We start from the raw sequence: 56203 nt of genomic DNA, 5'->3' as shown, positions 1-56203 counted from the left end.
CCAGGCGTTCCTCGGGCTTGATCTCGTAGAAGATCTGCTCGATGCGGCTGGCGTCGTGCTGGGCCTCGACCTTGACCTCGGCCGGATTGCGCAGGAAGCGGGCGGCCAGCTTGCGGATGTTGTCGGGGTAGGTGGCCGAGAACAGCAGGGTCTGGCGCTTGGTCGGGCAGTGCGAGGCGATGGCGACGATATCGTCGTAGAAGCCCATGTCGACCATGCGGTCGGCCTCGTCCAGCACCAGGGTGTTCAGGCCGGCCAGGTCCAGGCTGCCGCGCGCCAGGTGGTCCTGGATGCGGCCCGGCGTGCCGACCACGACGTGGGCGCCGTGGGCCAGCGACTCGGCCTGGGGGCGCACCGCGGCGCCGCCGCACAGGGTCAGCACCTTGATGTTGGAGATCTGGCGCGCCAGCCGGCGCAGTTCCTGCGCCACCTGGTCGGCCAGCTCGCGCGTGGGGCACAGCACCAGGCATTGCGGCGCCAGCCAGGGCGGGTTGATCTTCTGCAGCAGGCCCAGGCCGAAGGCGGCGGTCTTGCCGCTGCCGGTCTTGGCCTGGGCGATGAGGTCGCGGCCCTCGAGGATCAGGGGCAGGCTCTGTGCCTGGATGGGCGTCATCTGCGTGAAGCCCAGGCTTTCCAGGTTCTGGAGCAGGGCGGGGGCCAGGGGCAGGGAGGAGAAGGCGGTGTCGGTCACGATATTGGTCCGGTCACGGATGGAGGCTAGGACGCGTCCCAGGGATTGATGACGGCAATGCCCGCTGCCTGGAAGGGCGCGGCGTCGCGGGTGGCGACGGCGTATCCCCGGGCGGCGGCGATGGCGGCAATATAACCGTCCGCCATTGGCAGGCCCTTGCCGGCGGCGCGCGCCTTGATGGCCAGCGCCGCGTAGTGATGGGCGGCGTCGGCGTCGAAGGCCAGCACGCGCTCGCCGAACAGCGCGACGATGCCGTCGAAGACCATGCCCAGGCCGCGCTTGCGCCGGCCTTCGGGCAGGGCGCCGATGCCGTACATCATCTCGGCGAGCGTGACGCTGGACAGGTACAGGGTCTCGGCCACCTGGTCGTTCAACCAGGTCTTGACCGCCGGATGCGGCTCGGGCTTCATCGCTTCGGAGACGACGTTGGTGTCCAGGACGATCATGCGATTTTCATCGGCTTGGCGGGCTTGCGGTCGCGCGTGTCTTCCAGGACGGCGAAGTCCTCGTTGCGCAGGCCGGCCTTGCGGCCGAGTTCCGCCAGCAGGTCGCCCAGGCGCGGGCGCTGCTCGGCCTTCACCGCGTGTTCCAGGATCTCGCGCACTTCGGCCTCGGTGCTGCGGCCGTGGTTGGCCGCGCGCAGGCGCAGGGCGCGGTGGACTTCGTCGGGCACGTTTCGGACGGTCAGGATCGCCATTGTCAATCCCTTGAGATTGCAGTCAATGCTGTCAATTTTATGTTGATGCAGTCATCCAGGGCAAATCAGTTTCTGACAGGGCCGGGTTCAAGACAGGGGCGCGTTCAATCGCCCGGCAGCTGCGCATCCGCCTCATAGGTCCGCGCCAGCGCCGCCGCCGCCTGCTGCATGCGCGGCAGCCAGGCGCGGGCCGCGTCGATGGACAGGCGCGCCAGCGGCGCGTGCAGCGCCACGGCGGCCACGGCGCGATTGCCGTGCAGGATCGGCACGGCCATGCAGACGATGCCCAGCAGGTATTCCTCGCGGTCGAAGCTGGCGCCTTCCTTGCGGATGCTGCGGAATTCGGGATCCAGCGCCTGCATGTCGCACAGGGTGTTGGGCGTGTAGCGTGGCAGCGGCGCGGCGGCCAGCAGGCGTTCGCGCGCCTCGCGCCGCATGTGGGCCAGGAACAGCTTGCCGCTGGCGCTGCAGTGCAGCGGCACGCGCGAGCCGGGCTGCAGGTTGACGCGCAGCGGCCAGGCGGTCTCGACGCGGTCCAGGTAGACGACCTCATCGCCGTCCAGCATGGTGCAGTTGCAGGTCTCGCCGATCTCGTCGACCAGGCTGTCCAGGATGCGGTGGCGCTCGCCGCGCAGCGGCGAGTTGATCATGGCGTCGCGCGCCAGCGCGGCCAGCCGGGGGCCGCTGACGTAGCTCTTGCTGGCGGGCTCGCGCAGCAGCATGCCGGCGTCGGCCAGCCGCGACAGGATGCGCAGCACGGACGGCTTGGGCAGGCCGGAGGCCTCGGTCAGGGCGGCCAGCGACACCGGACGTTCGGATTGCGCCACCAATTCCAGCAGGGTGAGCGCGCGCAGCGCGGCGGAGGATTCGTCTTTCATCTTTCAAAAAATGAAGATCTGGCTTGTGGCGGTCCGCCCCGTGACGGATTTTGCGGAAAGTGGAACGAGGCGGGATGGGAATGACGGCGCTTCGGGTGCAGTATCGGCGTAGCCCGGCCGATATGCAATCCAGAATCCACCCGTCCAGCGCCGGCCCGCCAGGAGATAGACATGAGCAGCAAGCAACACATGACCCCCAGCGAAGCGTTTGTGGAAACCCTGGTCGCCCAGGGCGTGAAGGACGTCTTCGGCATCGTCGGCTCGGCCTTCATGGACGCGCTCGACCTGTTTCCGGCGGCGGGCATCCGCTTCGTGCCGACGGTGCACGAGCAGGGCGCGGCGCACATGGCCGACGGCTATTCGCGGGTGACGGGCCGGCACGGCGTCTGCATCGCGCAGAACGGTCCGGGCATCACCAATTTCGTGACGGGCGTGGCGGCGGCCTACTGGGCGCACAGCCCGGTGGTGGCGATCACGCCCGAGACCGGCACGTCCGGCATGGGCCTGGGCGGCTTCCAGGAAACCGAGCAGCTGCCGATCTTCTCGCGCATCACCAAGTACCAGGCGCACGTCAACCGCGCCGACCGCATGGCCGAGTTCACGGCCAAGGCCTTCGACAACGCCATGGCCGAGCGTGGCCCGGCGCAGCTGAACATTCCGCGCGACTATTTCTACGGCGAGATCGACGTGGCGATTCCCGAGCCGCGCCGCGTGCGTCGCGGTCCGGGCGCCGAGGAAGACCTGGAAGCGGCGGCCAGGCTGCTGGCCGAGGCGCGCTTTCCTGTGATCGTGGCCGGCGGCGGCGTGCTGTTCTCGGACGGGCAGGCCGAGTGCGTGGCGCTGGCCGAGCTGCTGGGCGCGCCGGTGGTGACCAGCTATCTGCACAACGACGCCTTCCCGTCGCGCCATCCGCTGTGGTGCGGCCCGCTGGGCTACCAGGGCGCCAAGGCCGGCATGAAGCTCCTGTCCGAGGCCGACGTGGTGCTGGCGCTGGGCACGCGGCTCGGGCCCTTCGGCACCTTGCCGCAGCACGGGCTGGATTACTGGCCCAAGAACGCCCGCATCATCCAGGTGGATGCCGACCATCGCATGCTGGGGCTGGTGCGTCCGGTATCGGTGGGCATCTGCGGCGACGCCAAGCCGGCGGCGGCCGCGCTGGCGGCCAAGCTGGCCGCGCGCGAACTGGCCTGCTCGGCCACGCTGAGCGCGCGCGCCGACCGCATCATTTCCGAGAAGAGCGCCTGGGAAAAGGAACTGGATGGCTGGTCGCACGAACGCGACGACTGGAGCCTGGACATCATCAGCCGGGGCGGCGGCCGCATGCATCCGCGCCGCATGCTGCGCGAGCTGGAACTGGCCATGCCCGAGCATGTGATGGTGTCCACCGACATCGGCAATATCTGCTCGGTGTCCAACAGCTATCTGCGCTTCGACGAACCGAATTCCATGCTGGCGGCCATGAGCTTCGGCAACTGCGGCTACGCGCTGCCGGCGCTGATCGGCGCCAAGCTGGGCCGGCCCGATCGTCCGGCCGTGGCCTATGTGGGCGATGGCGCCTGGTGCATGAGCTTCCAGGAACTGCTGACCTGCGTGCGCGAGCGCATTCCGGTGACGGCGGTGGTGTTCCACAACGGCCAGTGGGGCGCGGAAAAGAAGAACCAGGTGGACTTCTATGGTCGCCGTTTCGTCGGCAGCAATCTGCAGAACCCGAACTTCGCCGAGCTGGCGCGCGCGATGGGGGCGGAAGGCCTGCGGGTCGAGCACGCCGACCAGGTGGGCGACGCGCTGCGCGCGGCCTGCAAGGCGCAGTCCGAGGGCAAGACCACGGTGCTGGAGATGATGGTGAGCCAGGAACTGGGCGATCCATTCCGCCGCGACGCGCTCAAGCAGCCGGTGCGCTTCCTGCAGAAGTACCAGCCCTACGTCAACCAGCCTTTCGCGTCGGGGGAAACGCCGCTGTCGATCGAGCCGGCGGGACACTAGGCGCGAGGACGGGCGCGCGCCGGGGCCGGGTCCGGAAGTACGGATACGGTCTCGAGGATCCGGGAGCGGGGATCCGGCGCGGCCTGCCGATACGTCCGCGACAACGGGCCCGGCCGCGCGCCGGGCCGAGGCCAGCGCGCCGCGCGGGGCGGCGCCAGCAGGAGCGAGAAAGATGGCGAGCGATGGATTGTTCGCGCCACTGCGCGATGCCGCGCTGTCGGCGGGCCGGTTGCGCACGGCGGTGGCGTATCCCTTGTCCGCGTCCAGCCTGGGCGCGGCGGTCGAGGCGCGCGCCGCCGGCTATATCGAGCCGGTGCTGGTGGGGCCGCGCGCGCGCATCGCGCGGCTGCTGGAGGAATCGGGCCTGCCGGCCGGCGGGCTGGAGATCATCGACGCGCCTGACGACGAGCTGGAATCGGCGCGGGCCGCGGCGGCGCTGGCGCGCGATGGCGCCGTGGGCATGCTGATGAAGGGCAGCCTGCACAGCGACCATTTCATGGCGGCGGTGGTGGCGCGCGAGTCGGGCCTGCGCACGGCGCGGCGCATCAGCCATGCCTTCGTGATGTCGGTCGCGGCCTATCCCAAGCTGTTCATCCTGACGGACGCGGCGGTCAATATCGCGCCCACGCTGGCCGAGAAGGCCGACATCGCGCAGAATGCCATCGACCTGGCGCGCTCGCTGGGCGTGGACCGACCCAAGGTGGCGGTGCTGTGCGCGACGGAATCGGTGAACCCGTCCATGCCCGCCACGCTGGACGCGGCGGCCCTGTCCAAGATGGCCGACCGGATGCAGATACGCGGCGCGCTGGTGGACGGACCGCTGGCGCTGGACAACGCCATCTCGCGCGAGGCGGCGGAGCTGAAGGGCATCGCCTCGCCGGTGGCGGGGCAGGCCGACATCCTGCTGGCGCCCGATATCGAGGCCGGCAACATGCTCTACAAGGAATTGACCTGGCTGACCGGCGCCGGCGCGGCCGGGCTGGTGCTGGGCACGCGCGTGCCGGTCCTGCTGACCAGCCGCGCGGATTCAGTGCAGGCGCGGGTGGACAGCTGCGCGATCGCCGCCCTGCACGCGCGCGCCTCGGCGGCCTAGTGTGCGTCGGGGCTACTCGTCCCAGGCCAGCTTCTGCGGGGCCTCGAACATCGCCCGGTCGAAGTTCGCGGGCAGGCGGTGCAGCAGGTCCAGCAGGGCTTCGCGCGAGAATTCCTGGCCGTAGGAGGCCTTGTCGGCCTCGCAAGGCACTTCGGCCCAGTACAGGTTCTTGGCGGCGTCATGCAGGAGCTGGAAGCTCTGCCCCTGTTCGTTGACGATGCCCAGATAGTCGTCCAGATCGAGCAGGCACCAGAAGTAGTCGTCCAGCAGCCCGGCCAGCGTGACGCGGACGTTTTCCTCCGGCTCCACGTGGCGGGCGATGCCGGGATGCTGCTCGAAGCTGGCGTAGACGGTGTAGGCGGTCGGCGATGTGGCGGGGCGGCGCGCGGCGTCGCTGGCGGTGGACGCGGGCAGTTTGCCGGCGAACGGCGCCAGGCCTTCCTCCAGCGTCCAGACCGGGAAATCGTCCTCGTCGGCGCCGCTGGCCTGGCTCCAGGCCTCGCGCGCCACGTACAGCAACGATTCGCACCAGCTCGTGTCGGGATCGGCGTCCGCATCGTCGAACATCGCCGGCCAGCGCAGCGAGGCTTCGAACCACGCCTGTCCGCGCGCGACGGCATGGCAGGCGGCATAGAGCAGCGCGTCGTCGCCAAACGGTCCCGTCCTGGCGCGCGAGGCGGTCAGCAGGGCCGCGAGCCTGTCGGCCAGGCGCAGGGCAAAGGCAACGATGTCATCGGCGGGCAATTGGCTCAGCGCCACACGCAGCGGCTTCAGGCTCTCGTCGTCCTGCCCGGACAGCAGCAGCGGGCGGTCGACATGCGTCATCAGTTGCCAGAACCGGGCTTCGGGCATGGGGGCGGGCAGGGTGGTCATGGGGCGTGACATGAATGGCGATGCCGGATGATACCCAAAAGCCCCGCTGTCCTTGGCCTGGGCAGGACGGTCGGTCCGAGCCGCCTGGTGATGAGTGGCCGACCGCCCGGGTCAGCCTTCCAGCACACGCAGATCCGGCGGCCGGTTCTCGATGATCGCTTCCATGGCGAAGAACCCGGTCACCGTCGACAGCTCGAAATCCGTGATCAGCTTTTGATAGAAGCGGTCATAGCCCGCCATGCCCCGGCAGACCACCTTGATCAGGTAATCCCAGTCTCCGCCGATGCGATAGAACTCGGTGACTTCCGGCAGGCGCTCGACGTGCAGGCGGAACCCGTCGGCCCAGGCCTTGGCGTGGTGGCTGGTGCGGATCATGACGAACACCGTCAGGTCCAGGCCCAGCGCCACCAGGCTGACCTCGGCCCGCGTGCCGCGGATGATGCCGCAGGCATTCAAACGTTGCAGCCGGCGCCAGCAGGCGTTCTGCGACAGGCCCACCCGATCGGCCAGCTCGCGCTGGGACAAGGCGCCGTCTTTTTGCAGGCAGCTGATGATGCTGAGATCAAATTTATCTATTTTTTCCAATTTATCGTTCATTTGATCTGTATTTACTGGTTTTACTCAGAATATAGGTGATGTTTCATCATGATGTTCCATCGTATGATATTTCGCTATTTACCGGAACCCGCGCCACCATGTCTACCCCCATCGCGACCAGCCCCGCCAAGACCACCCCCTTGCAGCAGTTTCAAGAGAGCCTGAAAACCGGCGACGTCGCGGCGGCGCTCGCGGAAGGGCTCATCGGCAAGGATGCCGCCATCGACGGCCCGTTCGGCGCGAAGCCGCTGGTCTATGCCGATTACGTGGCGTCCGGCCGCGCCTTGATGCAGGTGGAACGCTTCATCCTTGAGCAAGTGCTGCCGTATTACGCCAACTCGCATACCGAAGCGTCCTATTGCGGCGGCTTCATCACCCGGCTGCGTCGCGAAGCGCGCGCCGCCATCGCCCGGTGCTGCGGCGCGGACGAAGCGCATGCGGTGATCTTCGCGGGTTCGGGCGCAACGGCCGGCATCAACCGGCTGGTCCATCTTCTTGGCGTGCGCGCGGCCCTCGCGGCGGGCCGGCAGGTCCGCGTGATCATCGGCCCGTATGAGCATCACTCGAACATCCTGCCCTGGCGCGAATGCGGCGCCGACGTCATCGAATTGGGGGAAAGCCCCGAAGGCGGACCGGACCTGGCCGAATTGGCCGCCGCATTGCAAGCGCCGGACGGCACGCTCGTCATCTGCGCGCTGTCGGCGGCCTCGAACGTGACGGGCATCGTCGCGGACGTCCCGGCCATCACGCGGCAGGTCAAGCGGTCAGGCGCGAAAATGCTGTGGGACTACGCCGGCGGCGCGCCGTACCTGTCCATCCAGATGTCGCCCGCCGCCGATGCGCAGATCGACGCCATCGTTTTCTCGCCGCACAAGTTCATCGGCGGTCCCGGCGCCTCGGGCGTGCTGATCGTCCGGCGCGACGCCGTGACCGAGACGACGCCGGCCTGGCCGGGCGGCGGCACCGTCAAGTTCGTGTCGCCGGCCGGCCACGATTACAGCGGCAGCCTGGAATCGCGCGAAGAGGCGGGCACCCCAAACGTCGTGGGCGATATCCGCGCCGCGCTGGTCCTGCTGGTGAAGGAAGCGCTGGGCGCCGACTTCATGCAACAACGCAACGCGCACTTCGTGCAGCGGGCGCTGGGCGCCTGGAAAGACGCCGGGCAACTGGAACTGCTGGGGTCGCTGACGGCCAACCGCCTGCCGGTATTTTCTTTCCGCGTGCGTGACGGCAAGGGCGGTTTCGTGCACCAGCAATTGGTCACGCGCATGCTGAGCGACCGATTCGGCATCCAGGCCCGGGGCGGCTGCGCATGCGCCGGGCCCTATGTCCATCGCCTGCTCGACATCGGCGAAGAGCAGTCCTTGCTCATGCGGCAGGCCATTCTTGACGGTCGCGAAATCGAAAAGCCCGGATTCGTCAGATTGAATTTCAGCGCGCTGCTGTCGGACGCCAAGGCCGATTTCATCCTGGCGTCGGTGCTGGAACTGGCCTCGGACGCGGCCGATTTCGAAGGCCTGTACGACTTCGATCCCAGCCGCGCCATCTTCTTTCCGAAAAACGCCGCGGTGGCCGCCGCGGCCTGATCCGTCTTTCTCTTGCGCGCCTCGGGCGCGGGTCCTGGGCGTCGCACTTGGCCGTGCACCGCGCCCGGAGAGCTTGCGCGCGCCCGCAAGTCATCGACCCGCTAGGGTTAACACGATCAGATGATTCCGGATTATCGAGACGAGTAATCGCTACGCACGCCCCGGTGCTAGCCTCGCATGCGCTGTTTCAAGGAAGTTCCATTTCGCATGCATGGCACCGACGGGAAGCGAGAGCGATGAAGAAAAAATCATGGGGAAGGACAGCACGTTCAGGGGTGCTGAAGGGAATATTCTGGACTGGCATGAGCGCGCAGTTGGCGGGCCCGTCCGTGATGGCGCAGAGTCCATCGATTCCGGGATCAGGGGTGTCGGGTTCTCCGTATGTAGAGCCGGGACAGCCCGGCAAGCCGGACAGCTGGAGAACGCCTGAATTCATGGAGGAATGGGGGCTGGGCGCGATGAATGCCGAGTACGCCTATGCCGCCGGCTATACGGGGAAGAACGCAGTCATCGGGGTGTTGGATTCCGGCTACTACGACAAGCATCCCGAGCTTGCGCCAAGCCGGTTTTCTCCCATCCTTGCGGCCGGCATACCGGGCGTGCTGAATGCCAGGAATGACACGCACGGCACCCGGGTGAGCGGAGTGATCGGGGCGTCTCGCGATGGCCTGGGCATGCATGGCGTGGCGCCGGATGCGAGGGTGCTTGTCGCCAATACCAATGCAAGCGATGGCTTCTTGTTTGGGGTGGCCGATCCCAAGTACCCGGCATCGGACGCCAAGTATCTCTCCGAGGTGTATGGCGCGCTGGCAAGAAGCGGCGTGCGCATCATCAGCAACAGCTGGGGCTCGCAGCCGCCGTCCGAAAAGTACGATACCTTGGCGAATGTGATCGATGCCTACCGCCAGCATGAAGAGGTGCGCGCCAAGTCGGGCGCGGGTTCATGGCTGGATGCCGCCGCCAAGGCGTCGCGTGGCGGCGTGGTGAATAATTTCAGTGCGGGTAACTCCGGTTATGGCAATGCCAGCATGCGCGGCGCCTATCCGTATTTTCACCCCGAGCTCGAAGGCAATTGGTTGACGACGACGGGCTATAGCCAGACGGTTGGGCAGGTCTACAACCAGTGTGGAATCGCGAAGTGGTGGTGCGTCATGGCGCCCACTGGGGTCGAATCCCCTTCATTCGACGGAAATGCCGCCAAGCCATCCCGTGCCAGCTACAAGAATTTCAATGGCACCTCGGCGGCCGCGCCGCATGCATCGGCCGCCCTGGGTCTGATCATGGAGCGGTTTCCGTACATGAGCAATGAGCAGGCCTTGATGGTGATGTTCACCACGGCGCGAAACATGGTGCCAGACCCAAGCCGTAGCGTTGCCTATGACAATACGCTGTATAGCGATGTCCGGCCGGCCATGGCTGGCTCCGCCAAGTATCCAAACGAATTCGGTGGTTGGGGGCTCGTGGACCTGCGCAAGGCCATGAACGGTCCCGCCCAGCTATTGGGCCGCACCGACTACAACCTGCCCAGCGGGCAGAAGGATACGTGGACCAACGATATTTCCCAGGATGCCATTGTCCAAAGGAAGAAAGAGGACCAGGCCGAGGTCAATGGCTGGCAGGCCAGGAAGGCGGGCATGCCGGGCGGGTATCCGGACGATAAGCAGCGCGCCTACTTCGACGGTTTGCGTCGTGACGCAATTACGACATTGCAAAAGCTCGCGACCGCCATCAAGACACAGAATTTCTCGTCCGAGTACCAGGCGGTTCAGGGCAATCCCGTCGCGGCTTCCGTGTTGTCTAAGCTCTTGGCGGGTACAGAATATGGCCAGTATCTGACAACCTACGCGGCGAATCCCTCGTACCCGTGGATTGCCGACAGCATCAGCCAGGAACTCCAGTCCGCGCTCAATGCCACGACGTTCGGCATTGCCGACGGCGATGTCGATGCGGCCAAGGCCGCCCTGCGATTCGAATACAAGATCACGGAAGCGCGCATCGCCCGGCTCACCAGCAAGCTGGCCGATCCCGCGGCCTACGAGGCGGGCCTGACCAAGAGCGGCGGCGGCACCTTGATCCTGGCCGGCAGGAATACCTACATGGGCGAGACGCGCGTCAACGGCGGCGAGCTGGTGATCGACGCGAATGGCTCCATCACTTCGCCTACGCTGGTCAACGCGACCGGCATGTTGACGGTGCAGGGTGTCAGCGCCGACATCACCCTGAATGGCGGAGCGGCGTCCGTCGACGGCGTCAGCGGCAAGGTAACGATCAATCAAGGCGGGATGCTGGGCGGCAATGGCAGGCTGCAAGCGCTGGCGGTCAATGCCGGCGGCACCGTATCGCCCGGCCATTCGGTGGGTGCCTTGCGGGTGGCCGGCGATGTCAGCTTCGCGCCGGGCTCGCGCTACGACGTCGAGATCAAGGCCGACGGCTCGGATTTCGACCGGATCATCGCCGGGGGCAAGGCCACGGTCACAGGCGGCGCGCTGGGCTTGCGGCTTGAATTCGCTCCCGGTCTGCTCGACCTGGCGCAGGCGCGGTCACTGAAGGGCCGCACTTTAGAGGTGCTGACGGCGGCAGGAGGGTTGACTGGCCGCTTTGACGTGGTCGAACCGAACTTCCTGTTCCTGGGGGCCGTGCCGAACTACGGCGCGCAAGGCCTGAGCTTGCGGCTGGATCGCAACGCGACTCCCTTCGCCAGCGTGGCCCGCACGCCGAACGAACGCCGGGTTGCCGCCGCGCTCGAGACGCTGGAGGCCGGCACGCCGCTCTATGAAAGCGTGCTGGGCCTGGCCAGCGCCGAACAGGCCAGCGGCGCGTTCCGGCAGCTTGCCGGCGAGATCTATCCGGCGACCCAGGCGGCGCTGATGCGCGACAGCCGCCTGCTGCGCGAGGCCGTCATCACGCAGCAACAGCGCGTCGGGATGGGGGACGGGCCGCGAGTCTGGGTCCAGCCGCTGGGGGCATGGAGCCGGGCCGGCAGCGGTGACGGGGTGGACGGCTACCGCAGCCGCGTCACCGGCTTTTGGGCGGGCGGCGACGCCAGCCTGACGCCGACGCTGCGCGCGGGGCTGGTGTCGGGTTATGGACGCAACCAGGTGCGCGTTCCGGGAATGAGCGCCTCGTCCGATGTGGACAGCTATCACCTGGGCGCCTATGCAAGCTGGCGGCCGGGCGCCTGGGGGCTGCTGCTGGGCACGGCGCATAGCTGGCACGATGGCAAGGTCAAGCGCAGCGTCGCCTATGAGGGCGCGTCGGATGAGCTGAAAGGCCGTTTCAGCGGCGATACCCAGCAGTTCTTCGCCGAAACGAGCTATCGCCGTTTCCTGGGCGAAACCACGGTGTTCGAACCCTATGCGGGCCTGGCCTATGTGAGCCAGCAGACGCATCGCAAGCGCGAGCGCGGCGGCGGCGCGGCGCTCGAGGACCGTGGCAGCAGGACGCATGCGGCGCTGTCCACGCTGGGATTGCGCGGCCAGACCGGCCTGGACATGGGCCGGGCCGGGCAGCTGAAGCTATCGGCGGGGCTGGGTTGGCAGCATTTGCTGACCGGCGCCACGCAGCAGGCGCGCCTGGGATTCGTGGCGGGCGGGGCGTCCTATCGCGTCGCGACCGCGGCGCTGGAGCGCAACAGCGCCTTGATCGACCTGGGGGCGGAGCTGGTGGTGAACGAGCGGTTCAGCGCCGGGCTGTCCTATGGCGGCCTGCTTGCCGGGAACGGCTCGGAACACGCGGTGCGCGGCAATCTGAACTGGAAGTTCTGACGGCTGACCCGGGGCGCTGTTGCATCAGCCAGCGCCCCGGGCGCGCCGTGCAATCTTTTACTGGCACCAACGACAGCGGCGTTTTGGTACTAAGCCCGGCTCCGGCCCGTGGCTACGCTTGACCCCAGGCCGTCGGCACGCACGAAGCGGCCGATGGACCACGATTCCAAGGGGGAAGCGACATGCGCAGCGCAAGACATATCCTGGCCGGCTTGCTTACCGCGTTCGCGCTCGGCTCGGCCGGCGCGGCGGAAACGCCCAAGACGGGCGGCACGCTGGTGATCGGCTCGACGCAGGTGCCGCGCCACCTGAACGGCGCGGTGCAGTCCGGCATCGCCACGGCGCTGCCCAGCGCGCAGCTCTTTGCCAGCCCGCTGCGCTTTGACGCCGACTGGAAGCCGCAGCCGTATCTGGCGGAATCCTGGGAGCTGTCGCCCGACGCGCGCACGCTGACGCTGCATCTGCGCAAGGACGCGCTGTTCCATGACGGCAAGCCGGTGACGTCCGGGGACGTGGCCTTCTCGGTCATGGCGGTCAAGCAGAACCATCCGTTCCAGACCATGCTGGCGCCGGTCGACAGCGTGGAGACGCCGGATCCCTACACGGCGGTGCTGCGCATGTCCCGGCCGCATCCGGCCATCCTGCTGGCCATGTCGCCGGCGCTGATGCCGGTGCTGCCCAAGCATGTCTACGGCGACGGCCAGGACCTGAAATCGCATCCGCGCAATTCGGCCGACATGGTTGGCTCGGGACCGTACCGGCTCAAGGAATTCAAGCCCGGCCAGGAAATCGTGCTGGAGCGCTTCGACAAGTTCTTCCTGCCCGGCAAGCCCTACCTGGACCGCGTGGTGGTCAAGATCAACCCCGACGCCACCAACCTGCTGATCGGCCTGGAGCGCGGCGATGTGCAGGTGCTGCCCTATATGAGCGAGCCGACGCTGCTGCGGCGCGCCAAGGACAATGCCGCGCTTTCGATGACCAGCCGTGGCTACGAAGGCATCGGCGCGCTGAGCTGGCTGGCCTTCAACACCGCGCGCAAGCCCTTCGACGACGCGCGGGTGCGCCAGGCCATCGCCTACGCCATCGACAAGAATTTCATCGCCAAGGCGCTGAACGGCGGTTTCGCCACGGTGGCCGACGGCCCCATCATCGCCACCAGCCCCTATGCCTCGGCCGACCTGAAGAAGTATCCGCTGGACTTGAAGCGCGCCGAGCAGCTGCTGGACGAGGCCGGCCTGAAGAAGGACGGCAAGGGCGAGCGCATGACGCTGACCGTGGACTACATGCCGGGCAGCGACGTGCAGGGCAAGAACGTGGCCGAATACCTGCGCAGCCAGCTCAAGAAGGTCGGCATCGCGGTGCAGGTGCGCGCCTCGCCGGATTTCCCGACCTGGGCCAAGCGCATCGCCAGCCATGATTTCGACCTGACCACGGACATCGTCTTCAACTGGGGCGACCCGGTGATCGGCGTGCACCGGACCTACCTGTCCAGCAACATCCGCGACATCGTCTGGACCAACACCCAGTCGTACAGGAACCCCAAGGTCGACGCGCTGCTGGAGCAGGCCGGCGTGGAAACCGACGAGGGCAAGCGCCGCGCGCTGTACGCCGAGTTCCAGAAACTGGTCACGGAAGACCTGCCGATCGACTTCCTGACCGTGATCCCGTACCACACCCTGGCTTCGCGCAAGGTCCACGGCCTGCCCGAAGGCATCTGGGGCGTGCTGTCGCCGCTGGACGAGACCTGGCTGCAATAAGGCCGAGGAGGGCGCCATGTTGAGATACCTGGGACGCAGGCTGGCCTATGCGCTGGCGCTGCTGCTGGCGGTGGTGACGCTGAATTTCCTGTTGATCCACATTTCGCCGGGCGATCCGGTCGAGACCATCGCTGGCTCGATGGGCGGCATCAGCGAGGAACTGCGCGCCCAGCTGCGCGCGCAATACGGGCTGGACAAGCCCTTCATCGCGCAGCTGGGGCTGTACCTGGGGCAGGTGCTGCGCGGCGACCTGGGCCATTCCTATTTCTTCAACCTGCCGGTGACGCAGCTGATCTGGGATCGCGTGCCGGCCACGCTGCTGCTGGTCGTGACCTCGGTGCTGGGCGCTTTCCTGGCCGGCACGCTGCTGGGCACGCTGGCCGCGCGCAAGCCCAACGGGCCGCTGTCGCAGGGCATCACGCTGCTGTCCATCGTCGGCTACTCGGCGCCGGTGTTCTGGACCGGCATCCTGCTCATCATCCTGTTCGCGTCAGTGTTGCCGATCTTCCCGGTGTCCGACATGCGCACGGCGGGCGCGTCCGAGCTGGGCTGGGCCGGCGCGCTGGACGTGCTGCATCACCTGGTGCTGCCGGCCTGCACGCTGGGCTTCGTCTACCTGGCGCAATACAGCCGGCTGGCGCGCGCCAGCGTGATCGAGGCGCTGTCCGCCGACTACATCCGCACCGCGCGCGCCAAGGGCCTGCCCGAGCGCACGGTGCTGTACAAGCACGCGCTGCGCAACGGCGTGCTGCCGGTGGTGACGATGCTGGGCCTGCAGTTCGGCAATGTGCTGGCGGGCGCCATCCTGGTCGAGACGGTCTTCAACTGGCCCGGCCTGGGCCGGCTGGCCTTCGACTCGGTGCTGCGGCGCGACTATCCGACGCTGCTGGGCATCCTGCTGTTCGCCTCCCTGCTGGTGGTGGTGATGAACCAGCTCACCGATCTGGCCTACCGGCTGGTCGACCCCCGGATCAAGACATCATGAGCCAGACTCCCGCCGCGCCGCCGGGCGCCGTATCCGCTGTATCCGTCCCGTCCGTTACATCCGTCGCCGCCGCCCCGGCCGCCGTGGCGACGGGCGCTGTCGCCGCGCCCGGCCGCGCGCCGGCCCGCCAGTCGCGCGAGGCGCTGCGCGCCTTCCTGCGCAATCCATCCGCCGTCGTCGGCCTGCTGCTGCTGGCGACCGTGCTGGCGGTGACGCTGTTCGGCCCGGCGCTGATGCCGGCCGATCCCTTCGAGATCGTCAGCGCGCCGATGGAGCCGCCCGGCGCCGAATTCCTGCTGGGCACGGACTACCTGGGGCGCGACGTGCTGACCGGCCTGGTCCACGGCGGCCGCGCCACGCTGCTGGTGGGCGTGGTGGCGGCGGTGCTGTCGGTGCTGATCGGGGTGACGGTGGGCGCGCTGGCCGGCTACTACGGCGGCTGGATCGACGAGGCGCTGATGCGCGTCACCGAGTTCTTCCAGGTGCTGCCCACGCTGCTGTTCGCGATGGTGCTGGTGACGCTGTTCTCGCCGTCGCTGGCGACGATCGCCATCGCCATCGGCGTGGTCAGCTGGACCGGCACGGCGCGGCTGGCGCGCGGCGAGTTCCTGCGGCTCAAGCGGCGCGAGTACGTGCTGGCCGAGCGCGTCATCGGCGCGGGCGACGCGCGCATCATCTGGCGGGTGATCCTGCCCAATGCGCTGGCGCCGCTGATCGTGTCGGCCACGCTGGCGGTGGGCACGGCGGTGCTGTTCGAGGCCGGGCTGTCGTTCCTGGGCCTGGGCGATCCCAACGTCATGAGCTGGGGGCTGATGATCGGCAGCAACCGCCCCTACATCCTGACCGCGTGGTGGGCCGTGACGCTGCCCGGCGCGGCCATCTTCCTGACGGTGCTGGCGGTGAGCCTGATCGGCGACGGCCTGAACGATGCGCTCAATCCGGCGTCCAGGGGACGGCTATGAACGCCGCCGTCCTGCCAGTGACGACGCCCGGCGATGCGCCGGCGGCCGGCGCGGCCGATCCGGTGCTGCGCGTGGAGAACCTGACGCTGGCCTTTCGCGCGCGCGGTCGCAGTGCCGACGTGCTCAATGCGGTCAGCTTCGAGCTGCGGCCGGGCGAGACGCTGTGTCTGGTGGGCGAGTCCGGCTGCGGCAAGAGCATGACGGCGCTGGCCATCATGCGGCTGGTGCCCGAGCCGGGACGCATCGGCGGCGGCCGCGTGCTGCTGCGCGGCGAGGACCTGGCCGCGCGCGACGAGGGCGCGATGCGGCAGGTGCGCGGCAACAGCATTTCCATGATCTTCCAGGAGCCGATGACCGCGCTGAATCCGGTCTACACGGTGGGCGAGCAGATCGCCGAGCCGCTGCGGCTGCACCAGGGCCTGGACAAGGCGCGGGCGCGGGCGCGTGCCATCGAGATGCTGCGTTCGGTGGGCATACCGGCGCCCGAGCGGCGCGTGGACGATTATCCGCACCAGATGTCCGGCGGCATGCGCCAGCGCGTGATGATCGCCATCGCGCTGGCCTGCGATCCGGCCGTGCTGATCGCCGACGAGCCGACCACCGCGCTGGACGTGACCGTGCAGGCGCAGATCTTCGACCTGCTGCGCGAGCAGCAGGCGCGGCGCGGCACGGCGGTGCTGATGATCACGCACGACATGGGCGCGGTGTCCGAGATGGCCGACCGCATCGTGGTGATGTATGGCGGGCGCATCGTCGAGCAGGGCGCCTGTCGCGACGTGCTGGCCGAGCCGCTGCATCCGTACACGCAGGGCCTGATCGCCTGCCTGCCGGAGCTGGACCGCGAGCCGGACGAGGCGCGGCCGGATCTGCCGGAGATCCCCGGCGTGGTGCCGTCGATCTGGGATCGCGGCCCAGGCTGTCCGTTCGAGGCGCGCTGCGAGCGGGCGATGCAGCGCTGCCGCGAGGCGTTTCCGCCGCTGGCGCGGCCGTCGCGGGCCGGCGCGATACGCATGGACGTCGATGCCGCGACGGCTTCCGACGCCGCTGCATCCGGCGCGGAGCATGGCGTGGCCTGCTGGCTTTATGTGGAGGCGCAAGCATGATCCAGACCCAGATTCCCATCCAGACTCCGGCCCCGGCCTCGGCCGTCTCCGCGCCGCTGCTGTCGGTGCGTGACCTGGCCGTGCATTTCCCCGTATCGGGCGGCGGCGGCCGGACCGCCACGGTCAAGGCCGTGGACGGCGTGTCCTTCGAGCTGGCGCGGGGCCGCACGCTGGCCATCGTGGGCGAGTCGGGCTCCGGCAAGACCACCACGGCGCTGTCGGTGCTGCGCCTGTCGGAGCCCACCGCCGGGGCCATCCATTTCGACGGGCAGGACCTGACCGCCTTGCGCGGCGAGCCATTGCGGCGCATGCGCCGCCGGCTGCAGCTGGTGTTCCAGGATCCGTATTCCTCGCTCAACCCGCGCCAGCGCGCCGGCGACATCGTGCGCGCGCCGCTGGATCTGATGGACATCGGCCCGGCGGCCGGGCGCGCGACGCGCGTGGCCGAGATGTTCGAGCTGGTGGGCCTGCGGCAGGACCAGCAGGCGCTGTATCCGCACCAGTTCTCCGGCGGCCAGCGGCAGAGGCTGAACGTGGCGCGGGCGCTGGCCAGCGGGCCGGACCTGATCGTCTGCGACGAGCCGGTGTCGGCGCTGGATATCGCCATCCGCGCGCAGATCCTGAACCTGCTGCGCCGCATCCAGCGCGAGCGCGGCCAGTCCTTCCTGTTCATCTCGCACGACATGGCGGTGGTCGAGCACATCTGCGACGACATCGCGGTGATGTACCTGGGCAAGATCATCGAGCGCGCCTCGCGTCGCGCCTTCTTCACGCGGCCGCTGCATCCCTATAGCGTGGCGCTGATGTCGGCGGTGCCCACCGTGCGCGGCGGGCGCGAGGCCGCCGCGCGCCGCGTGCGGCTGTCTGGCGATCCGCCCAGCCCCGTCGATCCGCCGCCGGGCTGCCGGTTCGCGGGGCGCTGTCCGGCCGCGCGGCCGGCCTGTTCCGCCAGCGAGCCGCCGCTGCGCGAGGTGGCGCCAGGCCATGGCGTGGCCTGCCATTTCGTCGAGCTGCGCGACGGCGCGCTGGTCGCGCCACTGTAGATGACGACAAGTTCAGCGGCCGGCAAGTTCATGGGCGCGCCGCGCCCGGCCTCGGCCTGGGCTGCCGGGCTGCGCGGCCGCCTCCCGCTATGCAGCCTGCTCACTATCCCGCCACAGGAGTCCGATCCATGTCCCAACCCGCCGTTCCGACCACGATCTACCAGGCCCGCAGCATCCTGACCATGAATCCGGCCCGGCCGCGTGCCACTCACGTGGCGGTGCGCGACGGCCGCATCCTGGGAGTGGGCGGGCTGGATGAGCTCAAGACCTGGGGACCGGCCGAGCTGGACCGCCGCTACGCCGACCGGGTGCTGATGCCCGGCCTGGTGGAAGGCCACTGCCATCTGCCCGAGGGCGGCATGTGGCAGTTCGTGTATGTGGGCTACTACGATCGTCGCGGTCCGGACGGCAGGACCTGGACCGGGCTCAAGAGCTTCGAGGCGGTGGCGGCGCGGCTGCGCGAGGCCGAGGCCGCGCTGCCGGCGGACCGGACGCTGATCGGCTGGGGCTTCGACCCGATCTACTTTGGCGGCCAGCGCATGGACCGCCGCCACCTGGACGCCGTGTCCAGTCAGCGGCCGGTGGTGGTGATGCACGCCAGCATGCACCTGATGAACGTGAACGGCGCCATGCTGGCGCGGGCCGGCATCGATGCCGATACCGATGTGGACGGCATTACCCGCCTGCCCGACGGCAGCCCCAGCGGCGAGCTGTGCGAATTCGCCGCCATGTTTCCCGTGATACGCCTGATCGGCAACCCCTTCCGCACCGTGGGCCTGTCGGAAGACGGGCTGCGGCTGTTCGGGCAGGTGGCGCGGCGCGCCGGCGTCACCACCGCGACCGATCTGGTGAACGAGCTGGAAGGGGAAGGGCTGGCGCGGCTGTCGCGCATCACGGCCGAGCCGGACTATCCGGTGCGCATCGTGCCGGCGGCCTCGGCGCTGGCCTTTCCGGGCGATCCGGCGCGCTGCCTGGAAACGCTGCGCGCCGCCACGGCGCTGAACCACGACAAGCTGCGCCTGGGCATGGTCAAGCTGGTGGTCGACGGCTCGATCCAGGGTTTCACGGCGCGCCTGCGCTGGCCCGGTTATCACAACGGCGCGCCCAACGGTATCTGGGTGACGGCGCCGGGCGAGCTGGACGGGCTGGTGCAGGCCTATCACGAGGCCGGCGCGCAGCTGCACATCCACACCAATGGCGACGAGGCCACGCAGGTGGCGATCGAGGCGGTGGCACGGGCGCTGGCGCGACACCCTCGGCCGGACCACCGGCACACGCTGCAGCACTGCCAGATGGCGGACGCGGCGCAGTTCCGGCGCATGGCCAGCCTGGGCCTGTGCGCCAACCTGTTCGCCAACCACATCTACTACTGGGGGGACGCGCACTACGCACAGACCATGGGGCCGGACCGGGCCGAGCGCATGGACCCCTGCGCCACGGCGGCGCGCGAGGGCGTGCGCTACGCCATCCATTCCGACGCGCCGATCACGCCGCTGGGGCCGCTGTTCACCGCCTGGTGCGCGGCCACGCGAACGACATCCTCGGGCCGGGTGCTGGGCGAGTCCGAGCGCATAGGCGTGGACGAGGCGCTGCGCGCCATCACGCTGGGCGCGGCCTACACGCTGCACATGGATCATCTGGTCGGCTCCATCGAGGTTGGCAAGCACGCCGATTTCTGCGTGCTGGAGGACGATCCCTCGGCCTTGCCGGCCGAGCGCCTGAAGGACGCGCGCGTGCTGGGCACGGTTGTCGGCGGACGGCCGATGGCCTCGGACGCCTGAGATGGACGGCGCAAGGGGCGGACGCATCCCGCTGACCGTGGTCGGCGGTTTCCTGGGCGCGGGCAAGACCACGCTGCTGAACCATGCGCTGGCGCAGGACCGGCGGCGCGCGGCGGTGCTGGTGAACGACTTCGGGCCGGTGGACGTGGACGCGGGCCTGCTGGCGGACAGCGCCGGGCAGGTGCTGCGGCTGGCCAACGGCTGCGTCTGCTGCTCGCTGGCCGGCGGCCTTGACGAAGCGCTGGCGCGGGTGCTGGCGCTGGATCCGCCGCCGGAATGGATCGTGATCGAGGCCAGCGGCGTGTCCGACCCCGCGCGCATCGCGCAGGTCGGGCTGGCCGATCCGCTGTTGCAGCTCGAAGGCGTGGCGGTGCTGGTGGACGCCGCCGCGATCCGCGACGTGGCGGCCGATCCCTTGCTGGCGGACACGGTGGCGCGGCAGTTGCGCGCCGCCGATCTGCTGGTGTTGAACAAGACCGATCTGGTGTCCGGGCAGGCGCTGGACGCGCTGCGGCATTGGTTGCATGGCCAGACCGGCGGCACGGCCATGGTCGAGGCGCGCGAGGGCCGCGTCGGGCTGGAATGCCTGGAGGGGGACTGGGACGCCCGTGCTTGCGGGTGCGGCGCGTGCGATACGAAGCACGGCCACGCGCACGCGCCGCAGGACGATCCCGCACATCCCTTCGATACCTGGGTCTGGCGCGCGCCGCCGCTGCTGGATGCGCGCCGTTTCGCGGATCAGATGAAGCTCCTGCCACGGCCGCTGATGCGCGCCAAGGGCTGGGTGCGCACCGACCGGCATGGCTGGGTGCTGGCGCAATGGGCGGGCCGGCGGCTGCGTTTCGACGCGCAGGCGCGGCGTCCGGACGATGTCGTCGAGCCTGGACTGGTGCTCATCGGCATGCGCGGGGCCGTTGGCGAGGATGAGATCGCTGCCTGCCTGGACGCGGCGGCCCTCGGCTGAACGCGGCTTGCCGCCCGCGCGTGGGGCGCTTCGGCCTTCCCGCCTGCCTTCTGGTGCAAGCGATTCCCCCCGTCTGGTTCTAGTCCATCCAACGGCGGCCGCGTACCTTGATCCTGACGATGGCGCATGCCGCGCGGGCCTGGGCGGCGCGCCGTTCCGCGACTACAGGCCCACAGAGGAGAGCAGGCAATGGGGACCACCATGGACAAGAGCGTCAGCGCGGAAATGCTGGCCGAATTCGCGGCCGCATGGAACCGGCATGACATCGATGCGCTGATGTCCTTCATGAGCGAGGACTGCGTGTTCCTGACCGTGGCCGGATCGGAGCAGTGGGGCGCGCGGCACGAGGGGCCCGACGCCGTGCGCCGCGCCTTCGCGGCGGCCTGGCAGAACTTTCCGGACGCCCAGTGGCGCAACGGCCGGCACTGGGTCTGCGGCGAGCATGGCGTGTCGGAATCGACCTTCACCGGCACGGCGGCGGACGGCTCGCGGGTCGAGGCCGATATGGTGGACGTGTTCACCTTCAAGAACGGCAAGATCCAGGTCAAGAACGCCTACCGCAAGCAGCGCCCGGCCTTGCCGGCGCGCGCCTGAGGCGGCCGCCGCCCCGACACCGCAGGGAGCCCAAGCATGGACGCTCGCATGGATGCGCAGAGGAATGCCCGCATGGACGCTTCGACGCCGGGCCGCGCCGGCCCCCGGCCTTACGACCCGGCCTACGATCCGCTGGTGTCGCCGCCGGGGCGGGGCCAGGACTACGCGCCCACCTACTGGGTCGCCACCGCCGGGCCGCCGCCGCAGGACGACGGCCCGGTCAATGGCGACATGGAGGTGGACGTGGCCGTGGTCGGCTCGGGCTTCACCGGGCTGTCGGCGGCGCTGACGCTGGCGCGCGACTACGGCGTGCGCGCCGTGGTGCTGGAGGCCAACCGCGCGGTCTGGGGCTGCACCAGCCGCAACGGCGGCCAGGGCCAGAACGCCTCGGGGCGGCTGTACCGATCGCAGTGGATCCAGCGCTGGGGGCTGGACACGGCCCGCCGGCTGGACGCCGAGATCCGCGAGGGCTTCGAATACTGGAAGAGCCTGGTGGCGCAGGTGGACTGCGACGCGCAGCCGGGCGGCCATCTGTATACGGCGCATCGGCGGAAGAAGATGGCCTTCCTGGAGAACGAGAGCCGCGTCATGCGCGAGGTCTTCGGCTACGACACGCGCATGCTGAGCAAAGACCAGCTGCGCGAGCGCTACGTGGACGATCACGAGGCCGTAGGCGCGCTGCTGGAGCCGGACGGCGTGGGCGTGCATCCGCTCAAGCTGGCCTACGGCTACCTGCGCCAGGCGCGCGCGCTGGGCGCGAGCATCCATCCGTCCAGCCCGGTGCTGGGCTGGCGCGCGCAGAACGGCGCCTATCTGTTGCAGACCCCCGGCGGCACGGTGCGCGCGCGGCGCGTGGCCTTCGCCACAGGCGGCTACACGGCGCAGGGCGTGAATCCGCTGCTGGACAACCGCATCATGCCGGTGCTGTCCAACTCGCTGGTGACGCGCGCGCTGTCGCCGGCGGAGCTGGAGGCGGCCGGCCTGAAGAGCACCGTCTTCATCACCGACACGCGCACGCTGCGCTTCTACTACCGGCTGCTGCCGGACGGCCGCGTGCAGATTGGCAGCCGCAGCGCGGTCCATGGCGCCGACGCGCAGAACCCGCGCCACCTGGCCTTGCTCAAGGCCGGGCTGGTGCGCAAGTTCCCGTCGCTGCGCGATGTGGACGTGGACTATTCCTGGTGGGGCTGGGTGGACGTCAGCCACGACATGATGCCGCGCGTGACCCAGCCGGATCCCGCGCAGCAGGTCTATTACGCGTTTGGCTATGGCGGCAACGGCGTGTCGTTCTCGGCGCATGCCGGCCGTCGGCTGGCGCAGCGGCTGATGGGCCAGGACGGCCTGAAATGGGACCTGCCGATCTACGACTCGCCCTTGCCGGGCCATCTGTTCGCGCCATTCCGCCGGCTCGGCCAGAGCCTGCTGTACCGCTGGTACTACCTGCGCGACGAGATGTTGTGAAGACGGGGGCCGGCGCGCCGGCCCCCTTCAGGCCGCCGCCCGCAAGCGGTAGCGGCGCACCACTTCCGCCAGCCGGGCGATGCCCGGATCGATCTGCTCCAGCCGGATCGAGGTGAAGCCGATCCGCAGGAAGTTGCGCGGCGCGCTGGCGCCGTCCATGAAGAACACATTGCCCGGCTCGATCACCACGCCGTCGGCCAGCGCGGCCTCGGCCAGCTCGGCGGCGTCCAGCCAGGGCGGACCCTCCAGCCAGCAGAACGAGGACCCGGTGATGGGCGCGGCGCGAAAGTCCGGCAGGTGGCGCGCCAGCGCGTGCGCCAGCTCGGCGCCGCGCTTCTGGTACTCCTGCGACTGGCGCCGCAGCAGCGAATGGTGGTGGCCCAGCGAGATGAACAGCGAGAAGGCGCGCTGGATGTAGGCGGACGGATGGCGCAGCATCAGCCGGCGCAGCGCGCGCAGCTCGACCGCCAGCTCGGGCGGGGCGACGATGTAGCCGATGCGCAGGCCCGGCGCGAAGGACTTGGCCAGGCTGCCCACGTAGATGACGCGGCCCTCGCGGTCCAGGCTCTTGAGCGCCGGCACCGGCTCGGCGCCCCAGCGGCTCTCGCTCTCGAAATCGTCCTCGATGATCATGCTGTCGGCCTGGCTGGCCAGGGCCAGCAGGCTGTCGCGGCGTTCGGGCGATAGCGTGACGGACGTGGGGCATTGATGGCCGGGCGTGACGAACAGGTAGTCGCAGCCCAGCAGCTGGGTGCCGGTGATCAGGCCTTGTTCGTCGACCGGCAGCGGCAGCAGGTGGCGGGTGTGGCTGGCGAAGATGTTGCGCGCGTCGGGATAGCCGGGGTCTTCCATGCCGACGACGGTGTCGTCGTTGACCAGCAGGTCGGCCAGCAGATAGAGCGCATGCTGCGCGCCCACGGTGATGACGATCTCGGACGCGTCGGCCCAGACGCCCCGGCGCGGCAGCACCTGGGTGCGGATCTGCTCGATCAGCGCTGGGTCGTCGTGGGTGATGAGGTCTGGCGCCCAGCTGCGGATGTCCAGCACCGACAGCGCCTTGATACAGCACTCGCGCCATTCGGCGGTGGGAAACAGATCCTGGTCGAACTGGCCGTAGACGAAGGGGTAGGGCTGCTTCTGCCAGTCGCGCGGCTTGACGATATTGCGTTGCAACGAGGGGCGGAAACGCAGCCGCTCGTCCCAGCGCGCGGGGCGCCGCGCGTCATCGGCCGCCGTTGTCGCGGCGGGCGCGCCATGGCCCGGCGCGGGGTTCTGCAGGTGCCCCTGCATGACCGTGTCGCTGACGAAATGGCCGCTGCGCTCGCGCGACACCAGATAGCCCTCGCTGACCAGTTGCTGGTACGCGAACACCACCGTGTTGCGCGCGATGCGCAGGTGATCGGCCAGGTGGCGGCTGGACGGCACCGGCGCGCCGGGCGGCAGGTGGCCGCTGAGGATGGCCGAGACCAGCATCTGGCGCACGCGGCCCTGCAGGCTGAGATTGGGGGCGCTTTCGCGTTCGAACAGACGTTCCCACAACACAGGCTTGAGCATCGCGGCCTGGCTGGACATGGCGGCTCCTTCTGAGGGCGGCGGGCGCGGCCGCCAGCGGCGGGGCGTCCGGTGCCGGCGCGCCGTGACGGGCGGCCGGTTCCGTTCTCCAGCATAGAGGAGCGGGTGGCGGCAAGGAATGGGGGATTGCCCTGCCGGTCGCCGTATCGCGGGTTCAGACGCAACGCCGGACGCAACTGCGGACGCAGCGTCAGATCCGGCCCTTCCAGGGTATCGCCAGCCGTTCCAGGTAGCGCACCAGCAGGTCGAAGGCAAAGGCGAAGGCGCCGATCACGATGATGCCCATGATGACGGTGTCGCTGGCCAGGAACTGCGCGGCGTTCAGGACCATGAAGCCCAGTCCCCGGTCGGCCGCCACCATCTCGGCCGCCACCAGCGTGGTCCAGCCCACGCCGATGCCGATGCGCATGCCGGTGAAGATTTCCGGCAGCGCGGCCTTCAGGATCACGTGCCGCACGATCTGCGCGCGCGAGCCGCCCATGGCGTAGGCGGCGTGGATCTGCTCGATCGACACGGAGCGCACGCCGGCGCGCGCGGCGATGGCCATGGGCGCGAAGATGGCCAGGTAGATCAGGAAGATCTTCGGGAACTCGCCGATGCCGAACCAGATGATGACCAGCGGCAGGTAGGCCAACGGCGGCAAGGGGCGGTAGAACTCGATCGGCGGGTCCAGCACGCCGCGCGCCCAGCGGTTCACGCCCATCAGGATGCCGGCCGGGATGGCGGTCAGGCAGGCCAGGAAGAACGCGCCGAACACGCGCGACAGGCTGGCCAGCGCGTGCTCGGCCAGCGTCGAGTTGGCCACGCCGTCGGTCATGGCGGACACGAACTTGCCGTACACCGCCAGCGGCGAGGGCAGGAACAGCGGCTTGACCCAGCCGGCCTCGGTCACCAGGAACCACAGGCCCAGCAGCGCGACGCTGGTCAGCAGGCTGATGTGGCCGCTGTAGCCTGCGCCCGGCGCGCCGTAGACCTTGCCGGGCGAGGGCGGCCGGCGGCGCGGCCGCGCCGCGTCAGGCATGGACGGCGTGCTCATCGGCGGCGGCGCGCTCGTCGCCGTAGATGATGCCGAGGACTTGTTCGCGCATGGCGATGAAGTCCGGACTGGATTTGATGCCACGTCCATCGCGGGTCTCCAGGAAGCGCCGGTTGAAGTCCGGCGTGAAGGTGTGGGTGATGCGTCCGGGGCGCGGCGACATGACGATCAGCCGCGAACTCAGGAACAGCGCCTCTTCCACGCTGTGGGTGATGAAGAAGAACATCTTTCCGGTCTCGCGCCAGATGTCCAGCAGCAGCTCCTGGATGGTCTCGCGGGTGAGCGCGTCCAGCGCCGCCATGGGCTCGTCCATCAGCAGCATGGCGGGATCGCAGGTCAGCGCGCGGGCGATGCCCACGCGCTGCTGCATGCCGCCGGACAGCTGGTAGATCATGTGGCGGTGGAAGTCCTGCAGCCCGACCAGCTCCAGATTGCGGCGGGCGCGGGCGCGCCGGGTCTGCTTGTCCACGCCCTGCAGCATCAGGCCGAACTCGGTGTTCTCCAGCACGTTCAGCCAGGGCAGCAGCGCGTGCTTCTGGAACACCACGCCGCGATCGGCGCCAGGGCCTTCGATGGGCCGGCCGGCCAGCGTGATGCGGCCCTCGGTGGGCGACAGAAAGCCCGCCAGCAGGCTCAGCAGCGTGGTCTTGCCGCAGCCGGATGCTCCCAGCGCCACCACGAACTCGCCGGGCTGTATGGTCAGGTTGACGTTCTGCAGCGCGACCACCGGGCCGCTGTCGTGCAGGCCGGGATAGGTGACGCTGACTCGGTCGGCGCACAGCACGCGCGCCTCGGGTGACTGCATGGGCATGCCTGTTCCCCTTGATCGATGGCGTCGGGATCCGGCCAGGGCTGGATCCCGATCAGGCCGGCGCCGCGGTTGCGGCCCGGCCGCCCGCTTATTTTGCCGCCGCCTTGGCGTACTGGTCCGTCACGTAGGGGCTGTAGTCCCCCAGCGCCTTGTCGATCTGCTTCTGTTCCTTCAGGAACTGCGCGCTGGCATTGAAGGCACGCGTCGCGCCGGCTTCCTTGCCACCGCCCAGCCAGGTGCCCGAGGCCTGCTCGGCAGCGGTCGGGAACACCAGCAGGCCCAGCGCCTCGGCCACGTCCTCGGGCTTGCCGCCGATCAGCTTGACGATGTGCCTGACCTGCGGCGAGTCGGCCGTCCAGGCCGCCGGGTTTGCGCGGTAGGCGGCATAGGACCTGGCCAGCACGCCGGTGAAGGCAGCCATGAACTTGGGGTTCTTCTCGGCCCAGGCGCGGTCGGCCACCAGGCCGTCGAAGGTGGGCACGCTGGCTTTGCCGATCTGTTCCGAGTCGGCGATGATCTTGCCGCTCTTGGAGATCTCGGTCAGCGCCGGCGGCCAGACATAGGCCGCGTCGATGTCGCCGCGCGCCCAGGCCGCGACGATCTGCGGCGGTTGCATGTTCAGGATGCGCACGTCGCGCGGCGGGATCTTCCAGACCTGTTCCAACCCGACCAGCAGGTGGAAGTGCGAGGTCGACACGAACGGCGTGGCAACGCGCTTGCCCTTCAGGTCGGCGGTGCTTGCGATGCCCGAGCCGTTGCGCGCCACCAGCGCCTCGGACTTGCCGATGTTGTCCAGCACCCAGAAGAGTTGCAGGTCCACGCCGCGCGTGGCGGCGGCGGTGATGCCGGTCGAGCCCAGCACGCCCACCGGCACCTTGCCCGAGGCCAGCGCGGTGGAAATGTCGCCGCCGGACGTGAACTGGCGCCAGTCGACCTGGTAGCCGGCGTCCTTCAGGGCGGCGTCCATGCTGCCGTCGGCGATGGCGGTCAGGAAGGGGCCGACGATCAGCTGGTAGCCGACCACCAGCCTGGTCTGGGCCTGGGCGGAAGCCGCCAGCAACAGCGCGGCCAGGCCGGCGGGCAGGCAGCGGCGGATGATGCGCAAACTCGCGTTCATGGTGATCTCCGTGGGTGAGACCGCGTCCCGGCGCGTCCGGCTGCTCCGCGTCGCTGCGGTGTGATGCCAGTTTGCCCGGATGGGGATGGAACGCTAGGGCCAGATGGGGGGATCAATAGGTGCCACGGTGGGGCCGATGGCGGGCGGCGCGCCGGATGTGGCCGGCAGCCGCCATGGGCGCCTGCCGGTAGAATGCCTACGCCTTGTCGTCCAGGCGGCTGCCCGGATGACTGGTCAGACGGGTCGCGTGGCGACAGGGCGTGGACGCCGGACCGGCACAACGGGAAGAACAATGAAGGGTGCGCAGCTCGAAATCGAATCGGCCAGGGAGGCGGCGCTGTCCTTTGACGTGACCAGGACGGTCGTGCTGGGACGGTATATCCAGGCTTGGGGCATGCCGGCGCACCGCGTCGTGATGACAGGGCGCGCGGGGCAGGCGCGGATCGAGATCTATCATTTCCCGCCGGCGGCGAGCGCGCATCCGGCCCGCTACGCGACCGTGGGCCTGTCCCGCGTCCATCACAAGACCGGAGCGGCTCACGCCGAATGGATGATGGCGCTGGAAGCAGGCCTGGGCGGGGAAGGCGTGGACCGGGTGTACGGCTATTTCTGCGACCTGATCGCCCACAGCATCGAGAACACGGACGGTTCCGAGCCGCCGCGCGTGATGGGCGCCAGCCCGCTCGCGCCGCGGAATTGGACCGCGAAGGCCATCCTGATCGATGAGCTGCGCGGGGAAAGCGAGGAGCTGGAGCGCATTCCAGTCGGCGGCGAGACGGTAGCGCTGCAATGGGTGGTGCCCATCAGCCAGAAGGAGGCCGCGCTGATCCTGGAGCAGGGCATCGATGCCTTCGATGCGTACGTCGAGGACCTGGCGCATTCCATCATCGATCCCGCGCGTCCGGCGTAGGCCGGATGGCGCATCGCGCCGTCGCCCGGTCGCGGCCGTATCCGCCGGCGCTCAACCGTCCTCGGGCAGATATCCGCTATACCCCATCAGCGCCGACAGCCGCTTGGCCACATTGCCGACGATCTGGCCGACCTGGGCGATATCGGGGCTGACCTTCTGGTCGATGCGCTCGATGTGCGGCACGTTGATGGCCGCGATCACATGGTCGGCCGCGCCCATCACGGGGTAGGCCACGTTGGTGATGCCGCGGATCTGGCGGCTGGGCATGGAGGCGCAGCCGCGCTGGCGCACCTCGGCCAGGATGGCGAACAGTTCGCCGGGATCGGATTCCAGCTCGCCCTCGACCTTGATGTGGGCGGCCAGCATGCGGGTGCGTTCGACCTCGTCGCGGAAGGCCAGCAGCACGTGGCCGGAAGAGGTGTCGGTCAGGCCCATGTTGACGCCGACCTTCAGGCCGAAGGACCAGCGCTCGGGGCTTTCGACCTGGGCGATGACGACCACGCGGCCGCCCTGATACACGGCCAGGTGGCAGGACTGGCGCGCGCGGCTGGCCAGCTCGCGCAGCAGCGGCAGCGCCACGCTGACCAGCGATTTCAGCGGCTGCTGGCGGTGCGCCAGTTCGAACATCTTGAGGGTGAGGGTGTAGCGGTCGTTCTCGTCGACCTGCACGTAGCCTCGGCGCTGCAGCGTCACCGCCATGCGGAAGATCTCGCTGACGCTGCGGTCGATCCGCTGCGCCAGCTCGGCCAGCGTATAGCCGGCGGAGCTGGCGGCCAGCGCCTCCAGGATGTCCAGCCCTTTTTCCAGCGCGGGCGCCGCATAGCGCTGCCCGCCATCCGCCTCGGCGGGCGCGGCGGGGGCGGGATCGGGCAGGGCGGGCGTGCGGGTTTTCTTGGCGGGCATGAGGGCTGGGCGGAACGTGTGGCGCGAGTATAGGCGATCGCTGGCAGCGGCTTGCGCCGCGTCAGCGCGACCAGGCGCGGGTCTTTTGCGACTGCACGCCCAGGCCCTCGATGCCCAGGCGCATGACGTCGCCGGCCTTCAGGTAGCGCGGCGGCTTCTGGCCCAGGCCCACGCCGGGCGGCGTGCCGGTGCTGATGACGTCGCCGGGCAGCAGCGACATGAACTGGCTGATGTAGCTGACCAGCTGCTTGACGCCGAACACCATGGTGCGGGTGCTGCCGTCCTGGAAGCGCTTGCCGTTGACCTCCAGCCACATGCCCAGGTTCTGCGGGTCGGCGATCTCGTCGCGCGTCACCAGCCAGGGGCCGATGGGCGCGAAGCTGTCGCAGCCCTTGCCCTTGTCCCACTGGCCGCCGCGCTCGATCTGGTATTCGCGCTCGGACACGTCGTTGACCACCACGTAGCCGGCCACGTAGTCCAGCGCCTCGCTTTCCTCGACGTAGGACGCCTTCTTGCCGATCACGATGCCCAGCTCGACTTCCCAGTCGGTCTTGATCGAGCCGCGCGGAATGATGACGTCGTCGTCGGGACCGGTGATGGACGAGCTGGGCTTGAGGAACAGCACCGGCTCGGCCGGCACCGGCAGGCCGGACTCGGCGGCGTGGTCGGCGTAGTTCAGGCCCACGCAGACGATCTTGCCGACGCCGGCCACCGGGCAGCCGTGGCGCGGCTGGCCGTCCACGCGCGGCAGCGCGGACGCATCCAGCGCGGCGATGCGGGCCAGCGATTCGGGCGCCAGCGCGGCGCCGCCGATGTCGGCGACCACGCCGGACAGGTCGCGCAGCGCGCCCTGGGCGTCGATGAGGCCGGGTTTTTCCTGGCCGGGCTGGCCGTAGCGAACGAGTTTCATGCGGGCTCCTGATGGGGGATGGGAGGATGGGGGATCACGGAAAAGGATAGGGAAGAAAGCCTGGGGCAGGAAGTCTGGGGCAGGAAATCTGGGGATGAATCTGGGGCAGAAACGCGGCGGCGTCAGTTGGACCAGCCGCCGTCGATGACCTGGATGGTGCCGGTGGTGAAGGCGGATTCGTCGCTGGACAGGTAGACCGCCAGCGCCGCGACTTCCTCGGCGCGGCCGACGCGGCCGATGGGCTGGCGGGCCACGAAGGCGGCGCGCACGGTCGCGTCGTCGGTGCCGGCCTGGCGCGCCTGCGTGGCGATGCGGTCGCGCAGCGAGGGGGATTCGATGGTGCCGGGGCAGATGGCGTTGCAGCGGATGCCGCGCGCCACGAAGTCGGCGGCCACCGCCTTGGTCAGGCCGATCACGGCGGCCTTGGACGCGCCATAGGCGTAGCGGTTGGGCACGCCCTTGACGCTGGAAGCGGCCGAGGACATGTTGATGATGGAACCGCCGCCGCGTTCGAGCATGGCCGGCAGGAAGGCGCGGATCGTGCGGTGCATGGACTTGGCGTTCAGGTCCATGGCGAAGTCCCAATCCGATTCCGGGCATTCGAGGATGTTGCCCGCGTGGACGTGGCCGGCGCAGTTGAACAGCGCGTCCAGCGCGCCGATCTCCTGGGCGCAGGCTTGCACCGCCTGCGTATCCAGCACGTTCAGCGCGCGCGTGCGCAGCTTGGCCAGGCCCTCGGCCTGCGCCTGCCGCGCCAGCTGGGCGAGCGCGTCCTGGTTGATGTCGGTGGCCCAGACCTCGGCGCCTTCGCGCGCCATGGCCAGGGCGCTGGCCAGGCCGATGCCGTTGCCGGCGGCGGTCACCAGCGCCCGTTTGTTCTGCAAACGTTGCGTCATGCTGTCTCTGCTCCTGTTGAGGCGGCTTGCGGGCCTTGCCTGTTGCTTGATTGAAAAATGAATTTCATCAATAAAACAAATATACGGGAAAAATGGCAGGTCATGAGGAATGAAGATTGATATGTGTGCCAGTGTTTACCCGTATTTTTGGCAGTTTCTATCGGAAATGGTGATTTCCCTGGTTGACCTCAAGTTTGAAAATTGATTTCATACACAAAACGAAATCACATAAAACCACCGAGAGACAAGCCATGATCGATCCGCGTCTGCTGCTGATCTCCCTCGAAGACAACTGTTTGATCGTGTGCAGTCCGCTGGCGGCGGGCGCTGAAGTAGCGCTGGAGCAGGGGGCGGCCACGGTTCGCGCGCCGCTGGGCCTGGGCCACAAGCTGGCGCGCCATGCGATGCCCAAGGGCGAGAAGATCCTGAAGTACGGCGCCGTCATCGGCAGCCTGACCCAGCCCGTCGCGGCCGGGGACCACATTCATACGCACAACCTCGACAGCGACTACACGCCGACCTACACGCTGGAAGAGGGCCATACGTTCAACGATAGGTAGACCTCTCCCAAGGGGGCATGCCTGCGGCCCGACAAAGGCGGCTCCGTGGGGTGGCCCCCCCGAAGCCCTGCGCGCTTTCCCCCAGGGGAACGCCGACCGCCCGGCAAAGCCGGCTCCGTGGCATCCCGATGGGAGGGCACCTGTTGTGTTGTGTGAAATGCGTCAGCCATTTTGGAGAACTGAGATGCACGGCATGAAAACCACCGCCCCGGCCTTGAGTGGCTATCCGCGCGCCGACGGCCGCAAGGGCATACGCAACGTCATCGTGGTGGCCTATCTGGTCGAGTGCGCGCATCACGTGGCGCGCGAGATCACGCTGGACTTCCGCCATCTGGAAGGCGACGTGCAGGTGCATCTGGTCGGCTTTCCGGGCTGTTTTCCGAACAGCTATGCCGAGCGCATGATGACGGCCATCGCCACCCATCCCAACGTGGGCGCGGCGCTGCTGGTGTCGCTGGGTTGCGAGAGCATGAACAAGCGCAAGCTGGAGCAGGCCATCGCCGACTCCGGGCGGCCGGTGGCCACGCTGACCATCCAGCAGCGCGGAGGCACGCGCAGCACGATCGCCGAGGGCGTGGCCTGGGTGCGCGAGACGGCGGCCGCGCTGGCGCGCCAGACGCGCGTGCCGATGGCGCTGAGCGAACTGGTGGTGGGCACCATCTGCGGCGGCTCGGACGGCACCAGCGGCATCAGCGCCAACCCGGCCGTGGGCCGCGCCTTCGACATGCTGATCGAGGACGACGCCACCTGTATCTTCGAGGAAACCGGCGAGCTGGTGGGCTGCGAGTTCCACATGAAGCGCCGCGCCGCCACGCCCGAGCTGGGCGAGGAGATCGTGGCCTGCGTCAACAAGGCCGCGCGCTACTACAGCATCATGGGGCATGGCAGCTTCGCGCCCGGCAACGCCGACGGCGGCCTGTCGACCATCGAGGAAAAATCGCTGGGCGCCTATGCCAAGAGCGGCGCCTCGCCCATAGCCGGCATCATCAAGCCGGGCGACGTGCCGCCCTTCGGCGGCCTGTACCTGCTGGACGTGGTGCCCGACGGCGAACCGCGCTTCGGCTTTCCCAACATCAGCGACAACGCCGAGATCGTCGAGCTGATCGCCTGCGGCTCGCATGTGATCCTGTTCACCACCGGGCGTGGCTCGGTGGTGGGCTCGGCCGTGTCGCCGGTCATCAAGGTCTGCGCCAACCCGGACACCTACCGCAAGCTGGGCGAGGACATGGACGTGGACGCCGGCCGCATCATCGAGGGGCGCGGCACGCTGCAGGAAGTCGCCGAGGAGATCTACGGCCAGGTCCGCGACGTGGCGCTGGGCGCGCCCAGCAAGTCCGAAGGGCTGGGACACCGCGAGTTCATCCTGACCTACAAGTCCTTCGAGCCGATCGGCCCGGCCTGCATGCCGGCCGCGCGCGCGGCCTGAGCGGGCCTCGTGCCGCGATCCGGGGAGGGACCGTGAATTATCAGTTCGATTTCGCGGCGGTGCTGGAGCAATGGCCGCTGCTGCTGGACGGCGCGTGGGTCACCATCAAGCTGTCATTCTGCGCCACGGTGCTGGGCTTCGTGCTGGGCACGCTGTGCGCGCTGGCGCGCCTGAGCCGGCGGGCCTGGCTGCGCCGGCTGGCGGGCGCCTATGTCGAGGCGATCCGCAACACGCCGCTGCTGGTGCAGAGCTATTTCCTGATCTTCGGCCTGTCCAGCGCCGGGGTGACGCTGCCCATCATGGCGGGCGCGGTGCTGGCGCTGGTGATCAATATCGGCGCCTATACCTGCGAAATCATGCGCGCCGGCATCGAGTCCATCCACAAGGGCCAGCTGGAGGCCGGCGAATGCCTGGCGCTGTCGCCGCGCCAGGTGTTCTGGCACGTGGTGCTGCGGCCGGCGGTGGAACGCGTGTACCCGTCGCTGACCAGCCAGTTCGTGCTGCTGATGCTGGCCTCCAGCATCATGTCGGCGGTGGGCGCCGAGGAATTGCTGGCCGTGGCCAACCGCATCCAGTCGGACACCTACCGCAACTTCGAGGTCTTCGTGGTGCTGTGGGGCCTGTACCTGGCCCTGTCCCTGCTGATGCGCGCCGGCTTCTGGCTGCTGGCCCGCTTCATCTTCCCGCGCCGGCGCAAGCTCGGCACGCCGCTGTAGGAGGCGCGCCATGAACTTCATCCCCGCGGAACACGCCTGGTATCTGCTGGCCGGCGCCTGGGGCACGATCAAGCTGTCGTTCTGGACCTTCCTGGGCGGCGGCGCGGTCGGGCTGCTGCTGGCGCTGGCGCGGGTGGCGCCGCGCCGCGCGCCGCGCCTGCTGGCGGCGGGCTACATCCAGCTGATCCAGGGCACGCCGCTGCTGGTGCTGATGGGCCTGTGCTTCTTCGGGCCCAGCCTGTTCGGCCTGGGCGAGCTGTCGGCGCTGGCGGCCGCGGCGCTGGCCATGACGATCTATTCCAGCGCCTTCCTGGGCGAGATCTGGCGCGGCTGCATCCAGGCCGTGCCCAGGAACCAGTGGGAGGCGGCCGAATGCCTGGGGCTGTCGCGCCTGCAGCGCATGGGCAAGGTGATCCTGCCGCAGGCGCTGCGCATCGCCACCCCGCCCACGGTGGGCTTCCTGGTGCAGATCATCAAGAACACCTCGATCGCTTCGCTGGTGATCGGCTATTCCGAGCTGGCCTACAACGCCAAGATCCTCAACAACTCGACCTTGCAGCCCTTCATCTACTTTGGCTGCGCCGCGATCCTGTATTTCGCCATGTGCTACCCGCTGTCGCGCTGGAGCCGCTACCTGGAGAGGAAACTCAATGCATCCCGTGGTTGAACTCAAGCAGGTCCACAAGCGCTTCGGCAGCACCCATGTGCTGCGCGGCATCAGTTTTTCCGTGGACGCGGGCGAGGTGGTGGCCCTGATCGGCAAGAGCGGCTCGGGCAAGAGCACGGCGCTGCGCTGCATGGACAGGCTGGAAACCGCCGACGAAGGCGCGATCCACGTCTGCGGCCACGCGCTGCACGACGCCGCCGGCCTGGACCTGCGCGCGCTGCGGCGCGACGTGGGCATCGTGTTCCAGAGCTACAACCTGTTCCCGCACATGACCGTGCTGCAGAACGTGACGCTGGCGCCGCGCTCGGTCAAGGGCATCAAGGCCGAGGCCGCGCGCGAACTGGCGATGGAGGCGCTGGAGCACGTCGGCCTGGCCGACAAGGCCGAGCATTATCCCGAACAGCTGTCCGGCGGCCAGCAACAGCGCGTGGCCATCGCCCGCTCGCTGGCGATGCGGCCCAAGGTCATGCTGTTCGACGAAGTGACCTCGGCGCTGGACCCGGAGCTGACCGGCGAGGTGCTGAAGGTGATAGGCCGGCTGGCCGCCGAGGGCATGACCATGATCCTGGTCACGCACGAGATGGCTTTCGCGCGGGAAGTGGCCGACAAGGTCATCTTCATGCATCAGGGGCAGGTCTGGGAAGAGGGCGCGCCGGCCATGCTGGCCGCGCCCGCCACGCCGGAGCTGCGCCAGTTCCTGGGCAGCGGGCTGTAGCGCGCCCGCGCGCCGGCAGGACGGAATCAGCAGGACGGGCGCGGCGCTTGCCGGACCGCGCCCGGCAGCACAGGCAAGCGCATGCGCCGCATGCCCATATCGCGGCATGCCCAGATATATAAACAGGAGACCACCATGCAACACCGCCACACCCGCAAGTCCGCCGTCCGCCTGGCCGGCGCCGCGCTCGCCGCCGTGCTGTCCCTGGGCCTGGCCGGCGCCGCCAGCGCCGACCAGTTGCAGGACATCCTGGCCGCCAAGAAGCTGCGCGTGGCCATCGACCTGGGCGTGCCGCCCTACGGCATGAAGGACGCCGCGCTCAAGTCCACCGGCTCGGACGTCGAGACCGCGCGCCTGCTGGCGCAGGACCTGGGCGTGGAGCTGGAGATCGTGCCGACCACCGGCGCCAACCGCGTGCCCTTCCTGCAGACGAACAAGGCCGACATCGTGATCTCCAGCATGTCGATCACGCCGGAACGCCAGAAGGTGGTGGACTTCTCGGTTCCCTATGCCGCCATCCTGGCCGTGGTGGCCGCGCCCAAGTCCATGACGCTGGCCAGCGCCGCCGACCTGTCCAACAAGAAGGTGATCGCCACGCGCGGCACCACCAACGACGCCGAGCTGACCAAGATCGCGCCGAAGGACGCGCAGATCATCCGCTTCGATGACGACGCCACCTCGATCACCGCCGTGGTCAGCGGCCAGGCCGACATCTTCGCCACCGCGCCGGCCCTGCTGCGCACCATCAACGAAAAAGCGCCGGCCAAGCAGATGGAGTCCAAGTTCGTCATGCGGCTGAACATGCTGGGCATCGGCCTGCGCAAGAACGAGCCGGCCCTGAAGGCCAAGCTGGACGGCTGGGTGCGCGACAACCTGCAGAACGGCAAGCTCAACGCCGTCTACAAGGAATTCCACGGCGTGAACCTGCCGCCCGAGGTGCAGGGAGCCAGCCGCTGAGCGGCCGGAGGCGACCATGGCACGCATCGCATCCGTGGAGATCTTCCTGGTCGACCTGTTGCCCAAGGTCGTGCGCACCGACGCGGTGCAGAGCTTCGAGCGGCAGGAAACGCCCATCGTGCGCATCACCGACAGCGATGGCGCGGTCGGGGTGGGCTACAGCTACACCATCGGCACCGGCGGTTCGGCCGTGGCGCGCCTGCTGGACGAGCACCTGGCGCCGATGCTGCCGGGCCGCGAGGCCGGCGACGTGGAGGGGCTGTGGCGCGAGCTGATGTATCGGGTGCACGCCACCACGGTGGGCGCGCTGACCTCGATCGCGCTGGCCGCCATCGACACGGCGCTGTGGGACCTGCGCGCGCGCCGCGCCGGCCTGCCGCTGCACCGGCTGGCCGGCGGCGCCAAGGACCGCATCCCGCTCTACACCACCGAGGGCGGCTGGCTGCACCTGCCCGCCGAGGCGTTGGTCGAGGGCGCGGTGCAGGCCCGCGCGGACGGTTTTCATGGCGTCAAGCTCAAGGTCGGGCGGCCCCACGTGGCCGAGGACGTGGCGCGCATCGCCGCCGTGCGCGAGGCCGTGGGCGACGACTGGGACATCATGGTGGACGCCAACCAGGGCTTTTCGGTGCCCGAGGCGATCCGCCGCGCGCGCGCCTTCGAGCCGCTGGACATCGCCTGGCTGGAAGAGCCGATCCATGCCGACGACGTGCACGCGCACCGGCGGCTGTCGGCCTCGACCACGGTGCCGATCGCCGTGGGCGAGTCGCTGTACAGCCTGTCGCAGTTCAAGGACTACCTGCAGAGCGACGCCTGTTCGGTGGTGCAGGTGGACGTGGGCCGCATCGGCGGCATCACGCCGTGGCTGAAGGTGGCGCACATGGCCGAGGCCTACAACGTGCCGGTCTGCCCGCACTTCCTGATGGAGATCCACGTGGCGCTGTGCTGCGCGGTGCCCAACAGCCGCTGGCTGGAATACATCCCGCAGCTGGACCTGATCACGCAGTCGGGCATGCGCATCGAGGACGGCCACGGCGTGCCGTCGCAGGCGCCGGGCCTGGGCCTGGATTGGGATTGGGCGGGGATCGAGCGCTTGGCGCGGCACCGCAGCCGCCACGGCTGATTGCGCGGGCCGGCCCGCCTGGAGCTGGACCGAGGGCCGGGCCTGGGCGGCCCGGCATCCGACAGCCGGAACCCTTAACGGATCAGGCTCAGGAACTCGGCGCGGGTGGACGGGTTGTCGTGGAATTCGCCCAGCATCACGGACGTGACCATGGACGAGTTCTGCTTTTCCACGCCGCGCATCATCATGCACATGTGCTGGGCTTCCAGCACCACGGCCACGCCGGCGGCGTTGGTCACCTGCTGCACGGCCTCGGCGATCTGGCGGCTGAGGTTTTCCTGGATCTGCAGGCGGCGCGCGTACATCTCGACGATGCGGGCGACCTTGGACAGGCCCAGCACCTTGCCATTGGGCAGGTAGGCGACGTGCGCCTTGCCGATGAAGGGCAGCATGTGGTGTTCACAGAGCGAATACAGCTCGATGTTCTTGACCAGCACGATCTCGCGCGTGTCGGACGTGAACAGCGCGCCGTTGACGATCTCGTCCAGGTTCTGCTCGTAGCCCCGGCACAGGTGGCGCATGGCCTTGGCGGCGCGCGCCGGCGTGTCGGCCAGCCCCTCGCGCGAGGGGTCTTCCCCCAATTCTTGGAGGATGGCGGTGTAGTGCTTTTCCATGGACATGGGAACTCCTGGCAATGCTGTGCTGGCCTGGCGGCCGAATCGGGTCGTCTGCCCGCAAGTCTACCGCAGCGCGGACGGGCGCCCGTGCCGATTGTTCTCAAAGCACGCGGTTCTCGACCGCGTACTTGATCAGCTCGGCCTGGCCGTCGATGCCGAGCTTGCGCTTGATGTTGAGCCGGTGGGTTTCCACGGTGCGCACCGACAGGTTCAGCGCCTGCGCGATCTGCTTGTTGGCATGGCCCTCGGCGATGTGGCGCAGCACGTCGCGCTCGCGCTGCGTCAAGAGGGTGGCGGGCGCGCTGGCCTGCGACAGCCGCACGGCGACGGCGGCGCTGAAATAGCTGCGGCCGGCCATGACGGCGTCGATGGCGGTGATGATTTCCTGCGCCGGCTCGTCCTTGAGCAGATAGCCGCGCGCGCCGGCGCGCACCGCCTGCAGCATGTATTCCGGGTTGTCGTGCATGGACAGCACCAGCACCGCGATCTGCGGATAGCGCTCGTGCAGCTGCGCGGCCAGTTCCAGTCCGCCCACGCCGGGCATGTTCAGGTCCATCAGCGCCAGATGCGGCAGGGCGCCGCCGTCCGGATCCTCGGCCAGGCAGCCGCGCAGGAAGGCGAGCGCGGCGGCGGCGTTGCCGGCCTCGCCGATCACGGCCAGGCCGGGCACGGTCTCCAGGCGCAGGCGCAGCCCGTCCCGTACCAGGGGGTGGTCGTCGATCAGCAGCAGGCGGGTGGTTTCGTTATGGCGGGTCATGCGTCGTGGGTCGGAGAGGGGGCGCCGGCCGCCGGCAGCGGCAGCCAGGCTTTCAACAGGGTGCCCTGGACGCCGGAATGCAGCACCAGGGTGCCGGACAGGGCCGCCATGCGCTCGCGCATGTTGCGCAGGCCGATGCCTCGGCGCGGATCCTGCTGCACTTCGGCGTGGTCGAAGCCGTGGCCGTCGTCGGCGATGCTCAGGGTCAGGTCGCGCGCGCCGTAGGTCAGCACCATCTCGGCGCGGGTGGCGCCGGCGTGGCGCAGCACATTGGTCAGCGCTTCCTGGGTGACGCGGAACAGCGCGGTGGCGTAGGCGTCGGGCAGCTTCACCGGGTGGCCGTCGGTGTGCAGCCGCACCGCCAGCGGCGTCACGCCGTGCTGGCTGGGTTGCGAGAATTCGCGGCCCAGGTGTTCCAGCGCGGCGGGCAGGCCCAGGTCGTCGAGCAGGGTGGGGCGCAGATTGTGCGAGATGCGGCGCACCTCGCCCACGGCATTGTTCAGCCGGTCCAGCGCGCCGCCCAGCGGGGCATCGATATGGGCCAGCGCGCGCGGCTCGGCGCCCAGCGCCTGGCGCAGCCGCTCGCGTGCCGCCTCCAGCGACAGCTTGATCGACACCAGCACCTGGCTGATGCCGTCGTGCAGCTCGCGCGACAGGCGCGCGCGCTCGTCTTCCTGGGTCCGCACCAGCTGCCGCGCCATCAGGCGCAGCTTGGCGTCGGACTGGCGGTGGTCGCTGATGTTCAGCGCCAGCCCGCAGGCGGCCACGCCCAGGATGCAGACGGCGGCGATGCCGGCCACCCAGGCGAACATGTCGCGGATGTTGGCCTGCGCCGCCGCGTCGATGCGCTGCAGGGCCTGGTTGACGTCGTCCAGGTAGATGCCGGTACCGAGCATCCAGCCCCAGCGTTCCAGCACCACCACATAGCCGAGCTTTTCCTCGTTCTGATGGGTGGACGGCCGTTCCCATAGATAGTGCACGGCTTCGCCGTGCTGGCCGCCGCGCCGGGCCGCGGCCAGCAGGTTCTGGATCACGGGCTGGCCCTGGGTGTCGCGCAGGTCCCAGAGTTCCTGGCCCACCAGTTCCGGTTGGCGCGGGTGCATCAGGTTCCTGCCCTGCAGGTCGTAGACGAAGAAATAGCCGTCGCGGCCGAATTCCATCTGCGCCAGCAGGTCCAGCGCGCGCTGGCGCGTGGCCGGGTCGTCGCCGGCCTCCTGCAGCGGCGCGACCGCGCTGTAGGCCAGGCTGACGTAATGGCGCAGCTCGCTTTCCTTGCTGCCGAGCCAGGCGGTTTCCACCACCTGCTTTTCCATCTGCGCCAGCTTGAGCCCCTGCAGGTAGACGGCGACCGTGATGGCGGCCATCGCCGCCAGCAGGGGGACGGCGGCCAGCAGCAGGATCTTCAGGCGCAGTTTCATGGGAACGGTAACAGGGCGGAGCGTGGAATGTTGCGTTGCGTCATTCCCGGGCCGGGCGACGATTGCAGGGTTTAGGTCGGAAATTGCAGGGATTACCGCATTTTATGCTGCGGCGCATTGCGTAGTACTACGTAGCGGCATTGCGTAGTTCCGCGCTTGTTGGCGCCTGGGCAAACCGAAATACTAACGCCCGCGCCGACATTGGCGCCGGGCGGACGCGTGCGTAAGCCCACCCACCACAACGAGTCTGCCTTCCGCGAGACGAAAAAAGCGTTTCACGCCAAAAGCATGGCGGGAGGCTAGAGGAGCACTTATGCAAACCAGCAGCAAGGGACTGGGTGAACACCTGGTCTGGCTGGCTGTCGCGGTACTGGGCGCGTTCGCGCTGGGCACCGTGGCGTTGGCCAGAGGGGAAACCATCAATGCGCTATGGGTGGTGATCGCCGCCGTATGCGTCTATCTGATCGCGTACCGTTACTACAGCCGCTTCATCGCCAAGAAGGTCTTCCAGCTGGATCCGACGCGCATGACGCCGGCCTGGAAGCACAATGACGGCCTGGACTACGTGCCCACCAACAAGCACGTGCTGTTCGGCCACCACTTCGCCGCCATCGCCGGCGCCGGCCCGCTGGTCGGTCCCGTGCTGGCCGCGCAGATGGGCTACCTGCCCGGCATGCTGTGGATCCTGGCCGGCGTGGTGTTCGCCGGCGCCGTGCAGGACTTCACCATCCTGTTCATCTCGACGCGCCGCGACGGCCGCTCGCTGGGTGATCTGGTCAAGTCCGAGCTGGGCAAGGTCCCGGGCGTGATCGCGCTGTTCGGCGCCTTCATGATCATGGTCATCATCCTGGCCGTGCTGGCGCTGATCGTGGTGAAGGCGCTGACGCATTCGCCGTGGGGCACCTTCACGGTGGCCGCTACCATTCCCATCGCGCTCTTCATGGGCGTGTACCTGCGCTACATCCGTCCGGGCAAGATCGGCGAAGTGTCCATCATCGGCTTCGTCGGCCTGATGGCCGCCATCGTGTTCGGCCAGGACGTGGCCGCGCATCCCGTGCTGGGCCCGCTGTTCGACTTCGACGGCAAGGGCCTGACCTGGATCCTGATCGTCTACGGTTTCATCGCCTCGGTACTGCCCGTGTGGCTGCTGCTGGCCCCGCGCGACTACCTGTCGACCTTCCTGAAGATCGGCACCATCGTCGGCCTGGCCATCGGCATCGTCGTGGTCGCGCCCGAGCTGAAGATGCCCGCGCTGACCCAGTTCGTCGACGGCTCCGGCCCGGTCTGGTCGGGCAACCTGTTCCCGTTCCTCTTCATCACCATCGCCTGCGGCGCGGTGTCGGGCTTCCACGCGCTGATCTCCTCGGGCACCACGCCCAAGCTGATCGAGAACGAAACCCAGGCCCGCTACATCGGCTACGGCGGCATGCTGATGGAATCCTTCGTCGCCATCATGGCGCTGGTGGCCGCCTGCGTGATCGAGCCGGGCATCTACTACGCCATGAACAGCCCGGCCGCCGTCATCGGCACCACGCCGGACCAGGTCGCCCAGGTGGTGTCCAGCTGGGGCTTCGTGATCACGCCGGCCGACCTGGTGCAGACCGCCAAGGACGTGGGCGAGAGCACCATCATCTCGCGCGCCGGCGGCGCGCCGACGCTGGCCGTGGGCATGGCGCACATCCTGCACCAGGCCATCGGCGGCCCGTCCATGATGGCGTTCTGGTATCACTTCGCCATCCTGTTCGAAGCGCTGTTCATCCTGACCGCCGTCGACGCGGGCACCCGCGCCGGCCGCTTCATGCTGCAGGACCTGCTGGGCACCTTCGCGCCGTCGCTCAAGCGCACCGAGTCGCTGCCGGCCAACCTGATCGCCACCGGCCTGTGCGTGGCGGCCTGGGGCTACTTCCTGTACCAGGGCGTGGTCGATCCGCTGGGCGGCATCAACACGCTGTGGCCGCTGTTCGGCATCGCCAACCAGATGCTGGCCGCGATCGCGCTGACGCTGGGCGCCGTGGTGCTGTTCAAGATGAAGCGCGAGCGCTACGCCTGGGTCGCCGTGCTGCCGACGCTGTGGCTGCTGGCTTGCACCCTGACCGCCGGCTGGCAGAAGATCTTCGCCGCCGACCCCAAGGTCAGCTTCCTGGCGCACGCCGCCAAGTACAACGCCGCCATCGCCGAAGGCAAGGTGCTGGCCCCGGCCAAGTCGCTGGAGCAGATGTCGCGCGTGGTGCTGAACGACTACATCAACGCCGGTCTGTGCGCGATCTTCATGTTCGTGGTGATCAGCACGGTGACCTTCGGCATCCGGGCCGCGCTGCGCGCCCGCGCCGAGAACCGCCCGACCTCGCGCGAAACGCCGTACGAACCGCTGCCCAGCGCCGCGGCGGCCGGCGCGGACTGAACCTGACGGAGGCCGCATGCTGTTTTCCAACATGACTTCCGCCGCCGGCGCCGCCGGCCGTTACCTGGGGCAGACGCTCCGGCTGATGGTGGGCGTGCCGGATTACGAAACCTATGTGGAGCACATGCGCGCCACCCATCCGGATCAGGAGCCGATGAGCTACGAGGCGTTCTTCCGCGAACGGCAGGACGCCCGCTACGGCGGCAAGAAGCGGATCGGCTGCTGCTGATTCCTTCGGGATTCCCCCCTGGGCGGCCTTCGGGCCGCCTTTTTTTATGCGCGCTATCCATGCAGCCTGCGTGGATCGTGGTCGAGTCCGCGCCGGACCCAAAGGAATGCCGGCGCGTATAGGAGTGGGTAATTCTGTCCGCGATTGATGTTCACGCATGCCCTCTGTATCTGGCTAGGATTCGAGCATGCGCCGAATTTCTAGGGTTGACCGGGTGTCTTGTTTCAGTTATTTCGTGAAGGGGCACGTGCCGCCGCGGCAGGTTCCAGCGCCGCAGCCCCCAGACCCACCACCACCACGATAGGAGGCGAGCATGAGCGAAACCACCATCAAGACCAAGGATCAAGTGCTTGGAGAGATCCGATACGCGCAGCGCCTGGCGCAGCGCACGGCGAGGCTGTATCGACGCATCCAGGCGTTCTCGACCTTTCTGGCGATACTTGGCGGCGCGGGCGTCATGTCGGCGATGAGCACTCGGTTTCCTGTCTGGGTGTCGATCTCGGGGGCCGTGCTCGCCGCCGTGTTCGGCGCGATGGTCATCGTCGTTCGTCCGGCCGACAAGGCGGCGCCGAATGAGCTGGACATCAGGAAGTACGACGAACTCCTGGCCAGGGCGCAGGGATTGAGCGCAGAGCAGATCCTGCCGCTGCTGGCCGAGGCCCGGAAGACGGATGCCGCTGAAATCGAGTCGCTGCGGACCATCGCCTACAACGATGTCATGAGCGAGATGAACCGCGACGATCAGAAGATCCGGCCCAATGCCTATCAGGCGATGCTGGCCGCCATCGCCTGACCGGCGCGGGCGCGCCCGAGCGGAAGTCACCGTGCGCGCGGCGGCGCGCGCACGGCATCCTGCGCTTCAATACGCCAGGCGTGCCTGCACGTACACCATGCGCGGCGCCCCGGCCATGCGGCCGGCGTTGCCGTCCACGTTGCGGGTGTAGTAGCCCCTGTCCAGCAGGTTGTTCACGCCGAGCGTGAACTCGTTGCCCTTCCAGTTGGGGTTGCGCCACACGACCTGGGCGTTCCAGATCTGCATGCCCGGAATGCGCCCGACGCGCGCGTCGGGCGTTTCCTCGCCGGTGTTGGCCGCGTCCGAGAACTGTCCGCTTTGCATCGTGGTGGACAGGTTCCAGGTCCAGTCGCGGGTCTGATAGCGCGTGCCCAGCGTGCCGGTGTTGCGCGCGTAGAAGGGCACGTCCAGCCCCGAGAATTCACCGGATTTCTGCTTGGCCCGGGTATATGTGTAATTGGCGTAGACGCTCAGGCCCGCCAGCGGGCCGGCGCGGTCGAAGGCGTATTCCAGCGCGGCCTCCAGGCCGATGTGGTCGGTCGCGCCCAGGTTGCGGAAGGTGGCGGGCGCTACGCCCGGCACTTGCAGGATCTGGTTGTCGAACTTGATCTTGAAAGTGGTCAGTTCCGCCTTGACCTGGTCATTGTTCAGGCGGGCGCCGGCCTCCAGCGTCCTGGCGACTTCGGGCTTGAGCGGATTGGCGTCGGACTGCGAGTTCAGCTGCGTGTTCTGCACCGGGCCGAACGAGGTGCCGTAGTTCGAGAACAGCGTCAGCGCGGGCGTCAGCAGATAGGCCACGTTCAGGGACGGCAGCGCCTTGGTGTTGCGGCTGTCGTACCGGCTGTCCGCGCCGCGCAGCTCTCGCTGCGAGGTGATGCGCTCGTAGCGCAGGCCCGGCGTGATGCGCCAGTCGCCGGCGCTGATGCGGTCGTCGATGTAGACGGCGTGGGCGTCGGTCGCGTTGTCGTAGGTCACCGTCGGCGTCCTGCGGCCGCTGGACAGGATCTCGTTGTAGGCGCGGTCGTCGCCGCGTTCGCGCAGAAAGCGGTAGCCGACCGTCACGTCATGCGTCGTGGGACCGAATTCCAGGCGCTGCGTGTAGCGCGGCTCGATGCCCAGCGTCTGGTAGCTGCGCGGCTGGCGGGTGATCTGTGTGCGAGCATCGTTGATGAGCGTGCTGGCGCGGCGGCTTTCGTTGTAATAGACGCGCACTTCCACTTCGCTGGTGTCGGACAGCGTGTTCAGGTAGCCAACGTCCACGGCCTTGCGGTCGCCGTTCCAGTAGTCCGTCGGGCGGGTGTTCTGGAAGCGGTCCTGCCGGTATTGGGCCACCGTCAGGCCGCCGGGCGTGCGGGACTTGACGTCGTAGTACGACAGCTTGCCGTAGACCTCGGCGCCGTCGCCCAGCTGCTGGCGGAATTTGAGGGCGACGTCATTGACCCTGTCGCGGCTGCCTTCGCGCCAGTTGGTGCCGCTCAGGCCCGAGTACAGCAGGGCCATGCCGAAGCCGTTGTCCAGACTGCTGCCGATGAAGGCGCTGTACTGGGTGTTGTCGCCGCCGCCGCGCGTGTAGATGTTCTGGCGCACAGTGGCGTCGGCCGTCAGGCCGGGCGCGGTCGGAATCGGCCGGGTGTTGAAATTGATGATGCCGCCGACGTTCTGCGGCCCGTAGCGCACGGCGCCGCCGCCGCGCACGACATCGATCGACTCGATGTTCGCCAGGCTGACCGGCGCGAACGAAAGCTGGGGCTGGCCGTAGGGAGCGACCGCCATGGGAATGCCGTCCAGCAGTACGGTCGAGCGGGGCGTGTAGCGGCCGGTCAGGCCGCGCACTCCGATGTTCAGCGAGATCGCGCTGCCGGCGGTGCCGGAGTTGTCGGTCGATTGCACGCCGGGTATGCGCCGCATCACGTCGCCGATATTGGTCGCGCCGGTATCGGCGATGTCCTGGCGCTCCACGACGGTGCGCGCGCCGGCGTAGCTCTGCACGCTGTTTTGCAGGCCCGAGCCGAGCCAGTCTCCGGTGACCTGGATGGATTCCAGCGTGTCCGGCGATGGCTTCGCCTGATCCTGCGCCGAGGCCGTGGCGGCCAGCGTCAGGCTGAGTCCGGCGATGCCCGCGAGGGCGAGCCAGGCCGGTTCCGGCCGTTGTTTCCCGTGCCGCATGCGCGCCTTGCGCGCGGGTTGCGGCTGTTCCCAAGCTGCCTGTGGACGTACTTTCAAGATTTCCCCATGAATTGAAATAATATTCCTATTACAAATAGGAACCATTCGCAATTTATAGGAAAAGCGAGGTCGGAAACAAGGGAAATCTTGCGGTCGGATTCCGCCAGTCTCATCCGAGCAACATCCCGCCGGCGCGGGATGGGGGGCGCCCCGGCCGGCGAGTGCCGGGGCAGCGGCTTACTCCCCGGCGTCGTCCAGGAAATCCGCCGGCGGCACGAAATACAGCGAGCCGGTCACGGCGCGGCTGACGTCCAGCAGACGGTCGTAGTTGCCCGGCGGGTTGCCCAGGAACATGTTGTCGAGCATGCGCTCGATGCGCATGGGCGAGCGCGCGTAGCCGATGAAGTAGGTGCCGAACTCGCCCTTGCCGGCGTCGCCGAAAGGCATGTTGTCGCGCAGGATGGGCTGTTCCTCGCCACCCTTCTCGATCACGGTCAGCACGTTGTGTGCGTAACTGGGCTTGGCCGCGTCGTCCAGCTCGACGTTGGACAGCTTCTTGCGGCCGATGATCTTCTCCTGCTGCTCGACCGGGATCTCGTCCCACTTCTTCATGTCGTGCAGGTATTTCTGCACGATGACGTAGCTGCCGCCCTTGAACGCCTCGTCCTCGTCGCCGATCAGCGTGGCGTCGCGGGCGGCCTGGGCCACCGGGTTTTCCGTGCCGTCGACGAAGCCGAGCAGGTCGCGGTCGTCGAAATACTTGAAGCCCTGGGCCGTGTCGGCCACCGTCACCGCGCCGTCCAGCCGCGCCATGATCAGCGTGGACAGCTCGAAACAGAGGTCCATGCGCTCGGCGCGCAGGTGGAACAGCAGGTCGCCGGGCGTGGCGGGGGCGTGGTGCACGCCCTTGATCTCGCGGAACGGATGCAGTTCCTTCGGGCGCGGTGCGCCGAACAGACGGTCCCAGGCCTGCGAGCCGACGCCCATGACACAGGACAGCGTGTCGTCGGCGGCGCGCACGCCCACGCTGCGGGTCAGGCCGGCGATATCGGCGCACAGGCCGCGCGCGGCGGCCTCGGCGTCCGGGCCGGGGTTGAGGGTGGCCACCAGGAAGATGGCGGAACGGGTCAGTCGGGCGTCGACGGCTTGGGGCGTGGTGGCGGTCACTCTGTCTTCCTTGATAGTGATGGGCGCGGCGATGTCACGGAGCCGCGCGCAACGGCAGCATAGCCGAGTCGGACGAAAAAAAGCCCCGCTGGACGGCGGGGCCTGGAGGCTGGGCGCTTCAGGCGCTGGCGCGGGCTTCGGTGCCGCCTTGAACGCGCGCGGCGCGGCGCGCGTTCAGGCGCCAGTGCAGTCCCAGCGCGGCGACCGCGACGGCGCCGCTGGCGGACAGGGCCAGCGTGCCGAAGCCGGCGTGGGTGTACAGCGTGCCGGCGACGGCGGTGCCCAGGCTGGCGCCCAGGTAGGTGACGCAGGTGTTCAGGCCCAGCACCGCGCCGCGTTCCTCGGGGCGGGCGCGCGACAGCAGCAGCACCAGCAGGTTCAGGCACAGCTGCGAGGCCGCGCCCCAGACGGCGGCGACCATCAGCACGGCCGGCAGCGCTTGCGCGGCGGGCAGCAGCGCCAGGTAGACCAGCGCGGCGGCGCTCAGCGCCAGCGGCAGCGCGCGGCGCGGGCCCAGGCGCTCGATCAGCCGCGCGCCCAGCAGGCCCGACAGCATGAAGCCGGCGCCGTAGGCGAAGGCGATGAAACCCACCTGTCCGGCCGACAGCGCCAGCAGGCGGCGCACGTGGTCGGCCAGGAAGGCGTAGACGCCGTAGAAGGCGGACGAGAACGCCAGACAGCCCAGCAGCAGCGCCGGCACGTCGCGGTATGACAGCGGCGCCAACAGGCGCGACAGGCGCAGCGGCGCGGGGTGGGCGGCGCGGCGTTCGGGCAGGCGGCGCAGGCCCAGCAGGGCGATGGCGGCGCACAACGCCAGCACGCCATAGGTGGCGCGCCAGCCGATGGCGTCGGCAATCAGCGCCGACAGCGGCACGCCGGCCACCAGTGAGACCGACCAGCCGGCGATGACGCGGCCCAGCGTGCGCGCCTCCTGGCCAGGCTGCGCGATCAGCGAGGCCGAGCCGTAGGCGGCGGGCAGGATGACGCCGGCGGCCGTGCCGGCCACGGCCTGGGCCAGCGTGAGCGCCAGCCAGTGCGGCGCGGCGGCGGACAGCAACAGCGCGGCGATCAGCGCCAGCATGCCGCCCAGCAGCGTGCGGCGAATGCCGATGCGGTCGATGCGCGCGGCCAGGAAGAAGGCGCTGGCGGCGGTGGCGGCGCCATAGGCGGAAATGGCCGTGCTGATGGTGAGCGGGGTGGTCGAGAACGACCGGGCCACGTCGGAAAGAATGGGGCTGAGCGCCAGGCCGTTGGATCCCACGACGCTGACGGCGAACATCAGGGCGGGGACGGGGCTGCGGGTGTTGCGGTTCTGCATCCGCGGAATTTTATTGGAATAAAATAAGGGTTTACACCGATAATCCTTTATTCCATAAAAGTTCGAACGCCATTAGGCGGAACGCAATTCCAATGTCAGATCTCGACGACCGCGACCGAAAACTATTAACGCTGCTGGCCGCCGACGCCACGCCCAGCTATGCCGAACTGGGCAAGCTGCTGAACCTGTCCGCGCCCGCCGTGCACGAGCGCGTCAAGCGCCTGAAGCGCGACGGCCAGATCAAGGGCATCGCCGCCAGGCTCGACGGCGCGAAGATCGGCCGGCCGCTGCTGGCCTTCGTCCACGTGGACACCAACAACTGGACCATCACCCAGCAGGTGCTGGGCCTGGCCGAGCTGAACGAGGTCGAGGAAATCCACACCATCACGGGCAAGAGCGCCATGCTGCTCAAGGTGCGCGTGAGCGATACCCAGGCGCTGGAGCAGCTGCTGGCGCGCATCCACAAGATCGAAGGCATCACCAACACCACTAGCGACATCGCGCTGACCAGCTACCTGGAACGCGGGCCATTGCCGGATGACGCCTGAGCGCCGGCCCGCCAGGGAGCGTGGCGATCAGGCCCGGGTTGGCCGGTGCGTCGTCAGCCCCGGGGGCCTGGCGCGGCGCGCAGCCGCAGTCGCGTGATCTCGGATGGCGCGCCCAGCCGCTTGGGCGGTCCCCAATAGCCGGTGCCGCGGCTGATGTAGATCCACATCTTGCCGTGCCGATGCAGTCCGGCGGTATAGGGCTGCTGCAGGCGCACGAAGAATCCCCAGGGAAAGAACTGCCCGCCATGCGTGTGGCCCGACAGCTGCAGGGTATAGCCCAGCGGCTCGGCGGCGGCCGCGCTGCGCGGCTGGTGCGCCAGCAGGATGCGCGGCCAGGCATCGGCCGGCGCGCCGGCCAGGGCCGCCGCCGGATTGCTGCGCTGGTGCGGATCGAAGGCGCCGGCGCTGTAGTCGGTGACGCCGGCGATGATCATCGGCAGTCCGGAAGGATGGATCAGCGCGTGCTCGTTCATCAGCACGCGCAGCCCCATGCGGCGGAACTCGGCGACCCAGGGCGCGGCGCCCGAATAGTATTCATGGTTGCCCGTCACCAGGTACACGCCATAAGGCGCGCGCAGTTGGCCCAGCGGGCTGGCCTGCGCGGCCAGCTGTTCGACGCTGCCGTCGACCACGTCGCCGGTGATGGCGACGAGATCCGGCGATTCCTGGTTGACCGCGTCGACGATGGCCTGCACGTAGCGCTTCTTGATGGTGGGGCCGACGTGGATGTCGCTGATCTGCACGATGGTGAAGCCGTCCAGGTCGGGCGGCAGGCCGGCGATGGGCACGTCCACCGTGACCACGCGGGCGCGCCGGCGCGCGTTGACGAAGCCCACGATGGTGGCGGCCAGCGCCAGCGTCGCCACCCACCAGGCCGAGGCCTGCCGCAGCGCGGTCCAGCCCAATTCCAGGCCCGCCAGGCTGGCCAGCCACAGGATCAGCAGCAGCGCGTCGCGCAGCACGGTGAAGACGAACAGCGATGAGAACAGGCCCATCGCGATCAGCCCGACCCAGGCGATCCGGTCGCCCCAGGGCGGCCGCGCCGAGGACCGGGCCAGCATGCCCAGCGGGATCAGGGTGCAGGACAGCACCAGCGCCAGCACGGCGGCGGCCGCGCCGGGGCCGTGATGCAGTCCGTCGGGGATGAGGCGGGCGCCGACGTAGAGGTGGGCCAGCGCGCCCAGTGTGAGAAAACGCAGGAAAAACGAGGATTGGCGTAGGGACACGAGGCGACACCGGAGCGCCCGCGAGGCAGGCGCGTAGCAAGGGAACTGCCATTCTATGCCCCGGAGATGTCCAGGGGGCCGTGGCGTTCGCGCCAGCGGGTTGCGACAGGCGCGTGGCGTCGCGGCGACAGGCGCCGCGCGCGCCGGCATGGCGGAGTCAGCGCCCGGGCAGCTCGTCGCGGCGCAGCAGGCCGGGATGCAGCTCGTCGAGCCGGTTGATGCCGAGCATGGCCATGTTGCGGTCGACCTCGGCGCGCAGCAGGCCGATGGCGTGCGCCACGCCGGCCTCGCCGCCGACGGCCGCCGCGTAATTGAAGGGCCGGCCCACGAACACGCAGCGCGCGCCCAGCGCCAGCGCCTTGAGCACGTCGCCGCCCCGGCGCACGCCGCTGTCCAGCATCACCGGCATGTCGCCGGCCGCGTCCAGCACGCCCGGCAGCGCCAGCAGCGGCGGCACCGCGCCGTCGAGCTGGCGGCCGCCGTGATTGGAGACGATGATGCCGTCCACGCCATGCTCGCGCGCCAGCGCCGCGTCGCCCGGGTGCAGGATGCCCTTGATGACCAGCGCGCCGGGCCATTGCCGGCGGATGCGGGCCACGTGTTCCCAGCTCAGGTGGTCGCGGGCCGAGAAATCGCGCAGCACCGAGGCCGACAGGATGGGCGCGCCGCGCGTGGCGAAGGAGTTCTCGAAGTGCGGCATGCCATGCGCCAGCAGTGTGCGCAGGAAGGTGCCGGCCAGCCAGCGCGGCCGGGTCAGGCCGTCCCAGGCCAGCCGCAGGCCGGGCTTGAGCGGCGTGGAGAAGCCGGTGCGCACGTTGTTCTCGCGATTGGCGGACACGGGGATGTCCACGGTCAGCACCAGGGTCTCGTAGCCGGCCTTGCGGGCGCGTTCGACCAGCGCGTCGATGCGGGCCGGGTCGCCGGGCAGGTAGGCCTGGAACCAGGTGCCGGGCGCGGCCTGGATCACATCCTCGAGCGGAATCAGCGAGGTGCCGCTGAGGATGGCGGGGATGTTGGACGCCCGCGCGGCGCGGGCCTGGGCGATGTCGCCGCGATAGGCCGACAGCGCGCTCAGGCCCATGGGCGCGATGCCGAACGGCGCGTCGTAGCGGCGGCCGAACAGGTCGAACTGCTGCGAGCGGGCCGACACGTTCACCAGCACGCGCGGCACGAAGCCGTAGCGCGCGAACGCGTCGCGGTTGGCGCGCAGCGACTGGTTGTCCTCGGCCGCGCCGGCGATGTAGCCGAAGATGGGGCGCGGCAGGCGCCGGCGCGCGGCCTGCTCGAAGTCGTCCAGCGACAGCATGCGCGCCAGGGCGCGGGGCAGGGGGCGGGCGGAGGAGGTGACGGTCATGGCGGGCGGCGCGCGTTGGGGAAAGCCCCATAATCTAGCGCCGTCGCCGCCAGCCCGATAGCGAATAAAACCGGAATGGCGGGTTCGCCGAAAGGAAACAAGCCGGGCGGTCCGAGGGCCGTGCGCGCGTCAGGCACGGACAGCCCGAAGATGGCGCGCCGTGGCGTTCGGCGCCGGGCATGCCGGCGCGTCATGCCTCAGGTCGGCAAGGCCAGCAGCTCGCCCATGCGGACCGGGCCGCGCACCGAGGGCGTGTCGGACCAGCGGATCTTGCCGGGTCCGAACAGCACGATGGCGGTGGAGCCGAGCTTGAAGCGGCCCATCTCGGCGCCCTTGTCCAGCTGGATCGGCGCGCGCGCGTCGGCGTCGTAGCGCGTGGCCTTGACGCCGCGCTTGTGCGGCGTGACCAGGCCGGCCCAGACGGTTTCGATGGAGGCGACGATCATGGCGCCGACCAGCACCAGCGCCATGGGGCCATGCTCGGTGTCGAAGATGCAGACCACGCGTTCATTGCGCGCGAACAGGCGCGGCACGTTGCGGGCCGTCAGCGGGTTGACGGAGAACAGCCGGCCCGGCACGTGGACCATTTCACGCAGCGTGCCGGCCACCGGCATGTGGACGCGGTGATAGTCGCGCGGCGACAGGTAGATGGTGGCGAACTCGCCGCCCTGGAACGGCGCGGCGCGCTCGGCGTCGCCGCCCAGCAGGTCGGCCAGACCGTAGCTGTGGCCCTTGGCCTGGAAGATGCGGCCGTGCTCGATGGCGCCCATCTGGCTGATCGCGCCGTCGGCCGGGCACAGCACCGAGCCGGGCTCGTCGTCCAGCGGCCGCGCGCCGTCCTTCAGCGCGCGCGTGAAGAAGTCGTTGAAGCAGTCGTAGGCCAGCGCGTCTTCCTGCTCGGCCTCGCTCATGTCGACGCCGTAGCGTTGCACGAAGCGCGAGATCATCCAGTTCTTGACCGCGGGTTCCCGGCAGTCGGATGCGTATCCGAACAGGCGCGACACCAGGTGGTGGGGCGCGAGGTACTGGCTGGCGAGAAAGAGCTGGTCTTTGATGGGCATCGGCAGGGGGGGAAATAGCAGCGTCCCGCAAGGGGCGGGACGCGATGGAAGGGGCGCGCCGGCGGGGGCGCGCAATGGGCGCGATTGTAACCTGATCGGCCCGGCGCGGCGTGTGGAACCAGACCCGAGCCAGACCCGGGCCGGACCCGCGCGAGGTCCGCGCCAGGCCGGGCGGCGGGCGGCTTCAGGCCGCCTTGGCCGACAGCTTGGTCTGGTACAGCCAGGCCTTGTAGTCGTCCAGGTCGCCGTCGAAAGGACGCACCTGGCCGTCGGCCACGATGATGAACTGGTCGGTGCTGGCGCGCAGCAGGTGGCGGTCGTGCGAGACCAGCACCAGCGTGCCCTCGAACTGCGCCAGCGCGCTGGTCAGCGCCTCGCGCGTTTCCAGGTCCAGGTGGTTGGTGGGCTCGTCCAGCAGCAGCAGGTTGGGGCGCTGCCAGACGATCAGCGCCAGCGCCAGCCGCGCCTTCTCGCCGCCGGAGAACGGCGTGATCGGGCTGGTGGCCATGGCGCCGTTGAAATTGAAACTGCCCAGGAAGTTGCGCAGCTCCTGCTCGCGCACATTGGGCGCGAGCTTGGTCATGTGCCACAGCGGCGATTCGTCGTGGCGCAGCATCTCGACCTGGTGCTGGGCGAAGTAGCCGATGGACAGGCCCTTGTTGAACTGGGTGTCGCCGGCCAGCGATTGCAGTTCGCCGGCGATGGTCTTGATGAAGGTCGACTTGCCGGCGCCGTTGATGCCCAACAGGCCGATGCGCTGTCCGGCCTGCAGCGAGAAATTGATGCCGGACACGATGATCTTCTCGGACACGGCTTGCGTGTCCTCGTCGACGTTGCGGTAGCCGGCCGACACCGCGTCCATGGTCAGTAGCGGGTTGGGCGCGCGCAGCGGCTCGCGGAACTCGAAGGAGAACTCGGCGGCGGCGCGCAGCGGCGCCACTTCCTCCATCCGCGCCAGCGCCTTGATGCGGCTCTGCGCCTGGCGCGCCTTGCTGGCCTGGGCCTTGAAGCGGTCGATGAAGGACTGCAGGTGCGCGCGTTGGCGCATCTGCTTTTCCATCATGCCCTGGGCCAGCACCAGCTGCGCGGCGCGCTGGCGCTCGAACGACGAGTAATTGCCGGAATAGCGCCGCAGCTTGCGCTCGTCGATGTGCACCACGACGTTGACCACTTCGTCCAGGAAGTCGCGGTCGTGCGAGATGATGAGCAGCGTGCCCGGATAACGCTTGAGCCAGTCCTCCAGCCAGATGATGGCGTCCAGGTCCAGGTGGTTGGTGGGCTCGTCCAGCAGCAGCAGGTCGGACGGGCACATCAGCGCCTGCGCCAGGTTCAGGCGCATGCGCCAGCCGCCCGAGAAGCTGGTCAGCGGCAGCCGCATCTGTTCCTGCGTGAAGCCCAGGCCGGTCAGCAGCTGCTCGGCGCGCGAGTGCGCGGTGTAGGCGTCGGCGTCGGCCAGCGCGGCGTAGATCTCGGCCATGCGCAGGCCGTTCTCGGCGCTTTCCGGCTCGGCTTCCAGCGCGGCCAGCTCGGCCTCCAGCTGGCGCAGCGTGGCGTCGCCGTCGATGGCGTATTCGATGGCCGGGCGGTCCAGCGCCGGCGTTTCCTGGGCCACGTGCGCCATGCGCCAGGTGGCCGGGTAGTCCAGGTCGCCCTGGTCGGCGTGCAGCACGCCGCGCAGCAGCGCGAACAGGCTGGACTTGCCGGCGCCGTTGGCGCCGATGAGGCCGATCTTGTCGCCGGGGTTGAGCAGCAGGTCGGCTTTGTCGAGCAGCGGCTTGACGCCGCGCGCGAGGGAAACTTGTTGGAAGCGGATCATGGTCGAAGCGGAAACTGGGGCGGGCCGGCGCGGTTCCGCCGCGCACGACATGGCGCGCATGGCGGGATGCCGGGCGCGGGATTCCTGCCTGGAGTTCAAGCGGCCCGCGCGCGGAACGGCACGGCGCTGGGCCTGGCGCCGTGCCGCGAAGTGCGGCGTCGTGCGCGTGAGGAACCGTATTGTACCGGGCCGGCGTGGCAATGCCGTTGCAGGGCTGGCGTGGCGGTATGGACGAGGGCGAGCGCGCGGTGCGCGCTCAGGCGGCGGCGATGGCGGCGGCCAGCGCCAGCACGCGTTCGGCTTCTCGCGCGTGCAGGTTCTCGACCAGCGAGCCGTCCACCACCGCGACGCCGTGGCCGGCGGCCTGGGCGTCGCGCCAGGCCTGCAGCCGCTTGCGCGCGGTGGCGATTTCTTCATCGCTCGGCGCATAGGCCGAGTTGGCGGCGGCGATCTGGCGCGGGTGGATCAGCGTCTTGCCGTCGAAGCCCTGGTCGCGGCCTTGCTCGCAGGCCAGCGCCAGGCCGGCGTCATCGGCCAGGTCCAGGTGCACGCCGTCCAGCGCCGCCAGTCCGTGGGCGCGGGCGGCCATGACGGCGAGCGAGCGCGCCAGCAGCGTTTCCTCGCGGCCCGGCGTGTGGCGCGCATGCAGATCCTTGACCAGGTCCGACGTGCCCACGACCAGGGCCGCCAGCCTTGGATGGCCGGCGATGGCGTCCAGCCGCAGAAAGCCCAACGGCGTTTCGCACATGGCCCACAACGGCAGGTCCGCGGGCGCGCCGGCCGCGTCCAATGCCCGCGCCAGCGCGTCCAGCTGGGCCGGGTTTTCGACCTTGGGCAGCAGCACGGCGTCGGCGCCGGCGGTGGCGATGGCGCGCACGTCGTCCAGTCCCCAGGGCGTGTCCAGCGCGTTGATGCGCGCCACGCATTCGCGCCGGCCGTAGCCGCCGGCCTGCAAGGCTGCGGCCACCTGCGCGCGCGCCAGCGGCTTGGCGTCGGGCGCGACCGCGTCCTCCAGGTCCAGGATCAGCACGTCGGCATCCAGGCCGCGGGCCTTGTCGAGCGCGCGGGCGTTGGCGCCGGGCATATAGAGCGCGGAGCGGCGGGGGCGGGCAGTGGCGGGATTCATCGCGGTGTGGCGGGCGTCGCGGGTTCAGGCCTTGGCCTTGACGCCGCCCACGATCTGCACGGGCGTGGTGCAGACGTAGCCGACGCCGTAGACCGTGCGTATGCCCATGTCGCCGCCGGCCAGCGCGCGCAGCTTGCGGCGCAGCCGGTGCATGTGGGCATCCAGGCGGTGGGTGTCATAGGCCTCGGCGCTGGCGCCCAGCGCCTCGACCAGGCGGCCGCGCGTCAGCGGCAGCGGCGCGGCCTGGATCAGCGCGCCGAGCAGGCGGCTTTCGGTGTCGGTGATGTCGACGTTGACCTGCGTCGGCGACAGCAGCTGGCGGCGCGCCGGATCGAAGCGCCACACGCCTTCGGCGCGCGCGGGATCGGGCGAGGGCACGACGCGCAGGCGGCGCGACAGCGACACCAGCGTGGCGCCCAGCTCGGCCAGGTTGACGGGCTTGGTCAGGTAGTGGTCGGCGCCCAGGCTCAGGCCCGAGACCTTGTCCTCGCTGAGCAGGCGGCCTGTGAGCATGATGATGCCCATGGCCGGATAGGTGGTGCGCAGATGCGAGACGCGGCTCAGGCCGTCGCCGTCGGGCAGCATCGCGTCCAGCACCAGGATGCCCGGCGTCACGGCCAGCAGCAGCTGGTCCAGTTCGGACAGCGAGCCCGCGGTGAGGATGGCTTCGCCCAGGCCGAGATCCTGGATGTACTCGGCTATGGTGTCGCGCCAGTCCCCATGATCGTCGACGATGATGATGGTCACGGCGCCGGACAAGCTAGCGATGTGGCCGACGTGGCGTAACGCGCTCCCATGGCAAACACTCTTTCCGCTCCTTTCATGCCTGCGTTCTTATTTATTGGGATGTCTTGCACGCTCGATGGCAGCCGGGCCGCGCTCGCGACGCGCTCCGGTTTTGACGCAAGCGGAGAATATCATCAACGCCACCGGGGCGACGCGACGCAAATCAAGCCTGCGAGCCATGAACGGGATTGTCCCGGATTGCTCAAAAAATGACCAGCCCGGCGAGCAGGCTGCGCAGCGCCGCCCGCCGGTGCTTGCCGCTCGCCTTATCCACAGAAACTGTGGATAAGGC

Annotated in this window: 50 protein-coding genes (1 of these 50 cut by a window edge); 25 read left to right on the top strand and 25 right to left on the bottom strand. The window is 69.0% G+C overall.

What is annotated here, in order from left to right; translation table 11 throughout:
- The 4 genes from dbpA to AC6LJ9_RS04705 form a co-directional block, all read right to left on the bottom strand.
- A protein-coding gene (gene dbpA, locus AC6LJ9_RS04720) for an ATP-dependent RNA helicase DbpA (protein WP_392409992.1) crosses the window boundary here: on the bottom strand, positions 1-691 show its 5' portion. Its footprint begins 698 nt before the window's first position; only the first 691 of its 1389 coding nucleotides appear in the window; the start codon lies at positions 689-691; its stop codon lies beyond the left edge, outside the window.
- Positions 692-717: 26 nt separating this feature from the next.
- Entirely contained in the window at positions 718-1137 is a 420-nt protein-coding gene (locus AC6LJ9_RS04715) for a PIN domain-containing protein (protein WP_103274163.1), read from the bottom strand.
- A complete protein-coding gene (locus AC6LJ9_RS04710; RefSeq protein WP_103274164.1) occupies positions 1134-1388 on the bottom strand; it encodes a FitA-like ribbon-helix-helix domain-containing protein in 255 nt (84 codons plus the stop codon). Before AC6LJ9_RS04710 ends, AC6LJ9_RS04715 begins: the two co-directional genes overlap by 4 nt.
- A gap of 104 nt (positions 1389-1492) precedes the next feature.
- Positions 1493-2266 carry an IclR family transcriptional regulator gene (locus AC6LJ9_RS04705; protein ID WP_498146618.1) on the bottom strand — a complete coding sequence of 258 codons (774 nt, stop codon included), beginning with the start codon at positions 2264-2266 and terminating at the stop codon, positions 1493-1495.
- A 171-nt stretch (positions 2267-2437) separates the two neighbouring features.
- Between AC6LJ9_RS04705 and xsc the strand changes: the two genes are divergently transcribed.
- Together xsc and AC6LJ9_RS04695 are read left to right on the top strand one after the other, a co-directional pair.
- Positions 2438-4249 carry a sulfoacetaldehyde acetyltransferase gene (xsc, locus tag AC6LJ9_RS04700; protein ID WP_498146617.1) on the top strand — a complete coding sequence of 604 codons (1812 nt, stop codon included), beginning with the start codon at positions 2438-2440 and terminating at the stop codon, positions 4247-4249.
- A 172-nt stretch (positions 4250-4421) separates the two neighbouring features.
- Positions 4422-5342 (top strand): bifunctional enoyl-CoA hydratase/phosphate acetyltransferase, encoded by a 921-nt coding sequence (locus AC6LJ9_RS04695; RefSeq protein ID WP_212320901.1) that lies wholly within the window; start codon positions 4422-4424, stop codon positions 5340-5342.
- Between the two features lie 12 nt (positions 5343-5354).
- Here AC6LJ9_RS04695 and AC6LJ9_RS04690 read toward each other — a convergent pair whose 3' ends face one another.
- Both AC6LJ9_RS04690 and AC6LJ9_RS04685 read right to left on the bottom strand, forming a co-directional pair.
- Positions 5355-6227 (bottom strand): DUF4240 domain-containing protein, encoded by an 873-nt coding sequence (locus tag AC6LJ9_RS04690; protein WP_498146616.1) that lies wholly within the window; start codon positions 6225-6227, stop codon positions 5355-5357.
- 99 nt (positions 6228-6326) lie between these two features.
- Positions 6327-6812, bottom strand: a complete 486-nt coding sequence (locus AC6LJ9_RS04685; RefSeq protein ID WP_103274168.1) for an Lrp/AsnC family transcriptional regulator — start codon at positions 6810-6812, stop codon at positions 6327-6329.
- Positions 6813-6910: 98 nt separating this feature from the next.
- Between AC6LJ9_RS04685 and AC6LJ9_RS04680 the strand changes: the two genes are divergently transcribed.
- The 11 genes from AC6LJ9_RS04680 to AC6LJ9_RS04630 all read left to right on the top strand — a co-directional run bounded on the left by AC6LJ9_RS04680 (position 6911) and on the right by AC6LJ9_RS04630 (position 22812).
- Positions 6911-8398 (top strand): aminotransferase class V-fold PLP-dependent enzyme, encoded by a 1488-nt coding sequence (locus AC6LJ9_RS04680; RefSeq protein WP_498146615.1) that lies wholly within the window; start codon positions 6911-6913, stop codon positions 8396-8398.
- 302 nt (positions 8399-8700) lie between these two features.
- Entirely contained in the window at positions 8701-12162 is a 3462-nt protein-coding gene (locus tag AC6LJ9_RS04675; protein WP_498146614.1) for an autotransporter domain-containing protein, read from the top strand.
- 182 nt (positions 12163-12344) lie between these two features.
- Positions 12345-13919, top strand: coding sequence for an ABC transporter substrate-binding protein (locus tag AC6LJ9_RS04670; RefSeq protein ID WP_498146613.1), 1575 nt, complete (start codon positions 12345-12347; stop codon positions 13917-13919).
- A 16-nt stretch (positions 13920-13935) separates the two neighbouring features.
- A complete protein-coding gene (locus AC6LJ9_RS04665; RefSeq protein WP_498146612.1) occupies positions 13936-14904 on the top strand; it encodes an ABC transporter permease in 969 nt (322 codons plus the stop codon).
- Positions 14901-15866, top strand: coding sequence for an ABC transporter permease (locus tag AC6LJ9_RS04660; protein WP_498146611.1), 966 nt, complete (start codon positions 14901-14903; stop codon positions 15864-15866). Before AC6LJ9_RS04665 ends, AC6LJ9_RS04660 begins: the two co-directional genes overlap by 4 nt.
- Positions 15863-16969, top strand: coding sequence for an ABC transporter ATP-binding protein (locus AC6LJ9_RS04655; protein ID WP_498146610.1), 1107 nt, complete (start codon positions 15863-15865; stop codon positions 16967-16969). The genes AC6LJ9_RS04660 and AC6LJ9_RS04655 overlap by 4 nt, the downstream gene beginning before the upstream one ends.
- Complete coding sequence (locus tag AC6LJ9_RS04650) at positions 16966-18012, top strand: ABC transporter ATP-binding protein (RefSeq protein ID WP_498146609.1); 1047 nt, start codon at positions 16966-16968, stop codon at positions 18010-18012. Before AC6LJ9_RS04655 ends, AC6LJ9_RS04650 begins: the two co-directional genes overlap by 4 nt.
- Positions 18013-18140: 128 nt before the next feature.
- Entirely contained in the window at positions 18141-19793 is a 1653-nt protein-coding gene (locus tag AC6LJ9_RS04645; RefSeq protein WP_498146608.1) for an amidohydrolase, read from the top strand.
- A 1-nt stretch (position 19794) separates the two neighbouring features.
- On the top strand, positions 19795-20757 hold the full coding sequence (locus AC6LJ9_RS04640; RefSeq protein ID WP_498146607.1) for a CobW family GTP-binding protein: 963 nt from the start codon (positions 19795-19797) through the stop codon (positions 20755-20757).
- A 201-nt stretch (positions 20758-20958) separates the two neighbouring features.
- Complete coding sequence (locus AC6LJ9_RS04635; protein WP_498146670.1) at positions 20959-21351, top strand: nuclear transport factor 2 family protein; 393 nt, start codon at positions 20959-20961, stop codon at positions 21349-21351.
- A 72-nt stretch (positions 21352-21423) separates the two neighbouring features.
- Positions 21424-22812 (top strand): NAD(P)/FAD-dependent oxidoreductase, encoded by a 1389-nt coding sequence (locus AC6LJ9_RS04630; RefSeq protein WP_498146606.1) that lies wholly within the window; start codon positions 21424-21426, stop codon positions 22810-22812.
- Positions 22813-22839: 27 nt separating this feature from the next.
- On the opposite strand, the gene pdxR is transcribed toward AC6LJ9_RS04630, so the two are convergent.
- The 4 genes from pdxR to tauA form a co-directional block, all read right to left on the bottom strand.
- Positions 22840-24384, bottom strand: coding sequence for a MocR-like pyridoxine biosynthesis transcription factor PdxR (gene pdxR / locus AC6LJ9_RS04625; RefSeq protein ID WP_498146605.1), 1545 nt, complete (start codon positions 24382-24384; stop codon positions 22840-22842).
- Between the two features lie 190 nt (positions 24385-24574).
- Positions 24575-25405 (bottom strand): ABC transporter permease subunit, encoded by an 831-nt coding sequence (locus tag AC6LJ9_RS04620; protein ID WP_212319583.1) that lies wholly within the window; start codon positions 25403-25405, stop codon positions 24575-24577.
- Positions 25398-26231, bottom strand: coding sequence for a taurine ABC transporter ATP-binding protein (locus AC6LJ9_RS04615; protein WP_212319571.1), 834 nt, complete (start codon positions 26229-26231; stop codon positions 25398-25400). The genes AC6LJ9_RS04620 and AC6LJ9_RS04615 overlap by 8 nt, the downstream gene beginning before the upstream one ends.
- An 88-nt stretch (positions 26232-26319) precedes the next feature.
- A complete protein-coding gene (tauA, locus tag AC6LJ9_RS04610; protein WP_498146604.1) occupies positions 26320-27348 on the bottom strand; it encodes a taurine ABC transporter substrate-binding protein in 1029 nt (342 codons plus the stop codon).
- A gap of 292 nt (positions 27349-27640) precedes the next feature.
- Between tauA and AC6LJ9_RS04605 the strand changes: the two genes are divergently transcribed.
- On the top strand, positions 27641-28258 hold the full coding sequence (locus tag AC6LJ9_RS04605) for a suppressor of fused domain protein (RefSeq protein ID WP_498146603.1): 618 nt from the start codon (positions 27641-27643) through the stop codon (positions 28256-28258).
- Between the two features lie 51 nt (positions 28259-28309).
- Here AC6LJ9_RS04605 and AC6LJ9_RS04600 read toward each other — a convergent pair whose 3' ends face one another.
- The 3 genes from AC6LJ9_RS04600 to AC6LJ9_RS04590 form a co-directional block, all read right to left on the bottom strand.
- The gene (locus tag AC6LJ9_RS04600) at positions 28310-29161 is read right to left on the bottom strand and encodes an IclR family transcriptional regulator (RefSeq protein WP_498146602.1); all 852 of its coding nucleotides are present in this window, start codon (positions 29159-29161) and stop codon (positions 28310-28312) included.
- Positions 29162-29222: 61 nt separating this feature from the next.
- Positions 29223-30071 carry a fumarylacetoacetate hydrolase family protein gene (locus tag AC6LJ9_RS04595; protein WP_498146601.1) on the bottom strand — a complete coding sequence of 283 codons (849 nt, stop codon included), beginning with the start codon at positions 30069-30071 and terminating at the stop codon, positions 29223-29225.
- A 122-nt stretch (positions 30072-30193) separates the two neighbouring features.
- The gene (locus AC6LJ9_RS04590; RefSeq protein WP_498146600.1) at positions 30194-30967 is read right to left on the bottom strand and encodes an SDR family oxidoreductase; all 774 of its coding nucleotides are present in this window, start codon (positions 30965-30967) and stop codon (positions 30194-30196) included.
- Positions 30968-31218: 251 nt separating this feature from the next.
- On the opposite strand from AC6LJ9_RS04590, the gene AC6LJ9_RS04585 reads away from it, so the two are divergent.
- The 7 genes from AC6LJ9_RS04585 to AC6LJ9_RS04555 all read left to right on the top strand — a co-directional run bounded on the left by AC6LJ9_RS04585 (position 31219) and on the right by AC6LJ9_RS04555 (position 37128).
- Entirely contained in the window at positions 31219-31527 is a 309-nt protein-coding gene (locus AC6LJ9_RS04585; protein ID WP_498146599.1) for a UxaA family hydrolase, read from the top strand.
- A gap of 193 nt (positions 31528-31720) precedes the next feature.
- Entirely contained in the window at positions 31721-32953 is a 1233-nt protein-coding gene (locus AC6LJ9_RS04580; RefSeq protein ID WP_498146598.1) for a UxaA family hydrolase, read from the top strand.
- A 32-nt stretch (positions 32954-32985) separates the two neighbouring features.
- Positions 32986-33669, top strand: coding sequence for an amino acid ABC transporter permease (locus AC6LJ9_RS04575; protein ID WP_103274188.1), 684 nt, complete (start codon positions 32986-32988; stop codon positions 33667-33669).
- Between the two features lie 10 nt (positions 33670-33679).
- On the top strand, positions 33680-34336 hold the full coding sequence (locus tag AC6LJ9_RS04570) for an amino acid ABC transporter permease (protein ID WP_498146597.1): 657 nt from the start codon (positions 33680-33682) through the stop codon (positions 34334-34336).
- Positions 34320-35051, top strand: coding sequence for an amino acid ABC transporter ATP-binding protein (locus AC6LJ9_RS04565; protein WP_103274190.1), 732 nt, complete (start codon positions 34320-34322; stop codon positions 35049-35051). Before AC6LJ9_RS04570 ends, AC6LJ9_RS04565 begins: the two co-directional genes overlap by 17 nt.
- Before the next feature lie 135 nt (positions 35052-35186).
- Positions 35187-36008, top strand: a complete 822-nt coding sequence (locus tag AC6LJ9_RS04560; RefSeq protein ID WP_498146596.1) for a transporter substrate-binding domain-containing protein — start codon at positions 35187-35189, stop codon at positions 36006-36008.
- Between the two features lie 16 nt (positions 36009-36024).
- Positions 36025-37128, top strand: a complete 1104-nt coding sequence (locus AC6LJ9_RS04555; protein WP_498146595.1) for a mandelate racemase/muconate lactonizing enzyme family protein — start codon at positions 36025-36027, stop codon at positions 37126-37128.
- Between the two features lie 74 nt (positions 37129-37202).
- Here AC6LJ9_RS04555 and folE read toward each other — a convergent pair whose 3' ends face one another.
- The 3 genes from folE to AC6LJ9_RS04540 all read right to left on the bottom strand — a co-directional run bounded on the left by folE (position 37203) and on the right by AC6LJ9_RS04540 (position 39920).
- Positions 37203-37748, bottom strand: coding sequence for a GTP cyclohydrolase I FolE (gene folE / locus AC6LJ9_RS04550; protein WP_212318482.1), 546 nt, complete (start codon positions 37746-37748; stop codon positions 37203-37205).
- 97 nt (positions 37749-37845) lie between these two features.
- Positions 37846-38502 carry a response regulator gene (locus tag AC6LJ9_RS04545; protein WP_498146594.1) on the bottom strand — a complete coding sequence of 219 codons (657 nt, stop codon included), beginning with the start codon at positions 38500-38502 and terminating at the stop codon, positions 37846-37848.
- Complete coding sequence (locus tag AC6LJ9_RS04540; RefSeq protein ID WP_498146593.1) at positions 38499-39920, bottom strand: cache domain-containing protein; 1422 nt, start codon at positions 39918-39920, stop codon at positions 38499-38501. Before AC6LJ9_RS04540 ends, AC6LJ9_RS04545 begins: the two co-directional genes overlap by 4 nt.
- Before the next feature lie 313 nt (positions 39921-40233).
- On the opposite strand from AC6LJ9_RS04540, the gene AC6LJ9_RS04535 reads away from it, so the two are divergent.
- The 3 genes from AC6LJ9_RS04535 (at position 40234) to AC6LJ9_RS04525 (ending at position 43343) form a co-directional block, all read left to right on the top strand.
- On the top strand, positions 40234-42321 hold the full coding sequence (locus tag AC6LJ9_RS04535; protein WP_498146592.1) for a carbon starvation CstA family protein: 2088 nt from the start codon (positions 40234-40236) through the stop codon (positions 42319-42321).
- Positions 42322-42337: 16 nt separating this feature from the next.
- Entirely contained in the window at positions 42338-42550 is a 213-nt protein-coding gene (locus AC6LJ9_RS04530; RefSeq protein WP_103274196.1) for a YbdD/YjiX family protein, read from the top strand.
- A 313-nt stretch (positions 42551-42863) separates the two neighbouring features.
- Complete coding sequence (locus AC6LJ9_RS04525; RefSeq protein ID WP_498146591.1) at positions 42864-43343, top strand: hypothetical protein; 480 nt, start codon at positions 42864-42866, stop codon at positions 43341-43343.
- A gap of 66 nt (positions 43344-43409) precedes the next feature.
- Here AC6LJ9_RS04525 and AC6LJ9_RS04520 read toward each other — a convergent pair whose 3' ends face one another.
- The 3 genes from AC6LJ9_RS04520 to AC6LJ9_RS04510 form a co-directional block, all read right to left on the bottom strand.
- Complete coding sequence (locus AC6LJ9_RS04520; RefSeq protein ID WP_498146669.1) at positions 43410-45509, bottom strand: TonB-dependent receptor family protein; 2100 nt, start codon at positions 45507-45509, stop codon at positions 43410-43412.
- Between the two features lie 237 nt (positions 45510-45746).
- On the bottom strand, positions 45747-46676 hold the full coding sequence (locus AC6LJ9_RS04515) for a Dyp-type peroxidase (protein ID WP_498146590.1): 930 nt from the start codon (positions 46674-46676) through the stop codon (positions 45747-45749).
- Between the two features lie 118 nt (positions 46677-46794).
- A complete protein-coding gene (locus AC6LJ9_RS04510) occupies positions 46795-47994 on the bottom strand; it encodes an MFS transporter (protein WP_498146589.1) in 1200 nt (399 codons plus the stop codon).
- Positions 47995-48086: 92 nt separating this feature from the next.
- Between AC6LJ9_RS04510 and AC6LJ9_RS04505 the strand changes: the two genes are divergently transcribed.
- Positions 48087-48542 carry an Lrp/AsnC family transcriptional regulator gene (locus AC6LJ9_RS04505; protein WP_212318471.1) on the top strand — a complete coding sequence of 152 codons (456 nt, stop codon included), beginning with the start codon at positions 48087-48089 and terminating at the stop codon, positions 48540-48542.
- A gap of 53 nt (positions 48543-48595) precedes the next feature.
- Here AC6LJ9_RS04505 and AC6LJ9_RS04500 read toward each other — a convergent pair whose 3' ends face one another.
- The 6 genes from AC6LJ9_RS04500 to AC6LJ9_RS04475 form a co-directional block, all read right to left on the bottom strand.
- Positions 48596-49768, bottom strand: a complete 1173-nt coding sequence (locus AC6LJ9_RS04500) for a metallophosphoesterase (protein WP_498146588.1) — start codon at positions 49766-49768, stop codon at positions 48596-48598.
- Positions 49769-49925: 157 nt separating this feature from the next.
- A complete protein-coding gene (locus tag AC6LJ9_RS04495; protein ID WP_498146668.1) occupies positions 49926-51074 on the bottom strand; it encodes an alpha-hydroxy acid oxidase in 1149 nt (382 codons plus the stop codon).
- A 245-nt stretch (positions 51075-51319) separates the two neighbouring features.
- Positions 51320-52183: an archaetidylserine decarboxylase gene (gene asd / locus AC6LJ9_RS04490; RefSeq protein WP_212322768.1), complete on the bottom strand. Its 864-nt coding sequence runs from the start codon at positions 52181-52183 to the stop codon at positions 51320-51322.
- Between the two features lie 184 nt (positions 52184-52367).
- A complete protein-coding gene (locus AC6LJ9_RS04485; protein ID WP_212316095.1) occupies positions 52368-53999 on the bottom strand; it encodes an ATP-binding cassette domain-containing protein in 1632 nt (543 codons plus the stop codon).
- Positions 54000-54255: 256 nt separating this feature from the next.
- Complete coding sequence (locus AC6LJ9_RS04480; RefSeq protein ID WP_498146587.1) at positions 54256-55125, bottom strand: HpcH/HpaI aldolase/citrate lyase family protein; 870 nt, start codon at positions 55123-55125, stop codon at positions 54256-54258.
- A gap of 24 nt (positions 55126-55149) precedes the next feature.
- Complete coding sequence (locus AC6LJ9_RS04475) at positions 55150-55872, bottom strand: response regulator transcription factor (RefSeq protein WP_498146586.1); 723 nt, start codon at positions 55870-55872, stop codon at positions 55150-55152.
- Positions 55873-56203 lie beyond the last annotated feature (331 nt).

The sequence above is a fragment of the Achromobacter sp. 1011811831 genome, assembly GCF_059760905.1.
This window is presented reverse-complemented; position numbering and strand designations above follow the sequence as displayed.

Excerpts from the sequence above, each read along its gene's own strand:
- AC6LJ9_RS04715 (WP_103274163.1), bottom strand. The coding sequence starts at position 1,137 with ATGATCGTCCTGGACACCAACGTCGTCTCCGAAGCGATGAAGCCCGAG.
- AC6LJ9_RS04710 (WP_103274164.1), bottom strand. The coding sequence starts at position 1,388 with ATGGCGATCCTGACCGTCCGAAACGTGCCCGACGAAGTCCACCGCGCC.
- AC6LJ9_RS04705 (WP_498146618.1), bottom strand. The coding sequence starts at position 2,266 with ATGAAAGACGAATCCTCCGCCGCGCTGCGCGCGCTCACCCTGCTGGAA.
- xsc (WP_498146617.1), top strand. The coding sequence starts at position 2,438 with ATGAGCAGCAAGCAACACATGACCCCCAGCGAAGCGTTTGTGGAAACC.
- AC6LJ9_RS04695 (WP_212320901.1), top strand. The coding sequence starts at position 4,422 with ATGGCGAGCGATGGATTGTTCGCGCCACTGCGCGATGCCGCGCTGTCG.
- AC6LJ9_RS04690 (WP_498146616.1), bottom strand. The coding sequence starts at position 6,227 with ATGTCACGCCCCATGACCACCCTGCCCGCCCCCATGCCCGAAGCCCGG.
- AC6LJ9_RS04685 (WP_103274168.1), bottom strand. The coding sequence starts at position 6,812 with ATGAACGATAAATTGGAAAAAATAGATAAATTTGATCTCAGCATCATC.
- AC6LJ9_RS04680 (WP_498146615.1), top strand. The coding sequence starts at position 6,911 with ATGTCTACCCCCATCGCGACCAGCCCCGCCAAGACCACCCCCTTGCAG.
- AC6LJ9_RS04675 (WP_498146614.1), top strand. The coding sequence starts at position 8,701 with ATGAGCGCGCAGTTGGCGGGCCCGTCCGTGATGGCGCAGAGTCCATCG.
- AC6LJ9_RS04670 (WP_498146613.1), top strand. The coding sequence starts at position 12,345 with ATGCGCAGCGCAAGACATATCCTGGCCGGCTTGCTTACCGCGTTCGCG.
- AC6LJ9_RS04665 (WP_498146612.1), top strand. The coding sequence starts at position 13,936 with ATGTTGAGATACCTGGGACGCAGGCTGGCCTATGCGCTGGCGCTGCTG.
- AC6LJ9_RS04660 (WP_498146611.1), top strand. The coding sequence starts at position 14,901 with ATGAGCCAGACTCCCGCCGCGCCGCCGGGCGCCGTATCCGCTGTATCC.
- AC6LJ9_RS04655 (WP_498146610.1), top strand. The coding sequence starts at position 15,863 with ATGAACGCCGCCGTCCTGCCAGTGACGACGCCCGGCGATGCGCCGGCG.
- AC6LJ9_RS04650 (WP_498146609.1), top strand. The coding sequence starts at position 16,966 with ATGATCCAGACCCAGATTCCCATCCAGACTCCGGCCCCGGCCTCGGCC.
- AC6LJ9_RS04645 (WP_498146608.1), top strand. The coding sequence starts at position 18,141 with ATGTCCCAACCCGCCGTTCCGACCACGATCTACCAGGCCCGCAGCATC.
- AC6LJ9_RS04640 (WP_498146607.1), top strand. The coding sequence starts at position 19,795 with ATGGACGGCGCAAGGGGCGGACGCATCCCGCTGACCGTGGTCGGCGGT.
- AC6LJ9_RS04635 (WP_498146670.1), top strand. The coding sequence starts at position 20,959 with ATGGACAAGAGCGTCAGCGCGGAAATGCTGGCCGAATTCGCGGCCGCA.
- AC6LJ9_RS04630 (WP_498146606.1), top strand. The coding sequence starts at position 21,424 with ATGGACGCTTCGACGCCGGGCCGCGCCGGCCCCCGGCCTTACGACCCG.
- pdxR (WP_498146605.1), bottom strand. The coding sequence starts at position 24,384 with ATGTCCAGCCAGGCCGCGATGCTCAAGCCTGTGTTGTGGGAACGTCTG.
- AC6LJ9_RS04620 (WP_212319583.1), bottom strand. The coding sequence starts at position 25,405 with ATGCCTGACGCGGCGCGGCCGCGCCGCCGGCCGCCCTCGCCCGGCAAG.
- AC6LJ9_RS04615 (WP_212319571.1), bottom strand. The coding sequence starts at position 26,231 with ATGCCCATGCAGTCACCCGAGGCGCGCGTGCTGTGCGCCGACCGAGTC.
- tauA (WP_498146604.1), bottom strand. The coding sequence starts at position 27,348 with ATGAACGCGAGTTTGCGCATCATCCGCCGCTGCCTGCCCGCCGGCCTG.
- AC6LJ9_RS04605 (WP_498146603.1), top strand. The coding sequence starts at position 27,641 with ATGAAGGGTGCGCAGCTCGAAATCGAATCGGCCAGGGAGGCGGCGCTG.
- AC6LJ9_RS04600 (WP_498146602.1), bottom strand. The coding sequence starts at position 29,161 with ATGCCCGCCAAGAAAACCCGCACGCCCGCCCTGCCCGATCCCGCCCCC.
- AC6LJ9_RS04595 (WP_498146601.1), bottom strand. The coding sequence starts at position 30,071 with ATGAAACTCGTTCGCTACGGCCAGCCCGGCCAGGAAAAACCCGGCCTC.
- AC6LJ9_RS04590 (WP_498146600.1), bottom strand. The coding sequence starts at position 30,967 with ATGACGCAACGTTTGCAGAACAAACGGGCGCTGGTGACCGCCGCCGGC.
- AC6LJ9_RS04585 (WP_498146599.1), top strand. The coding sequence starts at position 31,219 with ATGATCGATCCGCGTCTGCTGCTGATCTCCCTCGAAGACAACTGTTTG.
- AC6LJ9_RS04580 (WP_498146598.1), top strand. The coding sequence starts at position 31,721 with ATGAAAACCACCGCCCCGGCCTTGAGTGGCTATCCGCGCGCCGACGGC.
- AC6LJ9_RS04570 (WP_498146597.1), top strand. The coding sequence starts at position 33,680 with ATGAACTTCATCCCCGCGGAACACGCCTGGTATCTGCTGGCCGGCGCC.
- AC6LJ9_RS04565 (WP_103274190.1), top strand. The coding sequence starts at position 34,320 with ATGCATCCCGTGGTTGAACTCAAGCAGGTCCACAAGCGCTTCGGCAGC.
- AC6LJ9_RS04560 (WP_498146596.1), top strand. The coding sequence starts at position 35,187 with ATGCAACACCGCCACACCCGCAAGTCCGCCGTCCGCCTGGCCGGCGCC.
- AC6LJ9_RS04555 (WP_498146595.1), top strand. The coding sequence starts at position 36,025 with ATGGCACGCATCGCATCCGTGGAGATCTTCCTGGTCGACCTGTTGCCC.
- folE (WP_212318482.1), bottom strand. The coding sequence starts at position 37,748 with ATGTCCATGGAAAAGCACTACACCGCCATCCTCCAAGAATTGGGGGAA.
- AC6LJ9_RS04545 (WP_498146594.1), bottom strand. The coding sequence starts at position 38,502 with ATGACCCGCCATAACGAAACCACCCGCCTGCTGCTGATCGACGACCAC.
- AC6LJ9_RS04540 (WP_498146593.1), bottom strand. The coding sequence starts at position 39,920 with ATGAAACTGCGCCTGAAGATCCTGCTGCTGGCCGCCGTCCCCCTGCTG.
- AC6LJ9_RS04535 (WP_498146592.1), top strand. The coding sequence starts at position 40,234 with ATGCAAACCAGCAGCAAGGGACTGGGTGAACACCTGGTCTGGCTGGCT.
- AC6LJ9_RS04530 (WP_103274196.1), top strand. The coding sequence starts at position 42,338 with ATGCTGTTTTCCAACATGACTTCCGCCGCCGGCGCCGCCGGCCGTTAC.
- AC6LJ9_RS04525 (WP_498146591.1), top strand. The coding sequence starts at position 42,864 with ATGAGCGAAACCACCATCAAGACCAAGGATCAAGTGCTTGGAGAGATC.
- AC6LJ9_RS04520 (WP_498146669.1), bottom strand. The coding sequence starts at position 45,509 with ATGCGGCACGGGAAACAACGGCCGGAACCGGCCTGGCTCGCCCTCGCG.
- AC6LJ9_RS04510 (WP_498146589.1), bottom strand. The coding sequence starts at position 47,994 with ATGCAGAACCGCAACACCCGCAGCCCCGTCCCCGCCCTGATGTTCGCC.
- AC6LJ9_RS04505 (WP_212318471.1), top strand. The coding sequence starts at position 48,087 with ATGTCAGATCTCGACGACCGCGACCGAAAACTATTAACGCTGCTGGCC.
- AC6LJ9_RS04495 (WP_498146668.1), bottom strand. The coding sequence starts at position 51,074 with ATGCTGTCGCTGGACGACTTCGAGCAGGCCGCGCGCCGGCGCCTGCCG.
- asd (WP_212322768.1), bottom strand. The coding sequence starts at position 52,183 with ATGCCCATCAAAGACCAGCTCTTTCTCGCCAGCCAGTACCTCGCGCCC.
- AC6LJ9_RS04485 (WP_212316095.1), bottom strand. The coding sequence starts at position 53,999 with ATGATCCGCTTCCAACAAGTTTCCCTCGCGCGCGGCGTCAAGCCGCTG.
- AC6LJ9_RS04480 (WP_498146587.1), bottom strand. The coding sequence starts at position 55,125 with ATGAATCCCGCCACTGCCCGCCCCCGCCGCTCCGCGCTCTATATGCCC.